The organism is Caulobacter sp. CCNWLW153, from assembly GCF_036889365.1.
Classification (GTDB): domain Bacteria; phylum Pseudomonadota; class Alphaproteobacteria; order Caulobacterales; family Caulobacteraceae; genus Caulobacter; species Caulobacter radicis.
Genome location: NZ_JBAKFV010000003.1, coordinates 339170 through 393286 on the forward strand (window position 1 = coordinate 339170; position 54117 = coordinate 393286).

Below are 54117 nucleotides of genomic sequence, written 5' to 3' on the forward strand. Positions count from 1 at the left end.
CAGGGCGTCCACGCCGGTGGCCTGCACGAAGTCGACCGCCTGGTCCGGATCCGTCAGCAGCTCGTCATGCGACAGCTTGCCTTCGAAGCCGTGGCCGTCCTCGGCCTCGCCCATGCCGGTTTCCAGCGAGCCCAGCACGCCCAGTTCGCCCTCGACCGACACGCCGCAGGCGTGGGCCATCTCGACCACCCGACGGGTGACGTCGACGTTGTATTCGTAGCTGGCGGGGGTCTTGGCGTCCTCCATCAGCGAGCCGTCCATCATCACCGAGGTGAAGCCGTACTGGATCGCCGTGGCGCAGGTCGCCGGGCCGTTGCCGTGGTCCTGGTGCATGCACACCGGAATGTGCGGGTAGATGTCGACGAGGGCGTCGATCATCTTGGCCAACATGATGTCGTTGGCGTAGTTCCGCGCGCCGCGCGAGGCCTGGATGATGACCGGGCTGTCGACCGCGTCGGCGGCCTCCATGATGGCCAGGCCCTGCTCCATGTTGTTGATGTTGAAGGCGGGCAGCCCGTACTCATGCTCCGCCGCATGGTCCAGCAACTGCCTAAGCGTGATCCTCGCCACGTATTTCTCCTGCAAGCTTTGAAGTCGTTGAATTGGTTCTTGTTATTGGGGCGCGGCGCTTGTGCGCTCTTTGCCCGGATATCCCGGGGCCGGTTCCTCGTCCGGCGTCCCGAGAGCGGAGGCCTGCGCCCCGAAAGGCTCGGGGGCAGGCGTTCCGACTTGGTTGATGGTCCCGTGGCCGTTCTCGGCTCGTCGGGATCCTCCCTTTAGGCTTCGAGAGCCGCGACGCCCGGAAGCGTCTTGCCCTCCATCCATTCCAGGAACGCGCCGCCCGCCGTCGAGACGAAGGTGAAGTCGGCCGACACGCCCGCGTGGTTCAACGCCGCGACGGTATCACCGCCGCCGGCGACCGCCACGATCTTACCCGATTTCGCGAGCGACGCGGCGTGTTTCGCCGCCGAAACGGTCGCTTCGTCGAAAGGTTGCACCTCGAACACACCCAGCGGGCCGTTCCAGATCAGGGTGACGCTTTCGTCCATGGCCGCCAGGAGCTTCTTGGCGCTCTGCGGGCCGGCGTCGAGGATCAGGTCGTCGGCCTGCACCTCGCCAAGGCTGCGCACGGCGGTCTCGACGCCCGGCGCGACCTTCTTGGCGACGACCACGTCGACCGGCAGCAGCAGTTCGCAGCCGGCGGCGTCGGCCTTGGCGATGATCTCGCGGGCGGTGTCGGCCAGGTCCTTCTCGCAGAGCGAGCCGCCGACGTCGTGGCCCTGGGCGAACAGGAAGGTGTTGGCCATGCCGCCGCCGATGGCCAGGCGGTCGAGCTTGGCGACCAGGTTGTTGAGCAGGTCGAGCTTGGTCGAGACCTTCGAGCCGCCGACGATGCCGATCACCGGCTTCTTGGGGTTGCCGAGGGCGGCGTCCAGGGCTTCCAGCTCGCGCTGCATGGCCAGGCCCGGATAGGCCGGCAGCAGCTTGGCGAGGCCCTCGGTCGAGGCGTGGGCGCGGTGGGCGGCGCTGAAGGCGTCGTTGACGTAGACGTCGCCGTTGGCGGCCAGGGCCTTGGCGAACTCGGCGTCGTTCTTTTCCTCGCCGGCGTGGAAGCGGACGTTCTCAAGCAGGGCCACGCCGCCGTTCTCCAGGGCGTCGACGACCTTGGCGGCCTCGGGGCCGACGCAGTCGCTGGCGAAGGCCACCGGCTGCTCCAGCAGCTTGCTCAGCGGCTCGGCCACGAAGCCCAGGCTCATCTCCGGCACGACCTTGCCCTTGGGGCGGTCGAAGTGGGCCAGCAACACGACCTTGGCGCCGGCCTTCGACAGGAAGGCGATGGTCGGCAGCGCCGCGCGCAGGCGGGTGTCGTCCGTGATCCGGCCGCCGTCGACGGGGACGTTGAAGTCCACCCGGACCAGGGCGCGCTTGCCGGCGAGATCGGCGGTGTCGAGGGTGCGGAAGGTCATGGGCGTCTTTCAGGCTGGAGTGTTCTGGCGACGGCGTTTCCAGTCGAGCGAGACGGCGATGCGACGCTCGATGCGTCCGTCCCAGTCGGTTTGGAGGCCGTGGCGATTGAGGTGGGCGACGATCTCGTGGCCGATGGCCACCGCCGCCTCGTCGGTTTGTTCACGGGCGCCGTAGTTCAGGTGGAGGCCATAGCCCCCGACGGCGGATTCGGTGTCCTGCTCGTGGTAGAACGCATAGCCTCGGTACGGGCGGTTCGCGTTTCCGGCGCTTTCCATCTCGTCCCAGATCGCGCTCGCGCCGCAGGTCCCGCAACACCAGAAGTTCTGTCGCGAGATCACGCCGTCCGCGTCTAGTTCGGCAAAGGCGGCGTCGAGGCGATCACAGTCCGTTGGCGAGGTCCATTGGGCCTGTTGCGCGGCATGGACCTGGAGGGCCTCGTCGGCGATCCGTTCGGCATGGTCGCGCAGGATGGCGGCGTCGATCCGGTTGTCGCCTACGACGGCGAGGGCGCTCTCGACGATCTCGTCTCTTGGATCGAAGCCGGCGGCGACTCCGTCGCCGATATAGCTACGGATGTCCTGGAGGACTTCCTCGGTGGTGCGCTTGCGCGGAGCCGGGGCCTTGGCCCGACCGAGGACGAAGTCCAAGAGGCGTCGCAGAGACTTCAGCAATCGTCGCTCCTCCCGGCGTAGCGGCGAAACCTTGGGGTACGAAGATCAAGGGCGCCGATCGTTTTCGCGACCGGCGCCCTGTCAGGCTCTTAGAGGAACTTCGCCATTTCGAGAGCGGTGTCGCTCATGCGGGTCGCGAAGCCCCACTCGTTGTCATACCAGCTGAGCACGCGGGCCAGCTTGCCTTCGATGACCTGCGTCTGGGGCAGGGCGGCCGTCGAGCTGGCGGCGATGTGGTTGAGGTCGCTCGAGACCAGCGGGTCGGTGGTCACGGCCAGCACGCCCTTCATCGGGCCGTCGGCGGCGGCTTGCAGCGCGGCGTTGATCTCGGCGATCGTGGTCTCGCGGCCGGTGACGACCTTCAGGTCGATGACCGAGACGTTCGGGGTCGGGACGCGGATCGACGAGCCGTCCAGCTTGCCCTTCAGTTCCGGCAGGACCAGGCCCAGGGCCTTGGCGGCGCCGGTCGAGGTCGGGATCATGCTCAGGGCCGCGGCGCGGGCGCGGTAGAGGTCCTTGTGCATGGTGTCCAGCGTCGGCTGGTCGCCGGTGTAGCTGTGGATCGTGGTCATGTAGCCACGCTCGATGCCGACCAGGTCGTGCAGGACCTTGGCCACCGGGGCCAGGGCGTTGGTGGTGCACGAGCCGTTCGAGACGACGATGTCGTCGGCGGTCAGGGTCTCGTGGTTGACCTTGTAGACGATGGTCTTGTCGGCGCCGTCAGCCGGGGCCGAGACCAGCACGCGCTTGGCGCCGGCCTTCAGGTGCAGGGCGGCCTTGTCGCGGGCGGTGAAGATGCCGGTGCACTCGAAGGCGATGTCGACGCCGAGGTCGCCGTGCGGCAGCTCGTCGGGGTTGCGGATCGCGGTGACCTTGATCTTGCCCGTGCCGACGTCGATCCAGTCCTCGCCCGAGGTGACGACGCCCGGGAAGCGGCCGTGCACGCTGTCGTAGCGCAGCAGGTGGGCGTTGGTCTCGACCGGGCCCAGATCGTTGATCGCCACCACCTCGATGTCACGGCGGCCGTGCTCGGCGATGGAGCGCAGCACGAGGCGGCCGATACGGCCAAAGCCGTTGATGGCGACGCGAAGGGCCATGTGGTCTTTCTCCTCACGATCGGACCCGCTCGGAAGCGAGCGGCGTTCCTTGATTTTGCAGGCGGTTTCGCGGTCGAAAGCGGCGAAGTCAAGCCCAGGAACGCTCACAAGACATTAGCTATTGTTGTGACGCTCGTTACATCGCCCAATTGTGGACACGCCGGCTGGCGAAGTCGGCGACGATCTATATGTTGCGCCGCATGATGGGAACTTGCCGATGATACCGGGCGAAGGAAGCGCTCTCGATCTGGCCGCGCGGCGGCTGGAGCGCGCCGTCGCGAACCTGGAACAGAAGATCGCCGCCGAACGGGCCGAGCGCGCGCGCGCCGTCGCCCAGCCGGCCTCGGGCGACCTGTTCGAGGCGCCCGTCGCCGACGCCGAGGTGGTCGAGAAGGCCGCCCAGCTGGCCGCCGATCTCGAGGCCGCCCGCCAGCGCGAGCGCGCCCTGGAGGAGGCCGGCGAGCAGGCCAGCGAGGCCCTGGGCCGGGCCATCGCCGAGATCCGCGCCGCCCTGGGCGACGAGAGCCTGATCGGCGAAGGCGTCCATGACGACGAGGAGGGCGCCGCGCCCGCCGAGTTCGCCGACGACGAGACCGAAGACGAACCTGAAGCGTTGTACGACGAGGACGACCCGCCGTTCGACCCCGACCCGCCCGCGAAGGCCTGAGCCCATGGCGCAATTGACCATCCACGTGAACGGCCGCCCCTACAGCGTCGGCTGCGAAGACGGCCAGGAGGCCCACCTCCTGGAGATCGCGCGCCTGTTCGATCGCCAGGTCCGCCAGGTCAGCCAGGAAGTCGGTCAACTGGGCGAGACGCGCCTGTTCCTGATGGGCGCCCTGCTGCTGGCCGACGAGCTGTCGGACCTGAAGCTGCGCCTGGCTCACAACCAGTCGGAACTGGCCCGCCTGCAGAACGAACAGACCCGCGTCGAAATCCGCGCCATCAAGGCCATCGACGCCGCGGCCGAGCGCATCGAGAAGCTGGCGGCGGGCTGACCCCCCTCCGGGCTGCCTCCCCCAAAGGGGAGGATCTGAGGGGGCAAGATGCTCCCCCTTTGGGAGAGCTGTCGCGAAGCGACCGAGGGGGTATCAACAGCCGCGACAACGCGCCGGATACGGAGCCCCTATCGCCGGCCGACCCGACGCCCTATATTGCTCCACGGCGGGTCGTGCTGCGGCTCTCGTCGAAGATTTCTATTCCCAGGGACCTTAATCTCTCTATCGGGACCTGTTCCCTCCCGTGGCCGTGGCTGCGGGAACACGGGGCCCACCTGTAACTAACAGGTTCGAGTGGATTGAAACGTCTTCACGGTTCTTCGCGGCGCCGCCACCCTTTCCCTTCATCACCCTTTGCGGGCTAGAAGGTCGCGATGACCATCGCCGACCCCGCCGCCGCCAAGACCGCCCTGCGCGTCTTCGTGCGCAATCGCCGCAAGCAGCTGGCCCTCGAACATCCCGAAGCCGACTGGATGGCGGTGGACGTGGCGCGCGAGCCGCTGTCGGCGCGCTTTCCGGATCCGAAAGGCAAGGTCGCCGCGCTCTATCACGGCCTGGGTTCGGAGGTTTCCGCCCGCGCCCTGGCCGACTGGCTGGCCGGCGAGGGCTGGAGCCTGGCCCTCCCCAGCGTCGAGGGCGCCGATCCGCGCGGCAAGGGCGGCCACATGGTGTTCCGCGCCTGGACGCCGGGCGAGCCGCTGGCGCGCGACGCCATCGGCCTTGTCGCGCCGGTCGCCGACAACCCCATCGTCCAGCCCGACCTGGTGGTGACGCCGCTGCTGGGCTGGGACCGCGAGGGCCGACGCCTGGGGCAGGGCGGGGGCTATTACGACCGGGCGCTCGAGGCCCTGCGCGAGCGCAAGGAGGCCTTCGTCCTGGGGCTGGCCTATCACGGCCAGGAAACCCACAATCTGCCCGACGAACGGCACGATCAACGATTGGACGCCATTCTTACCGAAAACGAGTATATCGAGGTCCGAAAGGACTGATCGATCATGCGTTTTGCTTTCTTCGGCGACGTCGTCGGCAAGTCGGGCCGCGACGGCCTGGCCGACCACCTGCCGGGCCTCCGTCGCCAGCTTGGCCTCGAGTTCGTCATTATCAACGCCGAGAACGCCGCCGCCGGCTTCGGCATCACCGAGAACACCGCCCGCGAGCTGTTCGACGCCGGGGCCGACTGCCTGACCCTGGGCAATCACAGCTGGGACCAGCGCGAGGCCCTGACCTACATCGTGCGCGAACCGCGCCTGATCCGTCCGGCCAACTACCCGATCCTGTCCGACGCCCCGGGGCGCGGCAGCCACCTCTTCCAGACGGACTCAGGAAAGACGGTCTTCGTCGTCAACCTGCTGGGCCGGGTGCACATGGACGCCATGGACGACCCGTTCGCCGCCGCCGACCGCGAGCTCGACAAGGCGCCGCTGGGTCAGGTCGCCGACGCGGTGATCGTCGACATGCACTGCGAGGCCACGTCCGAGAAGATGGCCATGGGCCACTATTGCGACGGCCGCGCCAGCCTGGTGGTGGGCACCCACACCCACGTGCCGACCGCCGACTGCCAGATCCTGACCGGCGGCACCGCCTACCAGACCGACGCCGGCGCCTGCGCCGACTACGACAGCGTCATCGGCAACCAGAAGGAAGAGCCCCTGCGGCGCTTCACCACCAAGATCAGCGGCGGCCGCTACCAACCCGCCAGCGGCCCGGCCACGGTCTGCGGCGTGTTCGTCGAGACCGACGACCGCACGGGCCTGGCGGTCCGCGTCGAACCGATCCGGGTCGGCGGGCGGCTGAAGCAGAGCGTGCCGGAAGTGTAAAACCCTCTCGCCTCCGGGAGAGGGATAAAAAGCTTCAATCCGCTCCCGCTTGCATCCGTCACGATCCCGGGCCCAACCTCCCTTCGAGGCAAGCACAGGAGCCCTCCATGACCGACGCCGCCGTCTACACCGCCAAGGCCCACGCCGTGGGCGGACGCCAGGGAACCGCCACGACCGACGACGGCCACCTGGACGTCAAGCTGGGCTATCCCAAGTCGATGGGCGGCGACGGGCAGGGGACCAATCCCGAGCAGCTGTTCGCGGCGGGCTATGCGGCCTGCTTCCTCGGCGCGCTCGGGCTGGTGGCCCGCAGCCAGAGCGTCAAGCTGGGCGAGCACAGCCTCGACAGCGAAGTGGATCTGATCAAGGACGACGTCAGCTTCCACATCGGCGTGCGCCTGACGCTGAACGCCCCCGAGATCGACCGCGCGGTGGCCGAGGACCTGCTGCACAAGGCCCACCAGGTGTGCCCTTATTCCAAGGCCACCCGCGGCAACGTGGTGGTGGAGCTGAAGGTCGCCTGATCCTGCGTCCGGCGATGGAATGGGCGGGTCGCGAGCGCCCCCTGGGGTGACAAGACACGCTTCCTGGCGGTAGAAGCGCCGCCAACCCATTCCATCGTCAGATCAGAGAAGAGCCTCCGAATGGCCGGCCACTCGAAATTCAAGAACATCATGCACCGCAAGGGCCGCGCCGACGCCGCGCGCTCCAAGCTGTTCTCCAAGCTGTCGCGTGAAATCACCGTGGCGGCCAAGACGGGCCTGCCCGACCCGGCCATGAACCCGCGCCTGCGCCTGGCCGTGAACAACGCCAAGGCCGAAAGCCTGCCCAAGGACGTCATCGAGCGCGCGATCAAGAAGTCGCAGATGGGCGACGCGGCCGACTACACCGAGATCCGCTACGAGGGCATGGGTCCCGGCGGCGTCGGCGTCATCGTCGAAGTGCTGACCGACAACAAGAACCGCGCCGCCTCGAACGTCCGCTCGCTGTTCTCCAAGTACGGCGGCAATCTGGGCGCCACCGGCTCGGTGACCTTCAACTTCGACCGCCTGGGCCAGATCGAGTATCCGGCCGCCAAGGCCAGCGAAGACGACATGATGGAAGCCGCCATCGAGGCCGGCGCCCAGGACGTCGAGAGCGACATGGGCGAGGACGGCGGTCACACCGTCTACACCGCCTTCGAGGACCTCAACGAGGTGTCGTCGGCCCTGGAAGCCAAGTTCGGCGAAGCCTCCTCGACCAAGATCGTCTGGAAGCCCAAGCTGCTGAACGAAGTCACCGGCGACAGCGTCGCCACCCTGATGAAGCTGCTGGATGCGCTGGACGAGGACGACGACGTCCAGAACGTCTATTCCAGCGCCGACATCAGCGAAGAAGAGCTGGCCAAGCTGGGTTGATCTTCTGCGGTGTGAACCTCGCCCTTCGACAAGCTCAGGGTGAGGTTCAAGTTTGAGCGCCGCATCTGAATTGGTCCTCATCCTGAGCCTGTCGAAGGACGAGGACCACGCACCGACTGGACGGCCGCTCCGACTGGAGCGGCCGTTTCCATGTCAGGCTCCCCTTTGCGCGCGGACGTCGCTCTGCTATCCCCTCGCTCCATGAGTTTCGTTCGGAAGATCGCGCGAATTATCCGCCCGGCGTGACGCCGCCGGACGAGACCTCCAGCGCGCGCCGGGTTCCACCCGCCTTCTTCCGACATTCCAGAGCTGGATAGCCTTCCCATGGCCGACGACGCCGCGCCCGCCCGCGACTACCGCGAAACCGTCTTTCTTCCCGACACGCCGTTCCCGATGCGCGCGGGCCTGCCCAAGAAGGAGCCCGAGATCCTCGAGGGCTGGGCGGCCCTGTCCGACAAGGGGCTGTACGGCGCGGTCCGCGCCAGGCGCCAGGCCGACGGCGCGCCGCTGTTCGTGCTGCACGACGGTCCGCCCTACGCCAACGGCGCGATCCACATCGGCCACGCGCTCAACAAGACCCTGAAGGACTTCGTGGTCCGCTCGCGCTTCGCGCTGGGCTACGACGTCGACTACGTGCCGGGCTGGGACTGCCACGGCCTGCCGATCGAGTGGAAGATCGAGGAGAAGTTCCGCAGCCAGGGCCGCCGCAAGGACGAGGTTCCGGCCGAGGAGTTCCGTCGCGAATGCCGGGCCTACGCCGCCGGCTGGATCGAGGCCCAGAAGGTCGAATTCCAGCGCCTGGGCGTGCTGGGCGACTGGTGGAACCGCTACGCCACCATGGACTTCACCTCGGAAGCCAAGATCGTCGAGGAATTCCACCGCTTCGCGTCGAGCGGCCAGCTCTATCGCGGCTCCAAGCCCGTGATGTGGAGCCCGGTCGAGCGTACGGCGCTGGCCGACGCCGAGATCGAGTACCACGACCACGTCTCGCCCACGATCTGGGTGAAGTTCCCGGTCGTCGAGGGCTCGGACGCCGCGGTCGGCGCCAAGCTGGTGATCTGGACGACCACGCCCTGGACCATCCCGGCCAACCGCGCGGTCTCCTACAACCCCGACATCCCCTACGCCGTCTTCGAGGTGAAGGCGCTGGAGGAAGGGCTCGAGTTCGCGCCCTGGTCCCAGGTCGGCGATCGCCTGATCGTGGCCGAGAAGCTGGCCGAGGAGGTCTTCAAGGCCGCCAAGGTCGCCGCCTTTGAAAAGGTCGAAAGCGTCGACTGCGAGGGCATGGTCCTGGCCCACCCGCTGGCCGACCTGGACAGCCACTATGGCTTCGCCGTGCCGCTGCTGGCCGGCGACCACGTCACCGACGACGCCGGCACGGGCTTCGTGCACACCGCGCCCGGCCACGGCGCCGACGACTACCAGGTCTGGCTGGCCCACGGTCATCGCGAGATCCCCGACACGGTCGACCCGGACGGCGCCTACTACGCCCATGTCCCGCTGTTCGGCGGCCTCAAGGTCATCGAGACCGAGGGCAAGAAGACCGGCAAGTTCGGTCCCGCCAACGGCGCGGTGATGGACAAGCTGATCGAGGCCGGCAACCTGCTGGCCCGTGGCCGCGTCGAGCACAGCTATCCGCACAGCTGGCGCTCCAAGGCCCCGGTGATCTTCCGCAACACCCCGCAGTGGTTCATCCGCATGGACCACGAGGTCGAGGCCCTGGGCGGCAAGACCCTGCGCGAGACGGCCGTCCAGGCCATCGCCGACACCGCCTTCCACCCCGACGCCGGCCGCAACCGCATCGGCGCGATGGTCGAGACCCGTCCCGACTGGCTGATCAGCCGCCAGCGCAACTGGGGCACGCCCCTGGCGATGTTCGTCGACAAGCACACCGGCCATCCGCTGATCGACGCCGAGGTCAACGCCCGCATCCTGGCGGCCATCAAGGAAGGCGGGGCCGACGCCTGGTTCACCCGTCCCGACGCCGACTTCCTGGGCGTGCATGATCCGGCCCAGTACGAGAAGGTCGTCGACATCCTCGACGTCTGGTTCGACAGCGGCTGCACCCACGCCTTCACCATCGAGGGCCGCGACGACAGCGCCTGGCCGGCCGACCTCTATCTGGAAGGCTCCGACCAGCATCGCGGCTGGTTCCAGTCGTCGCTTCTCGAAGGCTGCGGCAGCCGGGGCCGCGCGCCCTACAAGGCCGTCCTGACCCATGGCTTCACCATGGACGAGAACGGCGAGAAGATGTCCAAGTCCAAGGGCAACACGATCGAGCCCCAGGCGATCACCAAGGAGTCCGGCGCCGAGATCCTGCGGCTGTGGGCGGCCATGGTCGACTATTCGGAAGACCAGCGGATCGGCAAGACGATCCTGGCCACCACCACGGACGCCTATCGCAAGCTGCGCAACACCATGCGCTACCTGCTGGGCGCCCTGGCCGGCTTCGACGAGGAAGAGCGCGTCACCGACTATGCCGACTTCCCGCCGCTGGAGAAGTTCATCCTGCATCGCCTGTGGGAGCTGGATGGCCAGGTGAAGGCCGCCTACGAGTCCTATCGCTTCAGCGACGTGATCCGGCCGCTGGTCGATTTCTGCCAGGGCGACCTCTCGGCCCTGTTCTTCGACATCCGCAAGGACAGCCTCTATTGCGACGCGCCGACGGCCCTGCGCCGTCGCGCCTATCGCACCGTGCTGGACTACGTGTTCGACCGCCTGACCATCTGGCTGGCCCCGCTGGCCAGCTTCACGATGGAAGAGGCCTGGGTCACCCGCTTCCCCGAGGCCGGCCCCGTCGCCCTGCGGGTGATCCCGCAGACCCCGGCGGCGTGGGAAAACCAGGCCGAGGCCGCGCGCTGGGCCAAGGTCGAGACCGTCACCGGCATTGTCACCGGCGCCCTGGAAGTCGAACGCCGCGAAAAGCGCATCGGTTCGGCGCTGGAGGCCGCGCCGGTGGTTCACATCGCCGACGCCGAACTGCTGGCCGCGTTCGAGGGCCTGGATGCCGCCGAAGTGTTCCGCACCAGCGCCGCGACCCTGGTCGCCGGCGAGGGCGGCGCGTTCACGATCGACGAGGTCAAGGGCGTGTCGGTGGATCCGGTGAAGGCCGAAGGCAGGAAGTGCGCCCGCTCATGGCGCATCCTGCCGGAAGTGGGAACCGACCCCCGCTATCCGGAGCTTAGCCTTCGCGACGCCGACGCCGTGGCCTTCTGGGACGCGGCGCGTCAAAACTAATTCCCCTTCCCCCTCGATGGGGGGAGGGCCGGGGATGGGGGCGACGCGGCGGTTCAGCCTATGAGGCCCGCGGCCACCCCCACCCAACCCTCCCCCATCGAGGGGGAGGGCTCAGTTGGGAGCTAAACTTGAAGATCACCCGCCTGGGCTGGACCGCCTACGCCGTCGCCGTCGCCACGGTGGTGCTCGACCAGATCTCCAAGCTCTGGGTGCTGGGCCTCCTGGGCTCGGCCCAGGGCTCCAGCGCCTCGCTGCTGGGTCCGGTCAAGCTGACCATGGTCCATAACTACGGCATGAGCTTTGGCCTGCTGCGCGACCACGCCGAGTGGGGCCGCTGGCTGCTGACGATCTTCTCGGCGGCGGTGGTGGTTGGCTTGGGCGTCTGGGCGCGCAAGGCGGTGAGGCCGCTGACGGCGCTGGGCCTGGGCATGATCATCGGCGGGGCGATCGGCAACAACCTGATCGACCGGGTGATCTACGGCTACGTCGTCGACTTCATCGACGTGTCGCGACTCTATTTCCCCTGGGTGTTCAACGTCGCCGACTCGGGCATCTCGGTCGGGGTGGCGTTCCTGTTGCTGGACAGTTTCATCGGTGAAGAGAAGAAGCTGTCGCACCAGACGGAATAGGGGCCAAACCGGGGCTGAACGCCCAAGCAAGGCCACAAATTCGAAGGACATTGGCGCCCGCCTTCGGATGTCGTATCGAGGGCGTCCGATTTTCGGCCCCGGGGGCGGCCGCTGGAGCATGGGTTCATGAAGTTCAACCGGGTTGCGACCCTGAGCGTGCTGGCCGCCGTGGCCGCCACCGGTCTGGCCGGCTGCCAGTCGGCCTCGAAGGCCCTGGGCATGAGCAAGGTGGTCCCCGACGAGTTCCGCGTCGTCACCAAGGCTCCGCTCGTCGTTCCGCCGGACTATAGCCTGCGTCCGCCGGCGCCTGGCGAGCCGCGTCCGCAGGAACTGCAGCCGGAAAGCGCCGCGCGTCAGGCGCTGCTGGGCCAGAGCCTGGCCGCCAACCGCACCGACGGCGAAAAGCTGCTGGTTTCCAAGGCCGGCGTCGACAAGGCCGACCCGCTGATCCGCTTCGTCGTCGACGACGAGAACGGCGACCTGGCCCACAAGGACGAGAGCTTCGCCAAGAAGGTCATGTTCTGGCGCAAAGACGACAAGACCGCCGGCGCGGTGACGGCGGCGGAAGCCGGCGCCACGGCCCCGGTGCCGGTCGACGCGGCCGCCGAGGAGGCGCGCCTGAAGACCCTGACCGGCGGCGGCGCGATCATCATCACCCGCGACAAGCAGGGCAAGATCAAGCTGCCGGGCCTCTAAGCCCGGCGCTGACCAGTCTGAAAGATATTCGACGGCCCGGAGGTTCTGCTTCCGGGCCGTTTGCTTTGTGAGATCAGTCGCGAGACGTGCGTTCCAGGATGGCGCGCAGCGACTGGGCCTTCTGCGGCAGGTCGGACGACAGCCGCGAGGCCATCTCCCGAAGGCCGACCGCATAGGCCTCGCCGCCGTGGGCGATCTGTTCGGCGCGTTCGCCCAGCGCGATCAGGTCCCGTTCCAGGGCCTCGACTTCTTCGCGGGCCAGCTGGCGGGCTTCTTGTTGCAGGCGTTGCAGGCGCTGGGCCGTCGTCTCCGGCCCGCGGGTCAGGTTGTAGACTTCGGCGCCGGCGGTTTCTTCCGGCACGACGGTCAGATGCGGACCGCTCATTGTCATCGGCTCCTCGAACTCACGGAACCCCCATGCGATGACAATGAACCTACAAGCCTTGCTGTTCCTGTAAAAAAGCGACGTTCTCCGCGAAGCTCCGAGTTTGTGGCGCGGGCGCCACATAAGGTATTTTGGCTAAGCTCGGCGCCTATTCCTTGGGCTGCGGCGGCCCCTGATCGCCCTTGGCCTCGCAGGGGCCGACATAGACGCTCTCGCTGTGCAGCCGCATCGTCTTTGACGCGCCATAGGCCTGAACCTTCATTTCCAGGTCGGTCGTGGTGCGGGTCTGGAAGTCGCCTTTCACCACGCCGGCCAGGCTGTAGGTGATGGCGTCCTTGCGGCAGGTCAGCTCGAGGGTGAAGCCGTCGATGACCGGGGTGACCTGCGGCCGGCCGCAAGGGGCGGCCTTGGCGGCCTCGGCGGCGGGGTCGTGGCCCTCGCCGATGCATTGGGTGGTGCTCTGCTCGCCGCTGGGCGTGCCGGCGGTGGTCTTCCAGAGGCCGGCGCGCAGCGGCCTGGGCGGGCCGCCGGCCGCGGGCGCCGCCTCGCTTTCGGCCGAGGGCGTGTTCGCGCCGGCCGCCGGGGCGGCCGCCTTGTCGTCGTTGCGCGAACAGCCGGCGGCCGCCGCCGACAGGGCGGCGATCAGCAGGGCGAGGCGGGCGGCGTTGGTCATCGGCTACTGTCCCGAGAAGCGGGGCGCGGTCAGGCGCCTCGGTCCGAACAATACGCGGACGCGCCGCCCGGTTGCCAGGGGGTCAGCCGACGGCGGGCGCGTAAGTCGCGGGCGCGACCGGAGCCTGGGCGGCGGGCGCCGGGGCAGGGGCCGGCTGCGGCGCGGGGCGCGTGAACTTGACGCTGCGGCCCTGGAAGTCGGCGCCGCTCTCCATGGCCAGCTGCTCGTGGGCGATGTCGCCCTCGACCTTGGCCGTGCCGTAGAGGCGCACCTGGCGGGCCGCGACGGCCCCGATCACCTTGCCGTGGATCTCGACGGCCTGGGCGGCGATCGAGCCTTCCACGCGGCCGTTGGGGCCCAGCACCAGCTTGCCGACCTTGATGTCGCCCTGGACCACGCAGTCCAGGTGCAGCTCGCCGTCGCCCGACACGTCGCCGCGGATGGTCAAGCCCTGGGCGATCAGCGAGGCGGGCTTGGGGCGCGGCGGCGGGGCCGGAGCGGCCTGGGCCAGCGGCGCGGGCGTCGGAGCGGCCGCCAGCGGCTCCAGGGCCAGCGGGGCGGGGGCGTCTTTCTTCTTCTGGAACATGAGGCGGCGGCTTTCTCGAATTGGGTCGCTTGCCAGCTTGAGCAGCAAGCGCGGCGCCAGTCGGAAAGCCTCGTCTCGGTTTTCGCCGTCACCAGGGGCGGCGGGCCGCCACGGTTTCGAAGAACAGCCGGAAATCGCCCATCAGGCTGTAGAGCGGATAGGAGAAGGTGGCCGGGCGGTTCTTCTCGAACACGAAGTGGCCGACCCAGGCGAAGCCGTAGCCGACCAGCGGCGCGGCCAGGAAGAACCACGGGCTGACCGTGAAGCCCATCACCAGGCTGACGATGACCAGTCCCGTGCCGACGACGTGCAGCCGGCGGCTGGTGTGGTTGAGGTGTTCGGAGAGATAGAAGGGATAGAAGTCGGCGAAGGTGCGATAGCGCTCCTCGCCCGCGGCGCGGTGTTCGCCGGCTTGGTCGGCGTGCTGGCCCATGGGGCGTGTCCTCCCGGTCGATGTGGCTCGACCTTGCGCCTAGGAGAGGACGGTCCGTCTTCGGATGCAAGGGGTCTCGTCGAGGGCGGCCCCCACCGCCCTCGAACGAACGCGCCTCAGCTCAGCGGGCTGACGTACGGGCTGACCAGGCCCAGCGGCACGGCGGTCGAGTTCTTGACGCCGCGGATGACGATACGGCTCTCGATGTTCGACACCAGGCCCAGCGACAGGATCTTGTCGCGCAGGAACTCGTCGAAGGCGTGCATGTCGCGGGTGACGATGCGCATCTCGTAGTCGGCCGCGCCGGTCACGGTGGCGCACTGCACCACCTCGGCCCACTTGGCGACCGCGTGCTCGAAGGTCTCGAGGTTTTCCTTGGTCGGCAGCGACAGCTTCACGGTGCAATAGACCTCGAAGCCCAGGCCCAGCTTTTCGCGGTCCAGGATGGTCACGCGGCGCTGGATGACGCCGGCGTCTTCCAGCCGCTTGATGCGCCGCCAGCACGGGCTGGAGGACAGCCCGACTCGCTCGGCGATCTCGGCGACGGACAGTCCGGCGTCGTGTTGGATGAGATCCAGGATCTTGGCATCCACGGCGTCGAGTTGTTCGGACAAGAATTCCTCCCCCCAGAGGGTGTTTGACGCGTCGATCTTGCGCAAAGCCCGCCCGAGTCGGGCACGCCTTGGGCAAACAATTTCCGCGCTTCTATAAGATATTGCCTTACGGGCGAAAAGACCCGGGAGGAAAATTTTTGCCATGCGGCACTCGGAAGTCACGCTCGACGACAAATATGTGCTCGAAGATGGTCGCGCCTTCATCACTGGCGTGCAGGCGCTGCTCCGTGTGCTGCTCGATAGAAAGCGCCTGGACCGACTCGCTGGGTTGAACACCGCCGGCTTCGTGTCGGGCTATCGCGGCTCGCCCCTCGGCGGCCTCGACCAGCAGGCCGCCCGCATCAACAAGCTGCTCACCGCCCACGACGTGGTCTTCAAGGAAGGCCTGAACGAGGACCTCGCCGCCACCGCGGTCTGGGGCAGCCAGCAGGCCAACCTCTTCCCCGGCGCGACGCACGATGGCGTCTTTGGCATGTGGTACGGCAAGGCGCCGGGCGTCGACCGCACCGGCGACGTCTTCAAGCACGCCAATTTCGCGGGGACTTATCCCACCGGCGGCGTCCTGGCCGTGGCCGGCGACGACCACGCCTGCAAGAGCTCGACCCTGCCGTCGCAGTCGGAGTTCGCCTTCCAGGACTTCGAGATCCCCGTGCTGTCGCCCGCCGACGTGCAGGAGGTGCTGGACTACGGCATCCTGGGCATCGCCATGTCGCGGTTCTCGGGGCTGTGGACCGGCCTGATCGCCCTTGCCGACACGATGGACTCGGGCGTCACCATCGACGTGTCGCTGGGCCGCCACCAGGCGGTCATTCCTGATTTCGCCATGCCGCCCGGGGGGCTGGGCATCCGGCTGAAGGACCAGCCGATGGAGAAGGAGCGCCGCCTCCGCCTCCACAAGATCCCCGCCGCCCTGGCCTTCGCCCGCGCCAACCAGATCGACCGCGTGGTGCTGGGCGCCTCGCACGTGAAGGTCGGCAAGGCCCGCCTGGGCATCGTCTGCCAGGGCCAGGCCTACAAGGACGTGCTGGAAGCCTTCTCGGCCATGGGCATGAGCCTGCAGGAGGCGGCCGACCTGGGCGTCTCGGTCTACAAGGTGGGCATGCCCTGGCCGCTGGAGCCGCTGGGCCTGCGCGCCTTCGCCGCCGGTCTCGAGACCCTGATGGTCATCGAGCACAAGCGCGCCCTGATCGAGCCCCAGGCCCGAGCCGCGCTCTATGACCTGCCCGCCCAGGCCCGCCCGCGCATCATCGGCAAGACCGACGAGAAGGGCCATCCGCTGCTGTCTGAGCTGGGCTCGCTGTCGGTGGCCGAGATCGCCCTGGCCATCTATGACCGCCTGCCCGACGGACCGCATATGGAACGGGCGCGGGCCTACCTGAACCGCGTCTCGGCCGCCGGCGTCGCCGCGGTCAGCCTGGCCTCGGACCAGGCCCGCAAGCCGTTCTTCTGCTCGGGCTGCCCGCACAACACCTCGACCAAGCTGCCGGAAGGCAGCCGGGCGCTGGCGGGCATCGGCTGCCACTACATGGCCGGCTTCAACGACCCCTCGACCGACCTCAACACCCACATGGGCGGCGAGGGCCTGACCTGGGTGGGCGCCGCCCCCTTCACCACCGAGAAGCACGTCTTCCAGAACCTGGGCGACGGCACCTACAACCACTCGGGTTCCCTGGCCATCCGGGCCGCCGTCGCGGCCGGGGCCAACATCACCTACAAGCTGCTGTTCAACGACGCGGTGGCCATGACCGGCGGCCAGCGCGCCGAAAGCGGCTTCACCCCGGCCCAGATCACCCGCCAGCTGGCCAGCGAGGGTGTCACCAAGACGGTCATCGTCGTCGACGAGCTGGAACGCTATGCCGGGGTCGCCGACCTGGCCCCCGGGGTCGAGGTGTTCCCGCGATCCGAGCTGATGACCGTGCAGAAGGCCCTGCGCGACACGCCCGGGACCACGGTGCTGCTCTACGACCAGACCTGCGCCACCGAGAAGCGCCGCCGCCGCAAGCGCGGGACCATGGCCAAGGCCACCCAGAAGGTCTTCATCAATCCGCTGGTCTGCGAAGGCTGCGGCGACTGCTCGGTGAAGTCCAACTGCGTGTCGGTGGAGCCGCTCGACACCGCCTTCGGCCGCAAGCGCAAGATCAACCAGTCCAGCTGCAATCAGGACTATTCGTGCCTGGAGGGCTTCTGCCCGTCTTTCGTGACCCTGGAAGGGGCCGAGAAGGCCGGGGAGAAGGTCAAGCCCGCGCCGCTTTCGGCCGACTCCACGCCTCTGCCGGCGTTCGAGGAGTTCCACGGCGTTCGCCGCATCATCTTCACCGGCGTCGGCGGGACCGGGGTCACGACCGTGGCCTCGATCCTGGCCATGGCCGCCCACGTCGACGGCCGCGCCGGCAGCGTGGTCGACATGACGGGCCTGGCCCAGAAGGGCGGCTCGGTGTTCAGCCACGTCAAGATCGGCGAGACCGAGGAGACGGTGGTCGGCGGCCGCGTGCCCGCCGCCAGCGCCGACGTGCTGATCGCCTGCGACCTGCTGGTGGCCGCCAGCCCCGAGGCCCTGGCGCTGTACGCCAAGGACCGCACCATGGCCTTCGGCAACAGCGACTTCGCGCCGACGGCCGACTTCGTCACCAGCCGCGACGTCAAGTTCGACGGCGGGGCGATGGCGCGCCGGGTCAAGGCCGCCACCAAGGCCTTCGACGCCTGCCCGGCCCAGCGCCTGGCCGAGGCCCGCTTCGGCGACGCCATCTACGCCAACATGATCATGGTCGGCTTCGCCTGGCAGCGCGGGGTGATCCCGGTCTCCAGCCGCGCCCTCTATCGCGCCATCAAGCTGAACGGCGTGGACGCCGAGGCCAACCTGCAGGCCTTCGAGCTGGGCCGCCAGATCGCCTTCGACCCGGCCGCGGCCGGCGACAAGCCGGTCGCGGTCGTCACGCCCGAGACCGAGCCGCTGGACGCCCTGATCGCCCGCCGGGTCGAGGACCTGGTCGCCTACCAGGACGCTCACTATGCCGCCCGCTACGCCGAGCGCATCGCCAAGGTCCGGCATGCCGAGGTCGCGGTGGTCGGGGAGGGGGCCGAGCTGCCGCTGACCCGCGCGGCGGCGACCAACCTCTACAGGCTGATGGCCTACAAGGACGAGTACGAGGTCGCCCGCCTATATACCGACGGGCGCTTCGCCCAGGAACTGGCCGGAACCTTCAAGGGCGGCAAGGCCAAGGTCTGGCTGTCGCCGCCGCTGATCGCGCCCAAGGGCAAGGACGGCAAGCCAAGGAAGATCGCCTTCGGCGGCTGGATGCTGGACCTGGCCTTCCCGGCCATCGCCCGCATGAAGGGCCTGCGCGGCGGGGCCTTCGACATCTTCGGCAAGACCGAGGAGCGCAGGATGGAGCGCGGCCTGGTCGCCGACTACGAGGTCACGCTGGACCGCCTGACCGCCGGCCTGCGTCCGGAGAACAAGGCCCTGGCGGTGAAGCTGGCCCAGGTTCCGTCCGAGATCCGCGGCTACGGCCACGTCAAGGAAGCGGCGGTCGAGAAGGCCAAGGTCACGGCGACCAGGCTGTGGGGCCAGTGGGAGGGAGCGGCCTGAGGCCTCGGGCTCAGGGCTTGGTCGACGGGCTGAGGCGGCTGGCGTCGACCGCCCGCCGCAGCACCGGCCAGTTGAACCGCAGCATGACCCGGCCTTGAGCCAGCGGGGTCTTGTCGTCGGCTTTGGCCTTGGCGGTGAACATCCCGGCCAGCTGGTCCATGGCGTTCAGCTGCGCGTCCGTCGGTTCGCCGAGGGGCTCGCAGCCGTCCAGCTGGCGGTCCGGGCGCGTGGCGCACATCAGTCCGGTGACGGGAGGGCCGCCGTCGACGCTCCGCACGGCGAGCGCGGTGTCTTCCAGATAGGGCTGCCTGTCCCAGGACAGGTCGTGCAGGTCGCAGCGCTGGTCGGGCGCGGCCTTGGTCCCACAGGCGATCTTCCCGCCGGCCTTGGTCGGCGTCATCAGATAGGCGCGTCGGCCGGCGACGTATTCCAGGGTCGAGGGGGCCACGGCGTTGGGCGCGCCCCAGCTGATCGGGATCGCCACGACGGCCCCGGTCAGGGCTTCCGGGGGCGCCTTGCGCGGGTCGAAGCCGAACTTCCGCACGACCTTCAGCGACGCCTCGCCGAAGGCGGGCTCGGATTCGGCCAGCACCACGCAGTCGGCGACGCCGCCCTTGGGGGTGAGCAGGCATTCCAGCACCGCCGCCCCGCCGCGCTCGGCGTCCATGGCCGCGCGGGGATAGGCCGCCGCCATGTCTCCGCCTTCGGGCTTGCGGTTCCAGATGACCTGGTCGCCGGTCAGTCGATGATAGGCCGGCGTTTGCGCCTGCGCGGTTGCGCCCAGCAGGGCGAAGGGCAGGGCGATGGCGGACAGGACAAGGACGCGCATGGACATTGAGGCTCCGGACACAATCTCCGGCTGATCACGTCGCACGCTCTTTGGCAATGGCCAAGCTTGCGAGCGGATGGCGCGGGCAGGGGTTCGTGCTAGGCTTCCAGCCATGAACAGGCCTTTGCAGAAAGCCCATCTGGTTTCCGTGAACCTGCCCGCCAGCGCCGTCGAGGCGCTGGATGCGCGGGTCGCGGCCGGGGAGTTCGCTTCGCTGGACGAGGCTGTGACGGCGGCGTTGCTCGAACTCGAGCATTTCCGTGCGGTCGATCTTCTGGGCGGAGAGGCCGCATTCAATGCGCTCGCCGAAGAGGTCGAGGCTGATCCGAGCGCGGGTATGGGCGAGGTCGACGCCTTCGAGTTCCTTCATGCCCTGAAGAGCAGGTACGAACAGATGGCGGCCGCCCGGGGCGATAGGGCTTGAGGCCTGTTCGCCTGAGCGCTTCGGCCGCGAAGGATATCCAGGGCGTCGGCGACGATCTCGCGGCGGATCAACCTCGCGCCGCTTCGGATTTCGTCGCTCACCTGCTGCAGCGCCGTCAAAGTCTCGCGAATGCACCGGAAGGGTATGGCCTGAAGCCAGCCTGTGGCGCGAACGTTCGGGGCGTGACCCTTCCTACCTACATCATCCTCTACCGCATCCTTGAGCGGGACATTCTCATTCTCGGCGTCCGGCACGGGGCGCGTAAGCCGGTGGCGTTCAAATGACCGACTTCGATTTCGACGCCGTGGTGGTGGGCGCGGGCGCCGTGGGGCTGGCCTGCGGCTACGCCCTGGCGCAGCGGGGACTGGTCGTGGCGGTGCTGGAGGCGCAGGGCCACATCGGCCAGGGCGTGTCGTCGCGCAATTCCGAGGTGATCCACGGCGGGCTCTACTATCCGACCGGTTCGCTGAAAGCCCGCCTGTGCGTGCAGGGGCGGCGGCGGCTCTACGCGTTCCTCGACGCCCACAAGGTGGCCTACAAGAAGTGCGGCAAGCTGGTGGTGGCCACCAGCGACGACGAGATCGCCCGCCTCGACGCCATCTGGGACCAGGCCCTGGCCAACGACGTCGAGGGCATGGAGCGGTTGTCCGGCGCCCAGGCCGTGGCGCTGGAGCCCGGCCTCAACGCCCACGCCGCCCTGCTGTCGCCCGAGAGCGGGGTCTTCGCCAGCCATGACTACATGCTGGCCCTGCACGGCGAGATCGAGGCCGCCGGCGGAGCGGTGGTGCTGGGAACGCCTTTCGAGGGCGCGGCCCCTCTGGAGGCCGGCGGCTTTTCCGTGCGGGCCGGCGGCGCCGAGCCGACGACCCTGACCTGCCGCCTGCTGGTCACCGCGCCGGGGCTGTCGGCCCAGGACGTGGCGGGCAGCATCGACGGCTTTCCGAAGGACCAGATCCCGAAGGCCCACTTCGGCAAGGGCGTCTATTTCCGGCTGACCGGAAAGGCGCCTTTCCAGCGCCTGGTCTATCCGCCGCCGATCCATGGGGCGCTGGGCACCCACTATCGCAACGACATGGGCGGCCAGGCGGTGTTCGGACCCGATCTGGAGTACGTGCCCGCGCCCGACTACTCGGTGGACCCGAACCGGGCCGAGGCCTTCGCCGCCTATATCCGCAAGTTCTGGCCGGGCCTGCCCGACGGCGCGCTGACGCCCGACTACGCCGGCGTGCGTCCCAAGATCCATGGCCCGGGCGAGCCCCAGCCCGACTTCCAGCTGCGCGGCGCCGACACGCACGGCCTGCCTGGCCTGGTGGCGCTGTTCGGCGTCGAGAGCCCCGGTCTGACCAGCAGCCTGGCCATCGGTGAGGCCGTCGCGGATATGCTGGGCGACCCGCTCTAAGTCGGCTGGCTGACACCAAACCCCGTGTCGCGCGTTAGCCGAAGAGGCTGTTCGACGGAGAGGGCGATGGTGGACGATTTCATCGACAGGTTGACTTCGCGCCTGGTGCGCGGCGCAGGTCTGGTCATGGCGGCGGCGATAGCCGCGATTTCGGGCGCGATGGCGGTGTTCGCCTTCCTGGCCTCACTGGTCGGCGCGGCCTGGGCCCACGCCATCGTCGCGGCGATCGCGGCGGCGGTGGTGGCGATCTGGGCGCTGGCCCAGTCCAACCAGCAGGCCAAGGAGCGCAAGGCCCCCATCGAGGAGCGGGTGGCCGACATCATCCTGGCCCATCCGACCGCCTCGTTCCTGGCGGGCCTGGCCGCGGGGGCTCTCGTCAAGGGTAAGCCGTCCGAGGCCCGCAAGGCCTGGCGGGCCCGCCGCGAGGTGGACTAGAGGCTCAGCCCTTCGGGACGATCCGGATCACCTTGCCGTCGTCCTCGTCGGTCACAGCCCAGACGGCGCCATCGGGACCGACGACGACATCGCGGATGCGCTCGCCGAACTCGGCGGCGATGCGCTCCTCGCCGACCACCTTGTCGCCGTCCAGCGTCAGGCGGGCGATGTGGTGCTCCTTCAGCGAGCCGACCAGCAGGCTGCCCTTCCAGGCGGGGAACAGGGCGCCCTCGTAGAAGGCCATGCCCGAGGGCGCGATCACCGGATCCCAGTAGTAGATCGGCTGTTCCAGGCCTTCCTTGGCGGTGATCCCGTCGCCGATCGGCTTGCCGGAATACTCCTCGCCATAGGTGATGCTCGGCCAGCCGTAGTTCTTGCCGGCGCGGGGAATGTTGAGCTCGTCGCCGCCCTTGGCGCCGTGCTCGACCGTCCACAGCTCGCCGGTCTTGGGATTGATGGCGGCGGCCTGCAGGTTGCGGTGGCCGATCGACCAGATCTCGGGCTTGGCGCCGGCCTGGCCGGCATAGGGGTTGCCTTCGGGGGGCGAGCCGTCGGGCTTGATCCGCACCACCTTGCCCAGCGTGCCGTCCAGGTTCTGGGCCTGGCGACGGCCTTCGAGGATCGAGCGCTCGCCGGTGGTGACGAACAGGTTGCCGTCGCGGGCGAAGACCAGGCGCCCGCCGAAGTGCAGGGCCGAGGCCAGGGTCGGGGTCTGGCGCCAGATGACCTGCACGTTCTCGAGCTTCGGCGCGGTCCCGGGGACCAGCTTGCCGCGGGCCACGCTCGTGCCGTTGCCGCCGTCGCGCGGCTCGGCGTAGCTCCAGTAGACGAGGCCGTTCTCGGTGTAGTGCGGATCGATCGCCAGGCCCAGCAGGCCGCCCTGGCCGTTGACGTCCACCGCCGGCAGGCCGGTCACGGCGGGCGACAGCTTGCCGTCCTTGGCCAGGATGCGCAGGCGGCCGGCGCCCTTCTCGGTCACCAGGGCCGAGCCGTCGGGCAGGAAGGCGATGGCCCACGGATGGTCCAGCCCCTTGGCCACGACCTGCACCTGGTACTCGACGCCGGCGGCCTTGAGGGGCGCGCGGGTCTGGCCGGCGAAGGCCGGCTTCTGGTCGGGAGCGTTGGCGGCGCGGGTCTCGACCGGGCCGCCATCGGCGGTGACCGCCGGGGCGCTGCTGTCTTGAGCCTCGCCGGGGCCGCAGGCGGCGATGGCGAGCAGGGCGGAGGCGGCGAAGATCATGGATGAACGCATGGGGGGACCATAACCGCCTTTTCCTCCGCCGGGCGAGGGGGAGGGGGCATTTCTCTCCCTCCATTGACACCGTGGGCGGCGCGGGGAAGTTTCCGGCCTCCCCCGTTCGTTTCGGAGCCCGCCCTTGACCGCCATCCTGCACGCCATGCTGGGCAAGGGTCTGGGCGGCCTGGAGCAGGTGTTCCTCGACTATCAGCCGATCCTCGAGGCCTGGGCCGCGCGCCGGGGCGGGATCTGCGCGGGCGTGGTCCGGGCCGGCGGAGCGGTGGCCAAGGCGCAGGCGGGGCGTACCCCGCCGCTGCTGTCGATGCCCGCCCATACCGATTGGGACCCGCTCACCCTGGGCGCGGCCAGGCGGATCGTGCGGGCGGTGAAGCCGGCGATCATCCTCAGCCACGGCCAGCGGCCGGCCCGCCTGTTCGAGAAGGCCGCGCCGGAGGCGACGCGCCTGGCCATCTGCGTCCACAAGCCGGCGTTCGACGTCGAGACCACCCGCACCGACTATATCTGCGTCGGCCGCCACCTGGCCGAGCTGGCGGTCGAGCGCGGCGTCCCGGCAAGCCGCGTGCACTTCGTGCCCAACGCCGTGAAGATTCCCACGACGCTGGCCCAGCCGTTCGCCCAGGCCGGCCGGCCGCCGCGCATCGTCGCCGCCGGTCGCCTGCACCCCAAGAAGGGCTTCGACGTGCTGGTCGCCGCCGCCGCCCTGCTGCGCGACCGGGGCCTGGCCTTCGAGGTCGAGATCGCCGGCGAGGGCGACGAGCGCGGCAAGCTGGAGGGCCTGATCGCCGAGCATGGCCTGGGCGATCGCATGCGCCTGGTCGGCTGGCGCGACGCCTCGGCGTTCCTGGCTGCCGGCGACGTCTTCGCCTTCCCGTCCTACCAGGAGGGTTTCCCGCTGGTGCTGCTGGAAGCCATGGCTGTCGGCCTGCCGGTCGCCGCCAGCGCCATTCCCGGGCCCGACGAGATGATCGTCGAGGGCGCCAGCGGCCGCCTGCCGCCGCCCGGCGACGCGGCGGCCCTGGCCGACGCCCTGGCGGACCTGATCGCCGACCCGGTCGCCTCGGTCGCTTTCGGCCGAAAGGCCCGCGAGGCGGTCCTGGCCGACTACGGTCCCGACAGCCTCGCCAGGCGTTTGAGCGCAGTTGTGGATGAGATCGCAAACCGGGCTTGAAGCCCGCCCCGGTTTGCGCTTATAAGCCCGCTCCGCTTCGGCGGCTGGGTAGCTCAGATGGTTAGAGCGGTGGATTCATAACCCACAGGTCGGCGGTTCGATCCCGCCCCCAGCCACCAACGGTTCCTCCCGACAATTCGTTGTATTCGTTTTGCTTCCAGATCGGTTGCGGCGAAATCGGCTTGGCTTTTGAAGCCTTGGACGATCTGTCCATCCACTCCGTTCCAGCGTACGCCGAGACGCCGGTCGCGAGCGGTTCGCCGCCCTGGCCGATCGTGGACCGCGACGCGCGCCCCCTGGGTTGAGCGGCTTATTGCCAATAACTTATAGTAATGTAAGTATCGGTAGAGGATAACAACAACGCGTGGGGAGTTAAGCGTGATCAAGTGCGCCGCCGTCCTGTCCGCCGTCCTTGCCCTCGCGACCGCGGGCGCCGCCAGTTCGGCTTCGGCCGCGACGTTCACGCCCAGTCCCGTCGCGAACTTCACCCTGAGCGGAAACCTGACGGTATCGCACCCGCAGGCCACGAGCGTCGATTGCTCGGTCGAGATGACGGGCAGCATCGACACCAGCGGCGCCACGGCGGTGATCTCCAGCGTGGCCATCCAGCCCGGCGACTGGGCATGCGGCTATCTGCTGACGGCCAGCGGCACGCCCTGGATCGTTCTGCCGACCAGCACGTCTTCGGTGATGATCTGGATGGGCTTCACGTCGCCCTGGACCTGCGGCGGCGCGACGACCGCCAGTTGGACGAACGGGGCGCCGAGCACCGTCACCTTCTCGGGCGCGACGGTCCCGGGATCGCCGGGATGCAGCGTCACCGGCACGCTCACCGCCTCGCACTCCGTGACGATCATGTAAGCCAGGCGGGGTCAGCCCGCCGCCTGCTCCTCGGCCACGTACACCGTCGCCAGGCGGAAGAGCTCGTTGCGCACCGGTTCGGGCAGGGCGACGGCGGCTTCCATGAACGAGCCCGCTTCGCGCAGGCTCATGAAGCGGGCGATCAGGCTTTCGCCGCCGCCGGCGACGACGTCTACGCCCTCGAACAATGCGCCGACGGGCAGCGACAGCGCCCGGGCCACCTCGACCAGTTTCGAGGCGCTGACGCGGTTCTCGCCGGTCTCGTACTTCTGGATCTGCTGGAAGGTCAGGCCCAGGGCCCTGCCAAGTTCCTCCTGCGAGACGCCGGCCGCGCGGCGATGGGCGCGGATCATCGCGCCGACGTGCCGGTCGATCGGGTGCGTGGGAGGCGGGGTCGCCATGACGTTATTTCCGTATACGAAAATCAACGTTTTGGCTTTGCCTCGCGGGCGTCGAAAATACAAGCGCGCAGGGTAAAACGCCCGAGCGAATGTTCCGTTCGGTCAAGTTCGATCGGGGCCCGGGCCTGGCCTTGTCAGGTCGACAGCACCGCCAGCACGCCTTCGGGAACGCCGTCGCGGCGCACGGTGGCCAGGGCCAGTTCGATGGTGCGCTCGGCCCCGTCCTTGATCAGCAGGGTCACGGGCAGGCGGGCGGGGGCGTCGCCCTGCAGCGCATGCTCGACGGCCTGGGTCAGGGCGCGGCGCTCGGCCGGGCGGACGATGTCGCTGAGCCGGCAGTCGCGCAGCTCGGCCTCGGAGAAGCCGGTCAGCCGCAGGAAGTCGGCGTCCATCGAGGTCAGCACGCCGCGGATGTTGAGGCGGGCCGTGGCCACGCCCGGCAGCACCGAGAGGGCGGTTTCCAGCGCCGCGGCGCGGTCCAGGCGGGCGCGCAGGTCGCGTTCCTCGGTGCGATTGACGAACAGAGCCGCCACGCCGCCGGGGTAGGGGAACACGCGCACGCCGAAGCAGCGGCCCGACTGCACCGTCGATTCCGACTCGAACTCCAGCGTTTCGCCGGTGCGCAGCACGCGGCGGAACTGCTCGCCGATCAGGGCCTGCACCGGGGCGCTGAACACCTCGGTCCAGGCCAGGCCGACCAGTTGCGCCGCGCTAGCCCCCTTGAGGTCCTCGAAGACGGCGTTGACCGCGGTGATTTTGAGGTCTGGATCGAGCGCGACGAAGGCCTCGTTCAGATGCCCCAACACCGCCGAGCGGGCCGTCTCGGCGGTCTGCAGGGCGGAATCGTTGTCGAAGCCGGCCGGTCCTTCGGCCAGGCCCGCGGCCGCGTAGTGCTCGGCCGAGATCATCACCACCCGTGGTCGGCCGTGGTGAGTCACGATTACCGGTCCAGACAGGGCTACGTCCTGCCACTGACCGAAATTCCTGCTGATTTCCCCGGCGGTCACCCTGGCCGGCGCGACGTCGCGCGACTTCATGTCACCCTCTCCAGATCCACGCAAAATCCGGACGCTCCGCAATCGCTGAAACAAACTCTCGGAATGGTTGGTTGGTTGCGACTTAAAGTTACCGCCACGCGAGTCTGGGGACAACAGTGTTATCCCAGCGGCACAACGTCGCACTAAGGCCAAGTTCCCAACTACGCGAACTTCAAATAACGCGGATTTTCCGTAAGAACTCGCCGACAGCCAAGGTCGACTTACGCTTACGCCGCAACCGAAGGGATGTGCGGAGGCGTAGATGCGCAAACAGCAGTTCTTCCAGAAGTTCGGCGCGGACCGGACCGGGACCGCCCTGGTCGAGTTCGCCCTCGTGTGCCCGATGCTCATCATGCTCGTGGTGGGCATGCTCGGCTGGGGCGCCTATTTCTGGATGGCCCACTCGGTGCAGCAGGTGGCCAACGACGCCGCGCGGGCGGCGGTGGCCGGGCTGACCGGGGCCGAGCGCGCCTCGCTGGCCAAGGCCGCCGTGACCGAGGGCATCGCCGACTATTCCGCCCTCGACACGACCCTGGTGAAGACCACCGTCACCGAACGTTCCGACCGCACCGTGGTGTCGGTCTCCTACGACGCCTCCAAGACCGTCGTCTTCGCCTTCGCCAAGATCGCGCCGATGCCGTCGAGCATGATCACGCGCCAGGCGTCGGTCCGTCTGGGGGGCTACTGAATGATGCGCCGTTGGCTTCGCGACCAGAAAGGGGGCGTGGCGATCATCGCCGCCGCGACCCTGACGGGCGGCGTCGGCCTGGCGGCCCTGGCCGTCGACGTGGGCTCGGTCTACCTGCAGTCGCGCCGTCTGCAGGGCGTGGCCGACCTGGCGGCCCTGGCCGCCGCGAGCGATATCGCCCGCGCCCAGGCCGCGGCCAACGCCACGGTCGAGATCAACCCGATCGGCGGGGCGGTCACCGCGCAGGTCGCGCGCGGCCGCTATGATCCCAGCGCGACCGGCGGCCCCAGCCACCGCTTCAAGCCCGGCGAGGTCGATCCCGACGCCGCCCGCGTGGTTCTGGACGGCGAGGCCGACCTGTTCTTCGGCCAGGCCCTGTTGGGCAAGAAGAAGATCCCGATCCGCCGTCAGGCCACGGCCACGCGCGCCGACCTCGCCAGCTTCTCGATCGGCACCCGCCTGGCCAGTCTCGACGCCGGGGTGGCCAACGCCCTGCTGACCGGCCTGACCGGCAGCAAGGTCAGCCTGTCGGTCATGGACTACAACGCCCTGGCCGACGCCGACGTCAATCTGTTCAACTATCTCGACGCACTGGACACCAAGCTGGGGATCAACGCCGCCAGCTACGACGACCTGTTGGCCACCGACGTTAAGACCGGCAAGGCTCTGTCGGTGCTGGCCGACGTGCTGAACGCCGCCGGCGACAGCCGCGCCGCCAGCGCCGCCACGGTGCTGGCCTCGGCGACGGCCTCCAGCCAGAGCGTCAAGCTCAGCACGCTGGTCGACCTTGGCCCCTACGGCCGCCAGGACCACGTGGCCGGTGGCTCCAGCGCGGGGATCGGCACCGACGCCATGCAGTTGGCCAACGCCATGTTGATGCTGAGCAACGGCGCCCGGCAGGTGCAGCTGGACCTGGGCGCGGCCGTTCCGGGCCTGGCCGATGTCGACGCCTGGCTGGCCATCGGCGAGCCGATGAACAACTCGCCGTACATGACCGTGACGCAGGACAAGTCGGTGGTGATCCGCACCGCCCAGACGCGGCTCTATGTCGAGGCCAAGCTCCTGGGATCGGGCATCCTGGGCGGCCTGGCCCAGATCAAGGTTCCGCTGCTCGTCGAGCTGGCCTCGGGCGAGGCCAAGCTGGCCGCGCTGGACTGCAAGGCCCGCACGACCACGCTGGCGGTCAAGCCCAGCGTCGGCTCGGTCTCCATCGGCCAGGTCGACACCAGCAAGCTCAACAACTTCAAGGTCGGCCTGACCCCGACCAAGGGCCGCATCGTCCAGGCCCCATTGTTCACCGTCGACGGCTCGTCGAAGGTCGACCTGGGCGGCGCGACGTTCCGCAATGTCGTGTTCAGCAGCGCCGACGTGGCGGCCGGCACGGTCAAGACCGTGAAGACCAGCGACCTGGTGTCGACCACGGTGGCCACCCTGATCGGCAACCTCTCGCTGGACGTCCACCTGCTGGGCCTGCAGCTGGGCCTGGGTGAGTCGTCGATCCTGGCCGCCCTGAAGCCGCTGCTGGCCGCCGCCGCCTCGCCCCTCGACGTGGCGATCAACCGCCTGACCGCCCTGGTCGGCGTGGGCCTGGGCGAGGCCGATGTGCGGACCAACGGCATGCGCTGCGGCGCTCCGGCCCTGGTGGCCTGATGAGTTCTAACCCCGAGGAAGGAAAGCGTAGTTCAGTGATGTCCAGGAAGTCGTCGCAGCAGCAGGGACAGGTTCAGGCGCCAGCACAAGGCGGGGCGGGGCAGGGGAGTTCGTCGTGGCCGGGGCTCGGGGATGCGCCCGAGGATGCGCCGTCCGGGCCGTTCGGCCGCCGAGGTGTCTCCGACGCCGAGCTGTCTACGCCGTCGGTGTTGCATTCGGACTTCCAGCCGCCCAGCATCCGCGCGCGCCTTCACGTGCTGTGCGCGCTCTACGCCCACACGCCCTCGCCCTCGCGCCGTCTGGAGCTGCTCGACAGCCTCGAGGGCCAGGTGCTGGAGCTGGCGCACCTGATGGCGCTGGACCTGCTGAACAACGGCTGGCGGCCCGAGCCGGGGCGGGACGCGGCCTGAGCCGGCGCCCAAACCATCCACGGCCAAGCTTAGGTAAACGGCGGAAAAACCGTCTAAACCGACGACCGATTAACCGCGCCGTGCGTTGTTGGGGTCATGTCGAAGTTTGATTCAGGCACGGGGGCCGATCGTCGCGCTGCGCCGCGCCTGAACACCAACAGGTCGGGCAAGGTGCTGTGCGGAGCCTTCGCCTGGGACTGCGTGATCAAGGATGTCTCGGACGGCGGCGCGCGCATCCTGATGCTGTCGGGGTCGACCCCGCCGGCCAACGTGCAGCTGGTGGACCTGGTCGGCGGCTTTGCTCACGACGTGAAGGTGGCCTGGCGCAAGGACCGCGAACTGGGCCTGACCTTCCTGCGCAGCCACGACCTGCGGGGGCTGGCGCCCGCCAGCCTGCAGACGGCCAAGCGGATCTGGCTGGCGGCCCAGAGCCGGGCCAGCACCGGCTGAGCGCGCCCTGGCCTACATGGATGGCCCATAGAAAAAGCCTCGCCTGGGGGGAGGCGAGGCTCTTCTAAGCTTTTACTCGATGATCGCGAGGATCAGGCGTCGGCGCGGGCGGCTTCCTCGGCCATGGCGCGGACGAGGTCCAGGACCTGGCGGCGGACGCGGCCGCGATTGATCTTCGGGAACACCTCGGCCAGTTCCAGGCCTTCCGGCGTGGTCAGGAATTCCTGAACGACGCGTTCGGCGTGGTGACCGACTTCGTCCTCTTCGGCGCCGCTCATCGGATCGGCGAGACCGTCGAAGAAGAAGGACACCGGCACTTGCAGGGTGCGGGCGATCTCATACAGTTTCGAAGCGCTGACGCGGTTGGCGCCGCGCTCGTACTTTTGGACCTGCTGGAACGTCAGGCCCAGGGAATCGGCCAGTTGTTCCTGGCTCACGCCCAACAGCTTGCGACGCATACGGACTCGACCGCCGACGTGCAGATCGACCGGGTTGGGTCGCCGGCCTTCGGTTTCTTCACTCAACTTTTTCGCCTCCAACGGTTGTTTGTGTAAAATGACACGACCGGGGCGTAGGCGAAAGCCGAGCTAGGGCAGGTGCGGCGCTACGTCGCTGAGGTGGAGCTTGGGCTCCGCCTAAGCGTTAAGCTGAAACTCCGATTTCCGACCGCGATCGTTCCAGATCCGCCGAGCTTGGCCGCTAGCGTCGTGCAAGCGGAAAAGCGCTTCGGCGGAAAGGGTTTCGTCACGCTCCGAACCCGGAAGAATCTGGGGCGTCATCGCCCGCAGCACCTGACGCTGCACGGCGGCGAGATCGCCGAAGGCCCGCAGGTCGAGTTCGTCGACGTGATAGCCGACCGTCGATTCGATGGCGATCGATTCGCGCACCCGCTGCAACAGTTCTTGCGACAGGGGAATTTCCGAGCCGGCGACGATTCCGAACTCGTAGGGGCGCGGCAGTCCGACCAGGCGCGTGTCGATCGGCGAGTTCATGATGCCGGGGTACAGCGCCATGTCGATCATGCCGACGAAGCGGGTGACGTTGTTGACCAGCGCCAGCTCCATGGCCGCGGCCCAGGCCTCGAACACCCGGGTCCCCCGACCCGGACCCTTCTTGGCGCGATAGGCCTCGGTGGTGAACAGACGGCTGGCCTCCCAGACGTCGTGACCCTTCTTGGGGGCCTCGTCCGGCGCGATCAGGTGGGCGAACTTGTCGGCCAGCATGCAGCGGTCGTCGGTGGGCCGCAGGCGCAGGCCGACCTCCAGCTGCATGTCGTCGTCGAAGCCCAGCAGGTAGATGGCACGCGAGTCGTCGTAGTCGTCGACTTCGCCGCCATCGAGCACGACCAGGTCGACCCAGCCGTTCTTCTCGACGCACTGCTTGCGGCGTTCCTCGTGCATGGCCCAAAGCTGGGGCCCGTAGAGGTGTCGGTTCTCGCAGGTGATGATGTGGATCATGGCTGTCCCCCGTTCTGGACAGCCCGCATTAGGCGGCATGATCCGCCCAATCACCGATAGGCCAAACGGCCTATGCGACGCGCCGCCCCAGTCCGTGAGGCCATTACCAATGATGGGGGAGGGCGCTTCTGTGCGCTGACGCACACCCTGGCGCAAAAGGGCCTGGCCAGGCAATGCAGCGCACGCGCCAAGCGATATGTCGAACACCTAACAGATGATCGATGCGCATTCAAGGTTGTGAAATTTCATATTCCAGCGTTACGCGCGCATTCCGATCCGCACGTGGCGGGGCGGTCACTCGGCCTTCAACAGGCCCAGTTCGCCGGCCTTCATCACCGCCTCCTGCCGCTTGACCACGCCCAGGCGCTTCTTGGCCGCCTCGACATGGTGGTGGACGGTGCGGGGCGAGAGTTCGAGGATCGCCCCGATCTCCCAGTCGGTCTTGCCGCGGCTGGCCCAGTAGAGGCACTGGGCCTGGCGCTCGGAGATCACCCCGTACTCGGGATTGTCGTCCTGCAGTTCCCAGTGCTTGAGCATGATGGTGCCGAACACCGTGGCCAGGCTTTCGACCACGGCGCGGCTGGCCGGGTCGGTGTCGGGCGCGGCCGTGGCCATGCGGATTAGCACCTCGTGGCCGGCGGGGCCGAATACGCGCACGACATAGCCGTCGTTCATGCCGAACTCGGAGGCCTCGCCCCACATGGCGTGGGCGCGTTGGTCGCCCAGGGGCTTGGCGTCGGTCCAGGCGAACGACTTGGAGGACTTCAGCAGCAGCTTCACGCAGGGATCGTGCACCACGTAGCGCTCGCCCCAGTACCGGGAGTCCCAGGCCTCGAAGTCCTGGCGCGACAGGGCCGGCGGCTCCTTGCCGTAGCGCTCGGCGTTGACCAGGGTGGCGGCGAAGCGGTCGTAGCCGAAGGCGGCCAGGGCGCGCCCGAAATGGGCTTCGACCTCGGCCGGCGCGCCATAATGCGGCGCCTTGCTCAGGAACTCCCAAGCCTGCTGTTCGGCCGAATTCAACACGACGCGATGGTCTCCCGCTCCTTCATCAACTTAGAGGTGCTGAAGCGGCGACGCCAGTAGCGGCGGCGATGTGTCGCGGACATTACTCAAGCCAACACTTTGGACAACTTTTGGTCGTCCAGCTTTCGCTATGGTTGAAGTCTCTTATACTGGCCTCGAAGGGCTCAGGCGGCTTCCTGCTCGTCCTCGCCGGCCAGCAGGGCGCTGAGCACGATGGCCAGGCGCTCGGGCTTGATCGGCTTTTCGACTACGTCCTGCATGCCGGCCGCCAGATAGACGGCGACGTCCTCGGGACCGGCGTTGGCGGTCAGGGCGACGATCGGGGCGGCGCCGGCCGGGCCGGGCAGCTCGCGGATGGCGCGGGTGGCGGCCACCCCGTCCATGCGCGGCATCTTGATGTCCATCAGGATCAGGTCGAAGCGGCCGGTGCGGGCGGCCTCGACCGCCTCCACGCCGTCGGCCACCTGCTCTGAGGTGCAGTCGAACATCTCGCACAGCGCCTCGGCGACCATGCGGTTGGTGGCGTTGTCGTCGACGATCAGGATGTGGGCCGGGCGGGCCGAGACGCTGAGGTCTTCCTCGTCGTGGGTCTCGACCTGGGCGGCCGGGGCGGTGAGGGCGAAGCGCAGGGTCAGGCCGGCGCCGCGATTGGGCTCGGCGCGCACCTGGCCGCCCATCTCGCGCAGCACGCGGTGGGCCAGGGCCATGCCCACGCCCAGGGCCATTTCGGCGCGGTCGTCCATGCGGCCTTCACCCAGCGGGTCGAACACGCGGGCCAGGCGTTCCTCGGCGGTCACGGCGGCGGCGTTGTCGCGCACGTCGCCTTCCAGGCGCAGGCGGCCGTCGTCGAGGCGGGCCCGCAGGCTGGCCTCGATCACGCCGCGGCCATGGGCCAGGGCACCGTCGATCAGGGCGTCGAACACCTGCAGCAGGCGCGAGGGGTCGACCAGGGCGGCGGCCTCGGGGTCGCCGTCATAGGAGAATAGGAGGGTCGAGCCACCCTCGGCGGCGCGCGGGCCCCAGCGGGCCTCGACCGCGTCGGCCAGGTCGCGCAGGCGGGTCGGCGCGGGCGACAGCGACAGGCCGCCGGTCGCGGCCCGGTGCAGGTCCATGGCCCGGCCCAGGATCTCGCTCATGTCGCGGCTGGTGTCGCTGATGGCGCGCACGCAGGCGGCCGCGTCGGGCGCCAGGCGCTGCTGTTCCAGCCGGTCGGTGAAGGCCTGGACGCCTTCCAGGTGCAGGCCGATGTCGTGCGCCATGCGCTCGACCAGGCCCATGGCCTCGCGGGCTTCGCGCTGCTTGCGGCGATGCGAGGCGAGCAGGGAGGCCAGGCCGCCGACGCCGACATAGAGGCCGTCCTCGTCGGTGGCGACGAAGGCGGTGCGGAAGACGGGGGTTGCGCTCTGGGCCAGGGCGTCGACGAAGACGCCGGGCTCCATCGCCACGCGCACGCTGCGCGGCTCGGGGTCCATGACCTCCGAGATCGGGCGTGCGTTCAGGTGTTCGGCGGCGACCAGCATCTGGCCGACGAAGACGTCACGATAGACCAGGCCGATGGGCGCGCCGTCCTGCGTCACCGCCAGGGCCGCGAGGGCGGGTTCGCTCGCGAAGATCTCCAGCACCGTCCGGCAGGACGTGCGGGGATCGACCGGGTCGCGGCGATCGATGAGGCGGGCGAGCGTTTCCATGCGGCCGGGGGCTGGTCGTCGGGGAATTCACAGCTTGGACGACTTGGCCTTGCAGAGTCGTTAAGTCACAGCGCTGAAAGCAGAAGGGGCGGCGGATTGACATCCGCCGCCCCCGTCTCGAGCCGATCCGGCCCGATCAGGTTCACCAGGTCTTGGTCAGGCTGACCCCGTAGAGGCGCGGTTCCAGCGTGTAGACATTGGTGAACAGGCCCGAGGTGTCGTCGGTGGTGTAGGCGTCGGTGATCGGCGTCTTGTTCAGCAGGTTCTTCACATAGGCGTCGATCGACAGGCCAAGCTCCGGCTTCTCGATCTTGAGCGTCAGGTTGACGTTCTCCCAGGATTTCAGCCGGTCGTACTCGGTGTTGTAGATGCGGGCGTACTGCTCGCTCTGGCGGTAGTAGTCGCCGCGCACCGTGGCGGCCCAGCCGGACGGCAGGTCCCAGGTGTACTGGGCGCCCAGCGACAGGGTCCAATGCGGCGAGTTGGGCAGTTCGTTGCCCGACAGGTCGGCGGCGCGGCCGTCGATCGAGGCCCCGGCCGCGTAGTTGTAGAGGCCCACGCCGTTGGCCAGGGTGTTGGCCGTCAGCGCCACCGTCACCAGGCCGGTGGCCTGGGCGGGGGTGAAGCCCTGCGAGATCAGCGCCCCGGCCAGGGTCGAGGCCCCGGCCGCGGGGCCGCCGGCCGCCGCCAGGATGGTCTGCACCGCCGTGGCCTGGGCCGCGGTCAGGCCCGCCCCGCCCGAAGCGGTGGGCAGGGTGTAGAGGGTGTTGGCCAGGTTGCTGTAGTAGCTGCTGGCGCCAGTGCCTGGGCCGGCGCAGGCCAGCGGCAGGGTGCCGCCCAGGCCCGACCCGATGATGGTGGCCACGCCGGCGGTGGTCAGGACGCAGTTGCTGCCCAGCGCCGCGGTCGGCCGGGCGGCCTTGACCAGGGTCAGGGCCGGGTCGCCCTGGGTGCGGTTCATCACGTCGATCGAGGACACGCCGTCCTTGATCTTGGTGTTCAGGTAGCCGACGTTGGCGTTGAGGCGCAGGCCCTTGACCGGCTGCCACAGGGTTTCGAGTTCGACGCCCCAGACGGTGGCGTCGATGTTCTCGTTGACCGAGGTGCGGTTGACGATCTTCGAGATCTGGTAGCCCTGGTAGTCGTAGTAGAAGCCGGTGGCGTTCAGCAGCAGGCTGCCGCCCAGCAGGGTGTTCTTGGCCCCGATCTCGTAGGCGTTGACGAATTCCGGCTGGTAGGTCGCCGCCACGCCGGCCACGCCGATGGCCCCCGGCGGGTTGGCGCCGCCGCCCTTGTAGCCCTTGGAATAGAAGGCATAGAGCAGGGTCTCGTCGGTGAACAGCAGGTTGGCCTTGTAGTCGAAGCCCAGGCGGCCGGTCAGTTCCTTGAAGTCCGACTTCTGCTGCGCCGGCGTACCGGTGATCAGGCCGTAGCCGGGGGCGAGCAGGGCGGTCGAGATGTTGTCCGAGGTCTTCTTGTCGTGGGTCTGGCGCAGGCCCAGGGTGAACTTCAGGTCCTCGCTGGCCTGCCAGTAGACCTCGCCGAACAGCGCCGTGGCCTTCAGGTGGTAGGGCGTGCGGTTGTCGAAGTAGTTGTGGCCCTCGCCCGTCGGGTTGGGCGAGGTGTCGATGCCGATGCAGTTGGCCGTGGTGGTCGGGTTGCAGGTCGGGTTGCCGGTGTTCTGGAAATTCAGCGCCAGGGCCGAGATCGTCAGGCCGTTCGAGACCACGTAGTAGTCGGTGACGCCGCGGTAGTCGAAGTAGATGCCGCCGATGTTGAAGTTGATCGGGCCGTCGAAGGCCGACTGCAGGCGGAATTCCTGGCTGATCTGCTTGGCGTTGGATTTCGAGATGTCGTAGGTCAGGAAGGTGTTGGCCGTGCCGGTCTGCGGGTCGGTGAAGTTGCCGCCCGGGGTCAGGGCCGTGTTGTTGAACGTGCCCGGTGAGATGTTCCGGAAGTAGTCCTGCTTGGAATAGATGTCGCCGGTGCTGATCGAGCTCAGCGACGTGAAGGTCAACTGGTCGGTGATGTCGTAGGCGAAGTTGAACTGGTAGACGTCCGAGGTCGACCGGTAGATCGGGTCGAAGCGGGTCTCGATCTCGCGCAGGTCGCGGGTCACCGTGTCGCCGGCGTTGAGGTCGCCGCTGGTGAAGCCCACCAGGTTGCCCAGCACGCCGTACAGCGTGCCCGAGGTGTTGACCGTGCCGTAGGCGGCGTTGCTGTAGAGGCTGGCCGAGGCGCAGCCTTGCGTCAGGTAGCGGCGCGACGTGCCGGTGGCGACGCCGCCGACCGTGGCGGGGCCGTCGTCCTTGGTGCAGAGCTGCTTGCCGATACGGGCGCGGTTGTCGTCTTCCTTGAAGTGCTCCCACATCAGGTTGACGCGCAGGCGCTCGTTCGGGTTCACCGCCAGGCTGACGCGCGTGGAATAGAGGTCGCGGTCGTCGACCTTGTGGTTGTTGAAGGTGTTGGTGACGAAGCCGTCGCGCTGCACCAGGGCGCCCGCGATGCGCAGGGCCATCTTCTCCTCGACGATCGGGATGTTGACCATCCCGCGCACCTTCTTGGTGTCGTAGTTGCCGTACTCGACGCGGCCCAGGGCCTCGAAGCGGTCGGACGGCTTGGCGGTGATGATGTTGACCACGCCGCCGGTGGCGTTGCGGCCGTAGAGCGTGCCCTGCGGGCCGCGCAGCACTTCCACCCGCTCGACGTCGTAGAACTCGGCCTCGAACAGGTTGCTGGCCTGAAGCGGCGCGTTGTTGACGTGCACGCCCACGCCGCTGTCGGCCGAGACGCCGACGCCCTTGGAGCCGATGCCGCGGATCTGGAAGTTGAAGCTGTTGGTGAAGTTGCTCTTGCCGAAGCTGACGTTCGGAATGGCCTGCTGCAGGTTGGGGCCGCCGTCGATCTTCTGGGCTTCCAGGCTGTCCTGGCTGAAGGCCGAGACCGCGATCGGCACGTCCTGGAGGGCTTCCTCCTTCTTCTGGGCCGTGACGACCAGTTCCTCGATCACGTTGTCGGAGGCCGGCTTGGCCGGAACCTGAGTCGGCGACTGGTTTTGGGCAAAGGCCGGAACGGCCACGGCGGTCAGCACGGCGGCCGAAGCGCCCATGGCCAAGAGGCGCCGCAAGCGCGGGGTCTGCGTCATTCGAAATCCCTCCCTGGACGCGATGACGCCTTGTCGGCGGCCCCTATCCGCGTCCCGTTGTTTCCTCGTCGCCGCACGTTTTCATTGTCGTATCTCCATTGCGGAGATCGGCGCGCAGGTGTCCGGCAGACCTGCTTCGACTTTGCGAGATTGCATACTTGCGTTCTTTGGCTGTCAACTGGCGGCGCTGTAAGTAAACAGCGATAGGTTACGGCTTTTCACTTTCCGCAACGTCACCCAATTGTTGAAAGTTCGCTTTTCAGCAGAAATTAGAAAAACGGGTGTATCGCCTGACGCAACGTCAAGCGTGGAGACATGCTGAATACAGCGAGGAAATCCGCTCCCCCACACCGGGTATCTTGTCTCATTCCCGTAAAAGGTACAGCGCAAAACGGCGTTCCTTGAGCGCCTGGGGTGTCGCCCCGCCGCGCGCCGCCGTTCCAGCCGAAGGCAAGGTCGTGTAGAGGAGCGGCATGTCCGCATCTTCCCTGTCTTCTTCTCCTTCGGGGCCTTCCGCGCCCTCGGGCGCCGCCCTGGTGCTGTTCTCCGGCGGCCAGGACTCCAGCGTCTGCCTGGCCTGGGCGCTCGAGCGCTACGAGCGCGTCGAGACCCTGGGCTTCGACTACGGCCAGCGTCACTCCATCGAGATGGAGGCCCGGCAGGCCGTCCGTCACCAGGTCGCCGCCCGCTTCCCGCACTGGGCCGACCGCCTGGGCGAGGACCATGTGCTCGACATCAGGAGCTTCGGCGCCGTGGCCCAGTCGGCCCTGACCGCCGACCGCGCCATCGAGATGACCGAGCGCGGCCTGCCGTCGACCTTCGTGCCAGGCCGCAACCTGGTGTTCCTGATCTACGCCGCGGCCCTGGCCGATCGCCGGGGCATCGACGCCCTGGTCGGCGGCATGTGCGAGACCGACTTCTCGGGCTATCCCGACTGCCGGCGCGACACGCTGGACGCCATGCAGAGCGCCATGAACCTGGGCATGGACCGGAAATTCCGCGTCGAGACGCCGCTGATGTACCTGACCAAGGCGCAGACCTGGGCGCTGGCCAAGCAGCTGGGCGGCGAGGACCTGGTCGACCTGATCGTGGTCGAGAGCCACACCTGCTACCAGGGCGAACGGGGCGAGCTGCATCCGTGGGGCCATGGCTGCGGCGAGTGCCCGGCCTGCGAGCTGCGCGAAAAGGGCTACGCCGAATGGGACGCGGCCGGGCGCGAGGTCCTGGTCCCGTGACCTACTCCGTCAAAGAGATCTTCCTGACCCTGCAAGGCGAAGGCGGCCAGGCGGGCAAGGCGGCCGTGTTCTGCCGCTTTTCCGGCTGCAACCTGTGGACCGGCCGCGAGCAGGACCGCGCCAAGGCCGTCTGCACCTTCTGCGACACCGACTTCGTCGGAACGGACGGGGAGGGCGGCGGCAAGTTCGCCACGGCCGACGACCTGGCTAACGCGGTCGAGACGGCCTGGACGGGCGGCCCGGACGACCGGCTGGTGGTCTGCACCGGCGGCGAGCCGCTGTTGCAGCTGGACGCGGCCATCGTCGAGGCGCTGCACAAGCGCGGTTTCCAGATCGCCATGGAGAGCAACGGCACCCTGCCGGCCATCGACGGCATCGACTGGATCTGCGTCAGCCCCAAGGCCGACGCCCCCGTCGTCCAGACCTCGGGCCAGGAACTCAAGCTCGTCTTCCCGCAGGAAAAGGCCATGCCCGAACGGTTCGAGGCCATGGATTTCGAGCGCTTCTACCTGCAACCGATGGACGGCCCGGACCGCGACAGGAACACGCAATTGGCCGTCGCCTATTGCCTTGCCCACCCCAAATGGCGTTTAAGCGTCCAGACACACAAGTATCTCGGCCTGCCCTGATGGATAGGGCGCTCGGTTTGGTGACAGGACCGCGCGCTAGAGCCTCCCAGGCCTAGTCATAAAAGAAGTCCATGTCCGAACCCGTCTTCGAGATCACGAAGGCCGCGCATTTCGATGCGGCCCACTACATTGAGCAAGGCCCCGGCGATCACCGCTATCGCCGCCTGCACGGCCACTCGTTCCGCGTCGAGGCCAGCGTCAAGGGCTCCATGCAGGCGGCCGGCTGGGTCGCCGACCTGGAAAGCCTGGATGTCGCCTTGAAAGCGGTGGCCACCGAGCTCGACCACGGCCTGCTCAACGACCGCCCGGGGCTGGAAAGCCCGACCCTCGAGCGGATCTGCCTCTATTTCGCCGAGCGTCTGAAGCCGCAGTTCCCCGGCCTGTCGCGCGTGGTGCTGTCGCGCCCGACCATCGGCGAGAGCTGCGCGCTGACGCTGTAACGAACCTCCCCCTGTGGGGGAGGTGATCGCGAAGCGATCGGTGGGGGGCGTGATTTCGAAACCGGCCTGCGCCTCGGCAGCTGAAAACGTCCCCCCACCGGCCTTCGGCCGCCTCCCCCACGGGGGAGGTTCCTCGCGCTCGCTTCCGTTTATCCCCGACTTTGACGCCGTCGCCCCTTTCGCGGCGGCGCGGAGTTCGCCACACACGCGCCATGCGGATGATCGGCTACTTCCGGGTCCCGCCCGTTCGGGGCGCGACCTTCGACGGACCCCTGGCGGACAAGCTGACGGCCGCCGGCTGCCAGGCGCTGCACCACGACGCCTGCTACGCGCTGGCGGTGCACAAGCCGGGCCTCGAGGCGGCCATCGCCTCGGCCAGGCCTGGCGACCTGCTGGTGGTTCCCAGCCTGCACGCCTTCGCCGCCCACATCGTCGACCTGTTGCAGGTCATGGGCAAGCTGCAGGCGGCCGGCGTCTATCTGATGAGCCTGAGCGAGGGGATCGACACCCGCATGCCGGGCGGCTTCTTCCCGGTCTGCGCCCAGCTGCTGCAGTTCAGCGACCAGACCCGCATGGTGCGCACCGCCGAAGAGAAGATCGTCCGCCTGGGCCGTCCGCGTCCCGCGCCGGCCGAGGCGGAGGCCGAGGAGCCTGCGTCTGAAGCGGACGTAGAGCCGCCGCTGGAGGCCTGAGGGCTCTTTCCAGCGAACGGCGGTCGCGATACCCCTCTCGTCACCAACGACCCGGGAGGTCTCGCCGTGCTCTACGCCATCCTCTGCTACAACGACCAGGACCTGGTCTCCGGCTGGACCAAGGCCGAGGACGAGGCGGTGATGGCCAAGCTGTCGGTGGTCCACGACCGGCTCTATGCCGAGGGCAAGCTGGGGCCGGCCGGGCGCCTGGGCTTCACCGGCTCGGCCAGGACCCTGGTCAAGGGCCAGGAGCCGCCGGTGGTGATGGACGGTCCCTACGCCGAGACCAAGGAAGCCATGCTGGGCTTCTACATCGTCGACTGCGCCTCGATGGACGAGGCCCTAGACGTGGCCCGCGCCCTGGGCGAGGCCAATCCGACGGGCGCCTACGAGATCCGGCCGCTGTCGCTCTATCTGCAAGGCGTGGCCGTCGGCGACCAGGTTCCGCAGGCGGCGGAGTAGGGGGTCAGTCCCGCTGGGCCTTCTTCCACTCGCGGAACTCGCGCTTTTCGCGGTCCTTCTTGCTCTCGCCCGGTATGACGGCCTTGCCGGCCCCGACGGCGACCTTGCCGGCCGTGCCGACTACGGCCCCGGTCGCGCCAACGACGGCGCCGCCGGCCGCGACGGCCAGGCAGCCCTGGGCGCCGACGGCGACGGCCAGCAGGGCGGGAACGAGAAGCAGGCGGGAAGGGCGCATGAAATGAACTCGTGGAACGAAGGTCCACGGGTTGTAGCCGATCAAAGGTTTACGATCTCCGCGACCAGAAGACGCTGTCGGCAGGACGACAGTTCTTGTGGCGAAAATGCGTCGGCTTACCGGCGTTAATATTCGTGAAGAAAAAAATCAGGAACGAGTTGGAAAGTTCGGTGGTTCAGCTGTCGAATGATCGAGACCTGACCGATGCCCCGCCGCGAAGACATGATCAAGCAAGAGGCCCAGGCGCTGTGGCGAGAGCTGCACGGGGAGCCCGTTCCCGACCTCAGCGGCTCGGAACTGCTCGATATGATCTGCGGCGGCGCGGACATCGCCGGCTATGACCGCGTCCAGTCGCCCTTCCTGCGTCCGTCGATGATCACCCGCCCCGAAGACTGGCGCGAGCGCCAGGGGCGGGGATAAGCCCGCGGGGGCGCCGCCAGCCGACGCGCCACGATCCTCCTCCTGGAGATGGCCCGGAGGGCCGGAGGGGGCAGCGCGGCCCTCAGATCCGTTCGCCGCCGCCGCCCGGCAGGAACGCGCCGCCGCCGGTCTGGGCGCGATGGCGCAGGAAGGCGTCGGCCAGGACGCAGGCGGTCATGGCTTCCACCACTGGCACGCCGCGGATGCCCACGCAGGGGTCGTGGCGACCCTTGGTGCGCAGGTCGATCTCCTCGCCGGCCTCGTTGAGGGTCTGGCGGGGAATCAGGATCGAGGAGGTCGGCTTGAAGGCCACGCGCGCCACGACCGGCTGGCCGGTCGACAGGCCGCCCAGCACGCCGCCGGCGTGGTTGGACAGGAATTCCGGCTCGCCGTTCGGGCCAAGGCGCATCATGTCGGCGTTGTCCTCGCCGGTCAGGGCGGCGCTGTCGAAGCCCTCGCCGATCTCGACGCCCTTGGCGGCGTTGATCGACATCAGGGCGCCGGCCAGTTCGGCGTCGAGCTTGCCGTACAGCGGCGCGCCCCAGCCGGCCGGCACGCCGGTCGCTTCCACTTCCACCACGGCGCCGGTCGAGGAGCCGGCCTTGCGGATCGTCTCCAGGTGCTCTTCCCACACCGGAATGATCGCCGCGTCCGGCGACCAGTAGGGGTTTTCCTCGGTTTGCGCCCAGTCCCAGTTCGCCCGATCGATCTTGTGCGGACCGATCTGCACCAGGGCCGCGCGCACCGTGACGCCCGGGACTACCAGCCGCGCCACCGCGCCGGCCGCCACGCGGGCGGCGGTCTCGCGGGCCGAACTGCGGCCGCCGCCGCGATAGTCGCGAACGCCGTACTTGGCGAAATAGGGATAGTCGGCGTGACCGGGGCGGAAGGCCTGGGCGATCTCGCCGTAGTCCTTGGACCGCTGGTCGGTGTTCTCGATCATCAGGCTGATCGGCGTGCCGGTCGTGCGCTGGCCGCCGGTGCGCTCGTCCTCGAACACGCCCGACAGGATGCGCACGGCGTCCGGTTCCTGGCGCTGGGTGACGAACTTGCCGTTGCCCGGGCGGCGCTTGTCGAGGAAGCCCTGGATCATCTCGGCCGTCAGCAGGATGCCCGGCGGCACGCCGTCGACGACGCAGCCGAGGGCGGGCCCGTGGCTCTCGCCCCAGGTGGTGACGCGGAACAGGTGACCGAAGGTGTTGTGCGACATGGCGAGGCTTCTAGCCCAAAGGGCGTTTGGGGGCGAGACTCTGCGGGCGATGAGGCCCAACGGTCTCCGATCGGCAAGAACTTGCCGCCGTGCGTGGTCCTCGTCCTTCGACAGGTTCAGGATGAGGACCAGGGTCGGCGCTGCGGACCAGTAGAAAACCTCACCCTGAGCTTATCGAAGGGCGAGGTTTTCGGATCCGAGACGCTACACCCAGTCCGGAACCAGATCCCGGGCCAGCATCTCGTCATAGGTCGGGCGCTTGCGGATCACGGCGTAGCGGTCGCCGTCGACCAGCACCTCGGGTACGAGGGGGCGGGTATTGTATTCGCTGGCCATGGCCGAGCCGTAGGCGCCGGCCGACATGAAGGCCACCAGGTCGCCGGGGCCGAACGGCGGCAGGGCGCGGTCGCGGGTGAAGGTGTCGCCGGTCTCGCAGACCGGGCCGACCACGTCGTAGACGCTCTCGCCGGTCTTGGGGTGCACGGGGCGGATGTCGTGGAAGGCGTCGTACATGGCCGGACGCACCAGGTCGTTCATGGCCGCGTCGATGACCAGGAACTTGCGGCCTTCCGGGCGCTCGTGGACGTGGATGACTTCCGACACCATCACGCCGGCGTTGGCGGCGATGACGCGGCCCGGCTCGAAGGCCAGCTTCACCGGCAGGCCCTTGGTGACCTCGGCCACCATCGCGGCGAAGGCGGCCGGGGGCGGGGGCTCGGGGTGGTTGAAATAGGGCACGCCCAGGCCGCCGCCCAGGTCCAGGCGCTCGACCGACAGGCCCTCGCCGATCAGCTGCTCGACCAGGCCCCGCATCTTGGTGAAGGCCGCGCGCATCGGCTCCAGGTCGGTGATCTGGCTGCCGATGTGGCAGGCCACGCCGATGGGCTCCAGCGCGGCGTTGTTGCTGGCGTTGGCGTACAGGCGCGCGGCCTCGGCGAACGAGACGCCGAACTTGTTCTCCGACTTGCCGGTGGCGATCTTGGCGTGACCGCCGGCCGCGACGTCGGGATTGACCCGGAAGGCGATCTTGGCCCGCACGCCCAACTCGGCGGCGACGCTGGCGATCAGTTCCATCTCCGGCTCGGACTCGACGTTGATCTCGGCGACGCCGGCCTTCAGCGCGAAGGCGATCTCGTCGCGCTTCTTGCCCACGCCCGAGAACACGATGCGCTCGCCGGGGATGCCGGCGGCCAGGGCGCGGCGGACCTCGCCTTCCGACACCGTGTCGGCGCCGGCGCCCAGGTCGCCCAGCACCTTCAGCACGGCCACGTTCGAATTGGCCTTCACCGCATAGGCCACCAGCGGATCGACGACGCCGGCATTGACCAGGGCGTCGCGGAACACGGTGAAGTGCCGCTCCAGGGTGGCGCGGGAATAGACGTAGACGGGCGTGCCGACCTCGGCCGCGATCTTGGCCAGGGGCGCGCCTTCGCAGGCCAGGCCCTCGGGGCCGTATTCGAAGTGGTTCACTTAAGGTCTTTCGGAGGGATCAGTTCGGCGTCGAGGACGGGAAGCCGGCGGCGGACGGACCGCCGAACGGGTCGGACGGCGCGCCGCGCAGCGGGGCCGCGCGGGTCGTGCGGTTGCTCGAGGCCGGGTCGATGTTCTCCTGCGTGCCGTTCGGGCGGGCCGGCTGGTTGGCGCGGGCCGAGGCCTCGCGACGCTTGGAGGCTTCGGCGGCCTTCTTTTCCGGACCCCACAGCGGGGCGGGGCGTTCCAGCTCGGCCTGCTTGCCGCAGGCCGACAGGGCGGCCCCGGTCAGGCCCAGGGCGGCGATGGCGATCAGGGTGGCGGGACGGATCATGCCAGGGTTTCCTTCCAACGCGCGATCTGGGCGCGGACCTGGGCGGGGGCGGTCCCGCCATAGCTCATGCGGCTGGCCGCCGAGGCGGCCGGGGTGAGGACGGCGTAGACCCCGTCGGTGATCCGCGGCTCGATGGCCTGGAACTCGGCCAGGCTCAGCTCCGCCAGATCCAGACCTTGGGTCTCCGCAGCCTTCACGGCCGAGCCTGTCACGTGGTGGGCGTCACGGAAAGGCATGTTCAGTTCGCGCACCAGCCAGTCGGCCAGATCGGTGGCGGTCGAGAAGCCGGCGCCGGCGGCGGCGGCCATCTTCTCGGTGTTGGGCGTCAGGTCGGCGATCATGCCGGCCATGGCCAGCAGGGACAGCTCCAGGGCGTCGAAGGCCTCGAAGGTCGGGACCTTGTCCTCCTGCATGTCCTTCGAATAGGCCAGCGGCAGGCCCTTCATCACCACGGTCAGGGTGGTGAGAGAACCGAGAATCCGGCCGACCTTGGCGCGGATCAGCTCGGCTGCGTCGGGGTTCTTCTTCTGCGGCATGATCGAGCTGCCGGTCGTGAAGGCGTCGGTCAGCTTGATGAAGCCGAACATCGGCGTCGTCCACAGCACGATCTCCTCGGCCAGACGCGACAGGTGCGTGGCGGTGATCGAGGCGGCCGACAGGGCTTCCAAGGCGAAGTCGCGCGAGGAGACGCTGTCCAGCGAGTTGGCGGTCGGGCGGTCGAAGCCCAGCGAAGCGGCCGTCTGGTGGCGGTCGATCGGGAAGGGCGAACCGGCCAGGGCCGCCGCGCCCAGCGGGCACTCGTTCATGCGGGCGCGGGCGTCGCGGAAGCGCGAAGCGTCGCGGCCGAACATCTCGACATAGGCCATCAGGTGATGGCCGAAGGTCACCGGCTGGGCCGGCTGCAGGTGGGTGAAGCCCGGCATCAGGGCGTCGGCATAGGTCTCGGCCTGGGCCAGCAGCGCCTTCTGCAGGGCTTCCAGCTGGGCGGCCGAGCGGTCGGCGGCGTCGCGCACCCACAGGCGGAAGTCGACGGCCACCTGGTCGTTGCGCGAGCGGGCGGTGTGCAGCCGGCCGGCCGTCGGGCCGATCAACTCGCGCAGCCGCGCCTCGATGTTCATGTGGATGTCTTCGTACTCGTCACGGAACGGGAAGGTCCCGGTGGCCAGCTCGTCCTCGATCTTGGCCAGGCCTTCGAGGATTTCCTCGCCGTCGCTGCTTGCAATGACGCCCTGGCTGATCAACATCCGCGCGTGGGCGCGGCTGCCCGCCAGGTCCTGCGCCCACAGGCGCTTGTCGAAACCGATGGAGACGTTGATCGCCTGCATCAGTTCGGCCGGCTTGGCCGAGAACCTGCCGCCCCACATGGCTTGGCCCTGGCCGTTCGCGGCGGGCGATTTGGAGGCGTTGTCGGTCATATGAGCGAAGTCCAGTCGGGTGGGCCGCGCAAGCGCGACGGTCTGAAGTGGGCGATCGGCGCCGTCATGCTCGTCGGCGTCGTCGCGGTCCTATACGTCATCGCCCAGGCTTCGTTCAAACCCGCAGAGCTCGCCGACCTCAAGGAATTCAAGAAGGGGTCTTTAGCCAAGCTGGACGTGCCGGCCCAGCCGCGCGCCGCGCCGGCCACCGTCTTCACCGACATGGACAACCAGCCCCACACCCTGGCCGACTTCAAGGGCCAGGTAGTGGTCATGAACCTGTGGGCCACCTGGTGCGCGCCCTGCAAGAAGGAGATGCCCACCCTGGCCAAGCTGGCGGCCGCCTACGCGACCCAGCCGGTCAAGGTGCTGCCGATCAGCGTCGACCGCGACAGCGACGTCAACCTGATCCAGGCCGAGATGGCCGCCAACCGGCCGCTCGTCTCGTTCCGCGACAAGACCTACAAGATGTCGTTCGACCTGGAGCCACGCGCCGCCGGCTATCCGACCACGGTGATCTACGACAAGCAGGGCCGCGAGCGCGCCCGCATCTCCGGCGAGGCCGACTGGTCCAGCCCCGAGGCCCGCGGCCTGGTCGAAGCCCTGCTGAAAGAGAAATGAGCCCCGAGGTTCTCGAGCCGATCGCCGACGCCGCATGGCCCGCGCGAGAGCGCGAACGCCTGGGCGGCTGGCGTCTGAACGCCACGGACGGCTTCTCGCTGCGGATAAACGCCTGCTGGCCGCTGGGCGAGCCGGATCGTGACCCGGAAGCGGCCATCGACGCGGTCGAGGCCTTCTATGGCCAGCGCGGCCTGCCGGTCCGCTTCAAGCTGACCGACGGGGCGACGGCGCCGGCCGACCTGGCCGATCGCCTGGCGCGCCGGGGTTACGTTCCGCACGGCGAGACCCTGCTGATGACCGGGCCGGTCGTCGGCGCCGCCGATCCCGAGGTCGAGTTGTCCGCCAAGCCCGATCCGGCCTTCGAGGCGCTGCTGGTGGCCTCTGCCAAGGGCAATGCGGCCGACGCCGGCGAGCGGCTGCAGGCGCTGGGCCGGATCCCGGCGCCGGCCCGGTTCGCCCGCCTGACCCTGGACGGCCGCACCGCCGCGCTCGGCGCCTGCGCCGTCGATGGCGAGGCGGTGGGGATCTTCGGCATGCGCACCGATCCGGACTTCCGTCGCCGTGGTCTGGCCCGCCGGGTGCTCGACGCCCTGCTGGCCGAGGCGTCCTTGCTGGGCGGGCGCATGGCCTATCTTCAGGTCGAGGACGCCAACGCCGCGGCCATCGCCCTCTACGCGGCGCGCGGTTTTTCGACGGCCTACCGTTATCGCTACTGGAGCCGGCCGGCTCGCGATTGACGTGAGCCGGCTTTTCGGTTGCTCATCGCCTCCGGGGGCGCGGCGCGTGATGCCGCGCGTTTTCGGGGGAACTCGGTCGTGGATCACGGCAATCAGAAACTGATCGGCTACGGCGTCACGGCGCTGGTCGTGGCCATCGTCTTCGCCTTGCGCTTCCGCTCGATGAGCAAGGAGCGCCGGCTGAAGCTGGAGTTCATGTGGATCCTGCCGGCCGTCATGGTCGTCGCCACGGTCTTCCTGTTCATGCAGTTCACGCCGCACGGGACCGACTGGCTGTGGCTGGCGGCGATCTTCGCGGTGGGGGCGACGATCGGCTGGTGGCGCGGCCGCCTGATCCCGATCGCCATCGATCCCGACACCCATGAGCTGAACACCAAGCCCTCGCCGGCGGCGATCCTGTTCCTGCTGGGCATCTTCGTCGTGCGTTTCGCCCTGAAGACGGTGTTCGAGGCCGAGGCGGAAGCCTGGCACATCAGCGCCGTGCTGCTGACCGACGGTTTTGTAGTCTTGGGCGTCGGCCTGTTTGGCGTCTCGCGCCTGGAGATGGCGCTGCGGGCGGTCGGCCTGCTGCGCGAGGCCCGTGCCGCGAGGGCGGCCCAAGCGGCCTGACCTTCTGGTCGACGTTCGATGAAGGCGGGGGCGCTCCGCGCCTTCATCGAACGTCGATTGATAGACTGGTTTACAAAACAAACTAGTTGATCCATGGTCGCCTCCAACCTCGACAGGAGGGGAGGCAATCCATGCACGCGCCGCTCAGCGCTTCAGAAAAGACGGCCGTCTCCGGCGGCCGCAACGCTCCCGTCGGCGCCCTGCGCGCCTTCGTCACCCTGCTGGTGATCTTTCACCACACGGCGATGACCTATCACCCGTACGCGCCGGCCCCGAAGGCGTTCGACGCCCAGCCGATCCTGTGGACGGCCTTCCCGATCGTGGATCCGCAAAGGGTAGGGGCGTTCGGGATCCTGACCCTGGTCAACGACATGTTCTTCATGTCGCTGATGTTCTTCATCTCCGGCCTGTTCGTCGCCGACGGCCTGCGGGCCAAGGGGGCGGGCGGGTTCCTGAAGAGCCGCGCCCTGCGCCTGGGCGTCCCGTTCGTGGTCGCCGCGGCCCTGCTGGCGCCGCTGGCCTATTATCCGGCCTGGTTGCAGTCGGGCGGCGCGCCGTCCGTGGCGGCCTTCGCCGAGGCCTGGACCCGGCTGCCGTTCTGGCCCGCCGGCCCGGCCTGGTTCCTGTGGGTGCTGCTGGCCTTCGGGGCGATCTCGGCGGGGGCCTACGCCGTCGCGCCCGGCCTTCTCGACCGCCTGGCGCGGCTGGGCGAGGGCGCCGAGCGCAAGCCTGCACGGTTCTTCTGGGGCCTGGTGCTGGTCAGCACCCTGGCCTACCTGCCGCTGTCGATGACCACGCCGTTCGGTCACTGGACCATGATCGGCCCGTTCACGGTGCAGACCGCCCGCATCGGCCACTACCTCGTCTATTTCCTGGCCGGGATCGCCGTCGGCGCGGCCGGCGTCGGCTCGGGCCTGACCGACCCGGACGGCAAGCTGGCCCGGCGCTGGTGGGCCTGGCAGCTGGCGCCGATCCTGCCGATCGTCGGCGGCGTGGCGACCCTGATCCTGGCCTTCTCGCCCAACCCGCCGCCCCGGCCGTTCCTCGACGTCTTCGGCGGGGTGATGTTCACGCTTGCCTGCGCCACGCTGTCCTTCGCCGCCCTGGCCACGTTCCTGCGCTTCGCGCGCCGGACGGGCCCGGTGGGCGCCAGCCTGCAGGCCAACGCCTACGGCATGTACCTGCTGCACTACGTGTTCACCTCGTGGCTGGCCTGGTCGCTGCTGCCGCAGGACTGGAGCGGGCTGGCCAAGGCTACGGCGGTGTTCGTCGGCGCGACGGCGCTGAGCTGGCTGTCGACCATGGCCCTGCGCCGCATGCCGCTGTTGGGACGAATCCTGTGACCCTGCATGATGTCGCCGACGGAGCCGCGCCCATGAACGACAAGCTGAAGACGGTGCAGGACGACCTGGCCTTCCTGCGCGGCCTGGCCGAGGGCGGGACCGAGCGGGCCGGCCTGGGCGTCGCCGGCGGCGCGCTCTACGGCTCGGCGGGCCTGCTCTACGGCGTCCAGTGCCTGGTCTATGTCGCCCAGGAGAACGGCCTGGTGAGCCTGGGCGGGCTGGGCAACCTGATCCTGGCCTGGCTGCCGACGGTGATCTTCCTGATCCTCATGACGATCGTCATCGTGGTCGAGCGCCGCAAGCCCAAGGGCGGGGTGACCCACAGGGCCATCAACGCCGCCTTCGCCGGCGCGGGCCTGGCCAACCTGGCGCTGATCATCGTCTTCGCGGTGGCGGCCGTGAAGAACCACGACTTCCGCTACTGGCTGTACCATCCGGCCGTGGTGTTCGTGCTGCAAGGCGCGGTCTGGTACGCGGTCTTCGCCCTGCGCAAGCGCGCCTGGATGCTGGTGGTCTCGCTGGGCTGGCTTGTCGTGGGCGTCGCCATGGGGCTGCTGGTCGATCGCGCGGGCCTCTATCTGCTGGTCGCGACCTTCGGCCTCTTCGCCTTCATGGCCGCGCCGGGCTTCTTCATGATGCGCCAGGCCATGGGCCGGACCGTGGACCTGGGCGCCTGAGACGATCGTGACGGCAAGGTTCGACATAAGCGGGCTCGACGACGTCATCCACGGCCGCGTGCGGCTGGGCGTCGTCGCCTACCTGGCCAGCGCCGAGGTCGCCGAGTTCACCGAGCTGAAGACCCTGCTCGAGGTCACGCAGGGCAACCTCTCGATCCACCTGCGCAAGCTGGAGGAGGCCGGCTACGTGTCGATCGACAAGAGCTTCGTGGGGCGCAAGCCGCTGACCCGCGTGCGGCTGACCGAGACGGGACGGGCGGCTTTCGCCGGCTATCTGCGGGCCATGGGCCAACTGGTCGAGCAGGCCGGCGGCCCCGGCTAGAGGCCCATCTCGGCGCGCAGGACGTCCGGGGTCATGCCGGCGGCGCGCAGCTCGCGCAGGGTCTGGGCCTTGTCGCGCTTGGCGTAGCGCTTGCCGTCCAGGCCGACCAGCAGGCCATGGTGGCGATAGGTCGGCGTCGACAGGCCAAGCAAGGCCTGAAGCAGGCGCTGGATGTGGGCGGCCTCGAACAGGTCCTCGCCCCGGATCACGTGGGTGATCCCCTGCAGGGCGTCGTCCAGCACCACGGCCAGATGATAGGCGACGCCGACGTCCTTGCGGGCCAGAACGATGTCGCCGGCCGTTTCAGGGCGCGCGGCGATCAGGCCGGTCTCGCCGCCGGGGCCGGCGCCTTCCTCGACGAAGGCGAGATCGCCGAAGCCGCCCAGCGCCCCCTCGGCCGCATCGAGCGACAGCCGCCAGGCGAAGGCCTCGCCGCGCGAGAGGCGCTCGGCTTCCTCGTCGGGCGACAGCGGCTCGCCGCGATAGGCGACGGCCGGCTCGTGCGGGGCGCGGCCGATGTCGAGCTCCTTGCGGGTCTTGAAGCAGCGATAGACGAGGCCGCGCCCGCGCAAGGTTTCGATGGCGGCGTGATAGTCGGCCAGGTGTTCGGACTGGCGGCGGACGGGCTCCTCCCACGCAAGGCCCAGCCAGGCCAGGTCATCGAGGATCGCGGCCTCGTACTCGGGGCGGCTGCGGGTGGCGTCGATATCCTCGATGCGCAACACGAAGCGGCCGTCGGCTTGCCGCGCGGCGTCGAAGGCCGCCAGCGCCGAGAAGGCATGGCCGCGATGCAGGTAGCCGGTGGGGGAGGGGGCGAACCGGGTGGCGAAGGTCATCCGCGCCAGCGCCCCCGTTTCACGGGGGCGAAGCTCATCCCCTGTCGAACTTGGCGAACATGCCCAGGTGGTCGAACACGGCCTTGAGGAAGGCCTCCTCGCCGCCGAGCAGGGTCTTGAGGCTCTCGAACTGCTTGAAGCCGCTCATTTCGGCCAGGCCATGGCCGGCGCACCAGGCGGCGATCGTGGCCAGCTCCAGGTCGATCTCGGAGACGCCGTCGCCGGCGGCGTGGGCGATGGTGTTGCGCACCTGGCAGTAGGCGCCTTCCTCCTTCATCTGGTCGGGAAGGGCGTCCTTGTCGCGCGAGCAGTCGTACATCACGCGGTAGAGGGCGGGGTTGTCGCGGGCGAAGGTCACGTAGGCCACGCCGAGGTTGGTCATGCGGCGGCGGTCGTCGTCGCTGTCCTGGCGGGCCTTCATCAGCGCCGCATCGAGCGCCACCCAGCCCTCGTGGGCCACCGCGTCGAGCAACTGGCCCTTGTCCTTGAAGTGGTGGTAGGGCGCGGCCGGGCTGACGCCGGCCTCGCGGGCCACGGCCCGCAGCGACAAGGCGGCCGGGCCTTCGGTTTCCAGGATCCTGCGGGCGGCCTCGACGAGGGCGCGGCTCAGATCGCCATGGTGATAGGGGCGGGCTTCGGGCTGGGCGAGAGTCATCGCGGGTCACTCTATCCCTTACGTAGCGAAAATCCATCCAAACAGCGTCAAGATATCTTGACGTTGCTAAGATCCATGTTATCTAAGCGTTGTTCAGATGGATCGGCCATCAAGAGACCGCCATCGAACCACGCCGGCCGAGGGGGTCGGCGCGCACCTAACTTCAAGGATGTGTGTCATGACCAACCGTAGCTTCGAAGCCTTCGAAGGCCTCTTCGACCGCGTCGCCATCGGTTACTTCCTGGTGGCCGCCATCGGCGTCGCCGGCGCCGTGCTGGCCATCGCGCTGTAAGGACGAAGATGTCCGATGCGGCCGTCCCGACTTGATCGGGGACGGCCGCCGGGGTGCGCCGCCCCATCCTGATCCCGCAAATCTTGATCTCGGCGCCCGGCTCGGCCATAGCCGGGGTGGCGGAACGACCCGCGACATGCCGGGTTTCCGTCCGATGATCCTTTCGTTCCAGTCTTCGCGAGCGCCCCGATGAGCGTGGCCTTCACCAAGGAAGGCGACGCCGAAGCGTTCGCCGCCGACCTTCCCGACCGTCCGATCTCGCAGCATCCCAATCTCGTCACGCCGCAGGGCCTGGCGATGATCGAGGACGAGTTCGCCGCGGCCCGCGCCGCCTATGCGGCCGCCCAGGCCGCCGGCGGCGTGGCCGAGGACCGCACCGCCATGGCCCGCGCCACCCGCGACCTGCGCTACTGGTCGGCCCGCCGGTCCACGGCCCAGCCGGTCGAGCGCGACGAGGGCCGCACCAGCGTGCAGTTCGGCGACGCGGTGACCTTCGACCGCGAGGACGGCCGCACCCAGACCTTCCGCATCGTCGGCGAGGACGAGGCCGACCCGGCCAAGGGCTCGGTGTCCTATGTCTCGCCCCTGGCCCGCGCCCTGATGGGCAAGGGCGTGGGGGATACGGCGATGGTGGCCGGCGGCGAGGTCGAGATCGTCGCCATCGGCTGATCCGGCGGCCGATCCGCTCCGACCGCAAGTTTCGGATTGCCAGCCCCGCCCGGCGGGGGCTTCCTCGCCGGCGTGATCTCCGCCTCCGCTCCGACCCCCGACCTGATCGCCGCGGCCCGCGCCCACCTGGCCGCCGCCGACCCGATGTTCGCCCGCCTCGAGGCGGTGACGCCGGTCTTCGAATGGCGTCTGCGGCCCGGCGGCTTTCCGGGCCTGGCTCGCATGATCGTCGAGCAGCAGATCTCGGTGGCCGCCGCCGCGGCGATCTGGGCGCGAGTGCGGGCGGGCCTTCCTGACCTGACGCCGCACGCCGTCATGGCGCTGGACGATCCGGCCCTGCAGGGCCTTGGCCTGTCGCGGCCCAAGGTGCGCTACCTGCGCGAGATCGCCGGCGCGCACCTGTCGGGCGCCTGCGACTTCGACGCCCTCAAGGCCATGCCCGACGCGCAGGCCGTCGCCGCCCTCGTGGCCATCAAGGGGATCGGGCGATGGACGGCCGAGACCTTCCTGATGTTCTGCGAGGGGCGCATCGACGTCTTCCCAGGCGGCGACATCGCCCTGCAGGAGGCCATGCGCTGGGCCGACGGGCACGACGTTCGTCCGACCGAGAAGGCGGCCTACATCCGGGCCGAGGCCTGGAAGCCCTATCGCGGCGTGGCGGCGCATCTTCTCTGGGCCTGCTACGGGGGCGTGCGGCGCGGCGAGATCACGCTCCGGGTGTGACGGCCGAAGGGCGCGGGCTGAACTTTCGCAAGCTTCGTCTTGGTTCTGTCGCCGATTGGGATCATCCTTTCTGTGCGTCCGGGAGTGAATGGCGATTCCCTGATTTGCGTAGGAAGGAGGCCCGTCTTCAGTCCGACCGCGTACCAGCCCCATGGGGACCTTGTCGGTCCCGTGAGCGGGAGGCCCTCATGCAGGTGCTGACCCGTCCCCCGTCCGGCATGCCGGCGCTCGTGCTCAACGCCGACTATCGGCCCCTGAGCTATTATCCGCTGTCCCTCTGGCCCTGGCAGGAGGTGATCAAGGCGGTGTTTCTCGACCGCGTCGACGTGGTCTCGACCTATGACCATGTGGTGCATTCGCCATCCTTCGAGATGAAGCTGCCCAGCGTGGTGTCGCTGAAGCAGTACGTGCCGCAGGAGCGGCCGCCGGCCTTCACCCGCTTCAACCTGTTCCTGCGCGACAGCTTCAGCTGCCAATACTGCGGCTCGCCCGACGAGCTGACCTTCGACCACGTGATCCCCCGCTCGCGCGGCGGCCGCACGACCTGGGAAAATATCGTCACCGCCTGCGCGCCCTGCAATCTGACCAAGGGCGGGCGCACCCCGCGCGAGGCGGGCATGCACCCCTTCCACACCGCCCGCCGGCCCTCGATGCACGAGCTTCAGGACCGCGGCCGCAAGTTCCCGCCCGGGCACCTGCACGCCAGTTGGCTCGACTATCTCTATTGGGACATCGAGCTGGAGTCGTAGGGAAGGGCGCAGAGGAACCTCCCCCCGTGGGGGAGGCGATCGCGTGAGCGATCGGAGGGGGGAGTTGGTGATGACTTTCCGCCGCTTCGAAAGCTGAAAACGCCCCCCACCGGCCTTCGGCCGCCTCCCCCGCAGGGGGAGGTACCCTCCCAGGCTGTCGCCTGGGCCCCTCCCTCTCCCTTCAGGGAGAGGGTCTGGGGGATGGCCGGCCAGCGCCTCGAAAGCTGAA

Annotated in this window: 60 protein-coding genes, 1 tRNA gene and 1 other RNA gene (1 of these 62 running past the window's edge); 37 read left to right on the forward strand and 25 right to left on the reverse strand. The window is 68.8% G+C overall.

What is annotated here, in order from left to right:
* From fba to gap, 4 genes are all read right to left on the reverse strand, one after another.
* Window positions 1-570 carry the 5' portion of a class II fructose-bisphosphate aldolase gene (fba, locus tag V6S85_RS07310; protein WP_101719458.1) on the reverse strand. The gene continues 522 nt to the left of window position 1, outside the view, so 570 of the gene's 1092 nt are visible here — the first part of the coding sequence; its start codon is at window positions 568-570; the stop codon falls past the left edge of the window.
* Window positions 571-776: 206 nt separating this feature from the next.
* Complete coding sequence (locus V6S85_RS07315; RefSeq protein WP_334348523.1) at window positions 777-1967, reverse strand: phosphoglycerate kinase; 1191 nt, start codon at window positions 1965-1967, stop codon at window positions 777-779.
* A 9-nt stretch (window positions 1968-1976) separates the two neighbouring features.
* On the reverse strand, window positions 1977-2639 hold the full coding sequence (locus V6S85_RS07320; RefSeq protein ID WP_334348524.1) for a DUF6891 domain-containing protein: 663 nt from the start codon (window positions 2637-2639) through the stop codon (window positions 1977-1979).
* An 89-nt stretch (window positions 2640-2728) separates the two neighbouring features.
* Complete coding sequence (gap, locus tag V6S85_RS07325) at window positions 2729-3736, reverse strand: type I glyceraldehyde-3-phosphate dehydrogenase (protein WP_116490599.1); 1008 nt, start codon at window positions 3734-3736, stop codon at window positions 2729-2731.
* Window positions 3737-3953: 217 nt separating this feature from the next.
* Between gap and V6S85_RS07330 the strand changes: the two genes are divergently transcribed.
* The 10 genes from V6S85_RS07330 (at window position 3954) to V6S85_RS07375 (ending at window position 12510) form a co-directional block, all read left to right on the forward strand.
* Window positions 3954-4403, forward strand: a complete 450-nt coding sequence (locus V6S85_RS07330) for a hypothetical protein (protein ID WP_334348525.1) — start codon at window positions 3954-3956, stop codon at window positions 4401-4403.
* Between the two features lie 4 nt (window positions 4404-4407).
* Window positions 4408-4734 carry a cell division protein ZapA gene (locus V6S85_RS07335; protein WP_058348093.1) on the forward strand — a complete coding sequence of 109 codons (327 nt, stop codon included), beginning with the start codon at window positions 4408-4410 and terminating at the stop codon, window positions 4732-4734.
* Window positions 4735-4904: 170 nt separating this feature from the next.
* Window positions 4905-5067: non-coding RNA, 6S RNA (ssrS, locus tag V6S85_RS07340), on the forward strand.
* 41 nt (window positions 5068-5108) lie between these two features.
* Window positions 5109-5723, forward strand: a complete 615-nt coding sequence (locus V6S85_RS07345) for a 5-formyltetrahydrofolate cyclo-ligase (protein WP_116567908.1) — start codon at window positions 5109-5111, stop codon at window positions 5721-5723.
* Window positions 5724-5729: 6 nt separating this feature from the next.
* Window positions 5730-6551: a TIGR00282 family metallophosphoesterase gene (locus tag V6S85_RS07350; RefSeq protein ID WP_101719415.1), complete on the forward strand. Its 822-nt coding sequence runs from the start codon at window positions 5730-5732 to the stop codon at window positions 6549-6551.
* Between the two features lie 107 nt (window positions 6552-6658).
* Window positions 6659-7075 (forward strand): organic hydroperoxide resistance protein, encoded by a 417-nt coding sequence (locus V6S85_RS07355; protein ID WP_334348526.1) that lies wholly within the window; start codon window positions 6659-6661, stop codon window positions 7073-7075.
* Between the two features lie 120 nt (window positions 7076-7195).
* Complete coding sequence (locus tag V6S85_RS07360; protein WP_101719412.1) at window positions 7196-7948, forward strand: YebC/PmpR family DNA-binding transcriptional regulator; 753 nt, start codon at window positions 7196-7198, stop codon at window positions 7946-7948.
* 324 nt (window positions 7949-8272) lie between these two features.
* Entirely contained in the window at window positions 8273-11185 is a 2913-nt protein-coding gene (gene ileS, locus V6S85_RS07365) for an isoleucine--tRNA ligase (protein ID WP_334348527.1), read from the forward strand.
* Between the two features lie 128 nt (window positions 11186-11313).
* The gene (lspA, locus tag V6S85_RS07370; protein WP_116567902.1) at window positions 11314-11814 is read left to right on the forward strand and encodes a signal peptidase II; all 501 of its coding nucleotides are present in this window, start codon (window positions 11314-11316) and stop codon (window positions 11812-11814) included.
* A gap of 126 nt (window positions 11815-11940) precedes the next feature.
* On the forward strand, window positions 11941-12510 hold the full coding sequence (locus V6S85_RS07375; protein ID WP_116567900.1) for a DUF3035 domain-containing protein: 570 nt from the start codon (window positions 11941-11943) through the stop codon (window positions 12508-12510).
* Window positions 12511-12583: 73 nt separating this feature from the next.
* On the opposite strand, the gene V6S85_RS07380 is transcribed toward V6S85_RS07375, so the two are convergent.
* The 5 genes from V6S85_RS07380 to V6S85_RS07400 form a co-directional block, all read right to left on the reverse strand.
* On the reverse strand, window positions 12584-12895 hold the full coding sequence (locus V6S85_RS07380) for a hypothetical protein (protein ID WP_116567898.1): 312 nt from the start codon (window positions 12893-12895) through the stop codon (window positions 12584-12586).
* Between the two features lie 148 nt (window positions 12896-13043).
* Window positions 13044-13568: a DUF3617 family protein gene (locus tag V6S85_RS07385; protein ID WP_334348528.1), complete on the reverse strand. Its 525-nt coding sequence runs from the start codon at window positions 13566-13568 to the stop codon at window positions 13044-13046.
* Window positions 13569-13650: 82 nt separating this feature from the next.
* The gene (locus tag V6S85_RS07390) at window positions 13651-14154 is read right to left on the reverse strand and encodes a bactofilin family protein (protein ID WP_116567894.1); all 504 of its coding nucleotides are present in this window, start codon (window positions 14152-14154) and stop codon (window positions 13651-13653) included.
* A gap of 88 nt (window positions 14155-14242) precedes the next feature.
* Entirely contained in the window at window positions 14243-14587 is a 345-nt protein-coding gene (locus tag V6S85_RS07395; RefSeq protein ID WP_334348529.1) for an Mpo1-like protein, read from the reverse strand.
* Window positions 14588-14703: 116 nt separating this feature from the next.
* Complete coding sequence (locus V6S85_RS07400; RefSeq protein ID WP_116490685.1) at window positions 14704-15201, reverse strand: Lrp/AsnC family transcriptional regulator; 498 nt, start codon at window positions 15199-15201, stop codon at window positions 14704-14706.
* Window positions 15202-15343: 142 nt separating this feature from the next.
* Between V6S85_RS07400 and V6S85_RS07405 the strand changes: the two genes are divergently transcribed.
* Window positions 15344-18790 carry an indolepyruvate ferredoxin oxidoreductase family protein gene (locus tag V6S85_RS07405; RefSeq protein WP_334348530.1) on the forward strand — a complete coding sequence of 1149 codons (3447 nt, stop codon included), beginning with the start codon at window positions 15344-15346 and terminating at the stop codon, window positions 18788-18790.
* Window positions 18791-18800: 10 nt separating this feature from the next.
* On the opposite strand, the gene V6S85_RS07410 is transcribed toward V6S85_RS07405, so the two are convergent.
* Window positions 18801-19619, reverse strand: coding sequence for a TonB family protein (locus V6S85_RS07410; protein ID WP_334348531.1), 819 nt, complete (start codon window positions 19617-19619; stop codon window positions 18801-18803).
* Between the two features lie 112 nt (window positions 19620-19731).
* Here V6S85_RS07410 and V6S85_RS07415 point away from each other — a divergent pair, with 112 nt between their 5' ends.
* From V6S85_RS07415 to V6S85_RS07430, 4 genes are all read left to right on the forward strand, one after another.
* Window positions 19732-20043 carry a hypothetical protein gene (locus tag V6S85_RS07415; RefSeq protein ID WP_334348532.1) on the forward strand — a complete coding sequence of 104 codons (312 nt, stop codon included), beginning with the start codon at window positions 19732-19734 and terminating at the stop codon, window positions 20041-20043.
* Window positions 20040-20327, forward strand: a complete 288-nt coding sequence (locus tag V6S85_RS07420; protein WP_334348533.1) for a type II toxin-antitoxin system RelE/ParE family toxin — start codon at window positions 20040-20042, stop codon at window positions 20325-20327. Before V6S85_RS07415 ends, V6S85_RS07420 begins: the two co-directional genes overlap by 4 nt.
* Window positions 20324-21442 carry an NAD(P)/FAD-dependent oxidoreductase gene (locus V6S85_RS07425; protein WP_334348534.1) on the forward strand — a complete coding sequence of 373 codons (1119 nt, stop codon included), beginning with the start codon at window positions 20324-20326 and terminating at the stop codon, window positions 21440-21442. The genes V6S85_RS07420 and V6S85_RS07425 overlap by 4 nt, the downstream gene beginning before the upstream one ends.
* Window positions 21443-21508: 66 nt before the next feature.
* Complete coding sequence (locus tag V6S85_RS07430) at window positions 21509-21877, forward strand: hypothetical protein (RefSeq protein WP_101719401.1); 369 nt, start codon at window positions 21509-21511, stop codon at window positions 21875-21877.
* A 4-nt stretch (window positions 21878-21881) separates the two neighbouring features.
* Here the strand turns inward: V6S85_RS07430 and V6S85_RS07435 are convergent, their stop codons facing one another.
* Complete coding sequence (locus V6S85_RS07435; RefSeq protein WP_334348535.1) at window positions 21882-23129, reverse strand: PQQ-dependent sugar dehydrogenase; 1248 nt, start codon at window positions 23127-23129, stop codon at window positions 21882-21884.
* Between the two features lie 124 nt (window positions 23130-23253).
* Between V6S85_RS07435 and V6S85_RS07440 the strand changes: the two genes are divergently transcribed.
* From V6S85_RS07440 to V6S85_RS07450, 3 genes are all read left to right on the forward strand, one after another.
* Window positions 23254-24303: a glycosyltransferase gene (locus tag V6S85_RS07440; RefSeq protein WP_334348536.1), complete on the forward strand. Its 1050-nt coding sequence runs from the start codon at window positions 23254-23256 to the stop codon at window positions 24301-24303.
* Window positions 24304-24345: 42 nt separating this feature from the next.
* A tRNA-Met gene (locus tag V6S85_RS07445) sits at window positions 24346-24422 on the forward strand.
* A 259-nt stretch (window positions 24423-24681) separates the two neighbouring features.
* Complete coding sequence (locus tag V6S85_RS07450; RefSeq protein ID WP_334348537.1) at window positions 24682-25164, forward strand: protein activator of alkane oxidation PraB; 483 nt, start codon at window positions 24682-24684, stop codon at window positions 25162-25164.
* Between the two features lie 11 nt (window positions 25165-25175).
* On the opposite strand, the gene V6S85_RS07455 is transcribed toward V6S85_RS07450, so the two are convergent.
* Window positions 25176-25565: a helix-turn-helix domain-containing protein gene (locus V6S85_RS07455; protein ID WP_116567875.1), complete on the reverse strand. Its 390-nt coding sequence runs from the start codon at window positions 25563-25565 to the stop codon at window positions 25176-25178.
* A 134-nt stretch (window positions 25566-25699) separates the two neighbouring features.
* Window positions 25700-26602: a PAS domain-containing protein gene (locus V6S85_RS07460; RefSeq protein ID WP_116567873.1), complete on the reverse strand. Its 903-nt coding sequence runs from the start codon at window positions 26600-26602 to the stop codon at window positions 25700-25702.
* Between the two features lie 262 nt (window positions 26603-26864).
* Here V6S85_RS07460 and V6S85_RS07465 point away from each other — a divergent pair, with 262 nt between their 5' ends.
* The 4 genes from V6S85_RS07465 (at window position 26865) to V6S85_RS07480 (ending at window position 29800) form a co-directional block, all read left to right on the forward strand.
* Window positions 26865-27290, forward strand: coding sequence for a TadE family protein (locus V6S85_RS07465; protein ID WP_116490619.1), 426 nt, complete (start codon window positions 26865-26867; stop codon window positions 27288-27290).
* Window positions 27291-28940 (forward strand): pilus assembly protein TadG-related protein, encoded by a 1650-nt coding sequence (locus V6S85_RS07470; RefSeq protein WP_334348538.1) that lies wholly within the window; start codon window positions 27291-27293, stop codon window positions 28938-28940. It abuts the gene before it with no gap.
* A 38-nt stretch (window positions 28941-28978) separates the two neighbouring features.
* On the forward strand, window positions 28979-29350 hold the full coding sequence (locus V6S85_RS07475) for a hypothetical protein (protein WP_243410553.1): 372 nt from the start codon (window positions 28979-28981) through the stop codon (window positions 29348-29350).
* Between the two features lie 96 nt (window positions 29351-29446).
* Complete coding sequence (locus V6S85_RS07480) at window positions 29447-29800, forward strand: PilZ domain-containing protein (RefSeq protein ID WP_116490620.1); 354 nt, start codon at window positions 29447-29449, stop codon at window positions 29798-29800.
* Window positions 29801-29892: 92 nt separating this feature from the next.
* Here the strand turns inward: V6S85_RS07480 and V6S85_RS07485 are convergent, their stop codons facing one another.
* From V6S85_RS07485 to V6S85_RS07505, 5 genes are all read right to left on the reverse strand, one after another.
* A complete protein-coding gene (locus V6S85_RS07485) occupies window positions 29893-30324 on the reverse strand; it encodes a helix-turn-helix domain-containing protein (RefSeq protein ID WP_058348070.1) in 432 nt (143 codons plus the stop codon).
* Window positions 30325-30435: 111 nt separating this feature from the next.
* Window positions 30436-31257: an acyl-homoserine-lactone synthase gene (locus V6S85_RS07490; RefSeq protein WP_116567871.1), complete on the reverse strand. Its 822-nt coding sequence runs from the start codon at window positions 31255-31257 to the stop codon at window positions 30436-30438.
* A gap of 294 nt (window positions 31258-31551) precedes the next feature.
* Window positions 31552-32280, reverse strand: a complete 729-nt coding sequence (locus V6S85_RS07495; RefSeq protein WP_116567869.1) for a helix-turn-helix transcriptional regulator — start codon at window positions 32278-32280, stop codon at window positions 31552-31554.
* Between the two features lie 164 nt (window positions 32281-32444).
* Complete coding sequence (locus V6S85_RS07500) at window positions 32445-33968, reverse strand: response regulator (protein WP_116567867.1); 1524 nt, start codon at window positions 33966-33968, stop codon at window positions 32445-32447.
* Window positions 33969-34110: 142 nt separating this feature from the next.
* Entirely contained in the window at window positions 34111-37113 is a 3003-nt protein-coding gene (locus V6S85_RS07505) for a TonB-dependent receptor (protein WP_334348539.1), read from the reverse strand.
* A gap of 473 nt (window positions 37114-37586) precedes the next feature.
* Here V6S85_RS07505 and queC point away from each other — a divergent pair, with 473 nt between their 5' ends.
* From queC to V6S85_RS07530, 5 genes are all read left to right on the forward strand, one after another.
* On the forward strand, window positions 37587-38348 hold the full coding sequence (gene queC / locus V6S85_RS07510; RefSeq protein ID WP_334348540.1) for a 7-cyano-7-deazaguanine synthase QueC: 762 nt from the start codon (window positions 37587-37589) through the stop codon (window positions 38346-38348).
* Complete coding sequence (gene queE, locus V6S85_RS07515) at window positions 38345-38977, forward strand: 7-carboxy-7-deazaguanine synthase (protein ID WP_334348541.1); 633 nt, start codon at window positions 38345-38347, stop codon at window positions 38975-38977. Before queC ends, queE begins: the two co-directional genes overlap by 4 nt.
* Before the next feature lie 71 nt (window positions 38978-39048).
* Window positions 39049-39417 carry a 6-pyruvoyl trahydropterin synthase family protein gene (locus V6S85_RS07520; RefSeq protein WP_334348542.1) on the forward strand — a complete coding sequence of 123 codons (369 nt, stop codon included), beginning with the start codon at window positions 39049-39051 and terminating at the stop codon, window positions 39415-39417.
* A gap of 218 nt (window positions 39418-39635) precedes the next feature.
* Window positions 39636-40109: a recombinase family protein gene (locus tag V6S85_RS07525; protein ID WP_165828847.1), complete on the forward strand. Its 474-nt coding sequence runs from the start codon at window positions 39636-39638 to the stop codon at window positions 40107-40109.
* Window positions 40110-40175: 66 nt separating this feature from the next.
* The gene (locus V6S85_RS07530; protein WP_334348543.1) at window positions 40176-40571 is read left to right on the forward strand and encodes a YciI family protein; all 396 of its coding nucleotides are present in this window, start codon (window positions 40176-40178) and stop codon (window positions 40569-40571) included.
* Between the two features lie 4 nt (window positions 40572-40575).
* Here the strand turns inward: V6S85_RS07530 and V6S85_RS07535 are convergent, their stop codons facing one another.
* Window positions 40576-40806 carry a hypothetical protein gene (locus V6S85_RS07535; RefSeq protein ID WP_116490629.1) on the reverse strand — a complete coding sequence of 77 codons (231 nt, stop codon included), beginning with the start codon at window positions 40804-40806 and terminating at the stop codon, window positions 40576-40578.
* 204 nt (window positions 40807-41010) lie between these two features.
* Here V6S85_RS07535 and V6S85_RS07540 point away from each other — a divergent pair, with 204 nt between their 5' ends.
* Window positions 41011-41226 carry a hypothetical protein gene (locus V6S85_RS07540; protein WP_058348060.1) on the forward strand — a complete coding sequence of 72 codons (216 nt, stop codon included), beginning with the start codon at window positions 41011-41013 and terminating at the stop codon, window positions 41224-41226.
* Between the two features lie 82 nt (window positions 41227-41308).
* Here the strand turns inward: V6S85_RS07540 and aroC are convergent, their stop codons facing one another.
* The 4 genes from aroC to argH all read right to left on the reverse strand — a co-directional run bounded on the left by aroC (window position 41309) and on the right by argH (window position 45655).
* Complete coding sequence (gene aroC, locus V6S85_RS07545) at window positions 41309-42436, reverse strand: chorismate synthase (protein ID WP_116567855.1); 1128 nt, start codon at window positions 42434-42436, stop codon at window positions 41309-41311.
* 204 nt (window positions 42437-42640) lie between these two features.
* A complete protein-coding gene (gene lysA / locus V6S85_RS07550; protein WP_334348544.1) occupies window positions 42641-43906 on the reverse strand; it encodes a diaminopimelate decarboxylase in 1266 nt (421 codons plus the stop codon).
* Window positions 43907-43925: 19 nt separating this feature from the next.
* On the reverse strand, window positions 43926-44240 hold the full coding sequence (locus V6S85_RS07555) for a hypothetical protein (protein WP_165828845.1): 315 nt from the start codon (window positions 44238-44240) through the stop codon (window positions 43926-43928).
* Window positions 44237-45655, reverse strand: coding sequence for an argininosuccinate lyase (gene argH, locus V6S85_RS07560; RefSeq protein ID WP_116567850.1), 1419 nt, complete (start codon window positions 45653-45655; stop codon window positions 44237-44239). Before argH ends, V6S85_RS07555 begins: the two co-directional genes overlap by 4 nt.
* On the opposite strand from argH, the gene V6S85_RS07565 reads away from it, so the two are divergent.
* From V6S85_RS07565 to V6S85_RS07590, 6 genes are all read left to right on the forward strand, one after another.
* A complete protein-coding gene (locus V6S85_RS07565) occupies window positions 45656-46276 on the forward strand; it encodes a TlpA family protein disulfide reductase (protein WP_116567848.1) in 621 nt (206 codons plus the stop codon). It begins immediately after the preceding gene.
* Window positions 46273-47013 (forward strand): GNAT family N-acetyltransferase, encoded by a 741-nt coding sequence (locus tag V6S85_RS07570; RefSeq protein WP_116567846.1) that lies wholly within the window; start codon window positions 46273-46275, stop codon window positions 47011-47013. Before V6S85_RS07565 ends, V6S85_RS07570 begins: the two co-directional genes overlap by 4 nt.
* A 78-nt stretch (window positions 47014-47091) precedes the next feature.
* Window positions 47092-47622: a CcdC protein domain-containing protein gene (locus tag V6S85_RS07575; protein ID WP_334348545.1), complete on the forward strand. Its 531-nt coding sequence runs from the start codon at window positions 47092-47094 to the stop codon at window positions 47620-47622.
* Window positions 47623-47753: 131 nt separating this feature from the next.
* The gene (locus V6S85_RS07580) at window positions 47754-48965 is read left to right on the forward strand and encodes an acyltransferase family protein (RefSeq protein WP_334348546.1); all 1212 of its coding nucleotides are present in this window, start codon (window positions 47754-47756) and stop codon (window positions 48963-48965) included.
* Window positions 48966-48997: 32 nt separating this feature from the next.
* Window positions 48998-49642: a hypothetical protein gene (locus V6S85_RS07585; protein WP_334348547.1), complete on the forward strand. Its 645-nt coding sequence runs from the start codon at window positions 48998-49000 to the stop codon at window positions 49640-49642.
* 7 nt (window positions 49643-49649) lie between these two features.
* Complete coding sequence (locus V6S85_RS07590) at window positions 49650-49964, forward strand: winged helix-turn-helix domain-containing protein (RefSeq protein ID WP_116567840.1); 315 nt, start codon at window positions 49650-49652, stop codon at window positions 49962-49964.
* On the opposite strand, the gene gluQRS is transcribed toward V6S85_RS07590, so the two are convergent.
* Together gluQRS and V6S85_RS07600 are read right to left on the reverse strand one after the other, a co-directional pair.
* Window positions 49961-50800, reverse strand: coding sequence for a tRNA glutamyl-Q(34) synthetase GluQRS (gluQRS, locus tag V6S85_RS07595; protein WP_334348548.1), 840 nt, complete (start codon window positions 50798-50800; stop codon window positions 49961-49963). The two genes, V6S85_RS07590 and gluQRS, sit on opposite strands and share 4 nt — an antisense overlap.
* A gap of 34 nt (window positions 50801-50834) precedes the next feature.
* Complete coding sequence (locus tag V6S85_RS07600; protein WP_116490640.1) at window positions 50835-51455, reverse strand: TetR/AcrR family transcriptional regulator; 621 nt, start codon at window positions 51453-51455, stop codon at window positions 50835-50837.
* Between the two features lie 481 nt (window positions 51456-51936).
* Between V6S85_RS07600 and greA the strand changes: the two genes are divergently transcribed.
* The 3 genes from greA to V6S85_RS07620 all read left to right on the forward strand — a co-directional run bounded on the left by greA (window position 51937) and on the right by V6S85_RS07620 (window position 53888).
* Complete coding sequence (greA, locus tag V6S85_RS07610) at window positions 51937-52416, forward strand: transcription elongation factor GreA (RefSeq protein ID WP_334348549.1); 480 nt, start codon at window positions 51937-51939, stop codon at window positions 52414-52416.
* A 144-nt stretch (window positions 52417-52560) separates the two neighbouring features.
* Entirely contained in the window at window positions 52561-53139 is a 579-nt protein-coding gene (locus V6S85_RS07615) for a DNA-3-methyladenine glycosylase family protein (RefSeq protein WP_334348562.1), read from the forward strand.
* Window positions 53140-53327: 188 nt separating this feature from the next.
* Window positions 53328-53888: an HNH endonuclease gene (locus tag V6S85_RS07620; RefSeq protein ID WP_116490642.1), complete on the forward strand. Its 561-nt coding sequence runs from the start codon at window positions 53328-53330 to the stop codon at window positions 53886-53888.
* The last annotated feature ends 229 nt before the right edge of the window (window positions 53889-54117 follow it).

Coding starts and splice junctions, on each gene's coding strand:
- V6S85_RS07315 (WP_334348523.1), bottom strand. CDS start 1,967: ATGACCTTCCGCACCCTCGACACCGCCGATCTCGCCGGCAAGCGCGCC.
- gap (WP_116490599.1), bottom strand. CDS start 3,736: ATGGCCCTTCGCGTCGCCATCAACGGCTTTGGCCGTATCGGCCGCCTC.
- V6S85_RS07330 (WP_334348525.1), top strand. CDS start 3,954: ATGATACCGGGCGAAGGAAGCGCTCTCGATCTGGCCGCGCGGCGGCTG.
- V6S85_RS07335 (WP_058348093.1), top strand. CDS start 4,408: ATGGCGCAATTGACCATCCACGTGAACGGCCGCCCCTACAGCGTCGGC.
- V6S85_RS07345 (WP_116567908.1), top strand. CDS start 5,109: ATGACCATCGCCGACCCCGCCGCCGCCAAGACCGCCCTGCGCGTCTTC.
- V6S85_RS07350 (WP_101719415.1), top strand. CDS start 5,730: ATGCGTTTTGCTTTCTTCGGCGACGTCGTCGGCAAGTCGGGCCGCGAC.
- V6S85_RS07355 (WP_334348526.1), top strand. CDS start 6,659: ATGACCGACGCCGCCGTCTACACCGCCAAGGCCCACGCCGTGGGCGGA.
- V6S85_RS07360 (WP_101719412.1), top strand. CDS start 7,196: ATGGCCGGCCACTCGAAATTCAAGAACATCATGCACCGCAAGGGCCGC.
- ileS (WP_334348527.1), top strand. CDS start 8,273: ATGGCCGACGACGCCGCGCCCGCCCGCGACTACCGCGAAACCGTCTTT.
- V6S85_RS07375 (WP_116567900.1), top strand. CDS start 11,941: ATGAAGTTCAACCGGGTTGCGACCCTGAGCGTGCTGGCCGCCGTGGCC.
- V6S85_RS07380 (WP_116567898.1), bottom strand. CDS start 12,895: ATGAGCGGTCCGCATCTGACCGTCGTGCCGGAAGAAACCGCCGGCGCC.
- V6S85_RS07385 (WP_334348528.1), bottom strand. CDS start 13,568: ATGACCAACGCCGCCCGCCTCGCCCTGCTGATCGCCGCCCTGTCGGCG.
- V6S85_RS07390 (WP_116567894.1), bottom strand. CDS start 14,154: ATGTTCCAGAAGAAGAAAGACGCCCCCGCCCCGCTGGCCCTGGAGCCG.
- V6S85_RS07395 (WP_334348529.1), bottom strand. CDS start 14,587: ATGGGCCAGCACGCCGACCAAGCCGGCGAACACCGCGCCGCGGGCGAG.
- V6S85_RS07405 (WP_334348530.1), top strand. CDS start 15,344: ATGCGGCACTCGGAAGTCACGCTCGACGACAAATATGTGCTCGAAGAT.
- V6S85_RS07410 (WP_334348531.1), bottom strand. CDS start 19,619: ATGCGCGTCCTTGTCCTGTCCGCCATCGCCCTGCCCTTCGCCCTGCTG.
- V6S85_RS07415 (WP_334348532.1), top strand. CDS start 19,732: ATGAACAGGCCTTTGCAGAAAGCCCATCTGGTTTCCGTGAACCTGCCC.
- V6S85_RS07425 (WP_334348534.1), top strand. CDS start 20,324: ATGACCGACTTCGATTTCGACGCCGTGGTGGTGGGCGCGGGCGCCGTG.
- V6S85_RS07430 (WP_101719401.1), top strand. CDS start 21,509: ATGGTGGACGATTTCATCGACAGGTTGACTTCGCGCCTGGTGCGCGGC.
- V6S85_RS07435 (WP_334348535.1), bottom strand. CDS start 23,129: ATGCGTTCATCCATGATCTTCGCCGCCTCCGCCCTGCTCGCCATCGCC.
- V6S85_RS07455 (WP_116567875.1), bottom strand. CDS start 25,565: ATGGCGACCCCGCCTCCCACGCACCCGATCGACCGGCACGTCGGCGCG.
- V6S85_RS07460 (WP_116567873.1), bottom strand. CDS start 26,602: ATGAAGTCGCGCGACGTCGCGCCGGCCAGGGTGACCGCCGGGGAAATC.
- V6S85_RS07465 (WP_116490619.1), top strand. CDS start 26,865: ATGCGCAAACAGCAGTTCTTCCAGAAGTTCGGCGCGGACCGGACCGGG.
- V6S85_RS07470 (WP_334348538.1), top strand. CDS start 27,291: ATGATGCGCCGTTGGCTTCGCGACCAGAAAGGGGGCGTGGCGATCATC.
- V6S85_RS07475 (WP_243410553.1), top strand. CDS start 28,979: ATGTCCAGGAAGTCGTCGCAGCAGCAGGGACAGGTTCAGGCGCCAGCA.
- V6S85_RS07480 (WP_116490620.1), top strand. CDS start 29,447: ATGTCGAAGTTTGATTCAGGCACGGGGGCCGATCGTCGCGCTGCGCCG.
- V6S85_RS07490 (WP_116567871.1), bottom strand. CDS start 31,257: ATGATCCACATCATCACCTGCGAGAACCGACACCTCTACGGGCCCCAG.
- V6S85_RS07500 (WP_116567867.1), bottom strand. CDS start 33,968: ATGGAAACGCTCGCCCGCCTCATCGATCGCCGCGACCCGGTCGATCCC.
- V6S85_RS07505 (WP_334348539.1), bottom strand. CDS start 37,113: ATGACGCAGACCCCGCGCTTGCGGCGCCTCTTGGCCATGGGCGCTTCG.
- queC (WP_334348540.1), top strand. CDS start 37,587: ATGTCCGCATCTTCCCTGTCTTCTTCTCCTTCGGGGCCTTCCGCGCCC.
- V6S85_RS07520 (WP_334348542.1), top strand. CDS start 39,049: ATGTCCGAACCCGTCTTCGAGATCACGAAGGCCGCGCATTTCGATGCG.
- V6S85_RS07525 (WP_165828847.1), top strand. CDS start 39,636: ATGATCGGCTACTTCCGGGTCCCGCCCGTTCGGGGCGCGACCTTCGAC.
- V6S85_RS07535 (WP_116490629.1), bottom strand. CDS start 40,806: ATGCGCCCTTCCCGCCTGCTTCTCGTTCCCGCCCTGCTGGCCGTCGCC.
- V6S85_RS07540 (WP_058348060.1), top strand. CDS start 41,011: ATGCCCCGCCGCGAAGACATGATCAAGCAAGAGGCCCAGGCGCTGTGG.
- aroC (WP_116567855.1), bottom strand. CDS start 42,436: ATGTCGCACAACACCTTCGGTCACCTGTTCCGCGTCACCACCTGGGGC.
- V6S85_RS07555 (WP_165828845.1), bottom strand. CDS start 44,240: ATGATCCGTCCCGCCACCCTGATCGCCATCGCCGCCCTGGGCCTGACC.
- argH (WP_116567850.1), bottom strand. CDS start 45,655: ATGACCGACAACGCCTCCAAATCGCCCGCCGCGAACGGCCAGGGCCAA.
- V6S85_RS07565 (WP_116567848.1), top strand. CDS start 45,656: ATGAGCGAAGTCCAGTCGGGTGGGCCGCGCAAGCGCGACGGTCTGAAG.
- V6S85_RS07570 (WP_116567846.1), top strand. CDS start 46,273: ATGAGCCCCGAGGTTCTCGAGCCGATCGCCGACGCCGCATGGCCCGCG.
- V6S85_RS07580 (WP_334348546.1), top strand. CDS start 47,754: ATGCACGCGCCGCTCAGCGCTTCAGAAAAGACGGCCGTCTCCGGCGGC.
- V6S85_RS07585 (WP_334348547.1), top strand. CDS start 48,998: ATGAACGACAAGCTGAAGACGGTGCAGGACGACCTGGCCTTCCTGCGC.
- gluQRS (WP_334348548.1), bottom strand. CDS start 50,800: ATGACCTTCGCCACCCGGTTCGCCCCCTCCCCCACCGGCTACCTGCAT.
- V6S85_RS07600 (WP_116490640.1), bottom strand. CDS start 51,455: ATGACTCTCGCCCAGCCCGAAGCCCGCCCCTATCACCATGGCGATCTG.
- greA (WP_334348549.1), top strand. CDS start 51,937: ATGAGCGTGGCCTTCACCAAGGAAGGCGACGCCGAAGCGTTCGCCGCC.
- V6S85_RS07615 (WP_334348562.1), top strand. CDS start 52,561: ATGTTCGCCCGCCTCGAGGCGGTGACGCCGGTCTTCGAATGGCGTCTG.
- V6S85_RS07620 (WP_116490642.1), top strand. CDS start 53,328: ATGCAGGTGCTGACCCGTCCCCCGTCCGGCATGCCGGCGCTCGTGCTC.